Annotated in this window: 37 protein-coding genes; 19 read left to right on the top strand and 18 right to left on the bottom strand. The window is 56.0% G+C overall.

Annotated elements, in window-relative coordinates:
- The 3 genes from aspS to ACTG39_RS11020 form a co-directional block, all read right to left on the bottom strand.
- On the bottom strand, positions 1 to 1,454 hold a 1,454-nt coding region (gene aspS, locus ACTG39_RS11030), incomplete at its 3' end, for an aspartate--tRNA ligase (protein WP_439107614.1).
- A 54-nt stretch (positions 1,455 to 1,508) separates the two neighbouring features.
- Positions 1,509 to 1,799, bottom strand: coding sequence for an FmdB family zinc ribbon protein (locus tag ACTG39_RS11025; RefSeq protein ID WP_439107613.1), 291 nt, complete (start codon positions 1,797 to 1,799; stop codon positions 1,509 to 1,511).
- A gap of 262 nt (positions 1,800 to 2,061) precedes the next feature.
- Complete coding sequence (locus ACTG39_RS11020; protein ID WP_439107612.1) at positions 2,062 to 2,484, bottom strand: HU family DNA-binding protein; 423 nt, start codon at positions 2,482 to 2,484, stop codon at positions 2,062 to 2,064.
- Positions 2,485 to 2,928: 444 nt separating this feature from the next.
- Here ACTG39_RS11020 and ACTG39_RS11015 point away from each other — a divergent pair, with 444 nt between their 5' ends.
- From ACTG39_RS11015 to ACTG39_RS10995, 5 genes are all read left to right on the top strand, one after another.
- On the top strand, positions 2,929 to 4,644 hold the full coding sequence (locus ACTG39_RS11015) for a proline--tRNA ligase (protein ID WP_439107611.1): 1,716 nt from the start codon (positions 2,929 to 2,931) through the stop codon (positions 4,642 to 4,644).
- 49 nt (positions 4,645 to 4,693) lie between these two features.
- Complete coding sequence (locus ACTG39_RS11010) at positions 4,694 to 5,257, top strand: lytic transglycosylase domain-containing protein (protein WP_439107610.1); 564 nt, start codon at positions 4,694 to 4,696, stop codon at positions 5,255 to 5,257.
- Positions 5,258 to 5,364: 107 nt separating this feature from the next.
- Entirely contained in the window at positions 5,365 to 6,210 is an 846-nt protein-coding gene (locus ACTG39_RS11005; protein ID WP_439107609.1) for a helix-turn-helix domain-containing protein, read from the top strand.
- A gap of 96 nt (positions 6,211 to 6,306) precedes the next feature.
- Entirely contained in the window at positions 6,307 to 7,653 is a 1,347-nt protein-coding gene (locus ACTG39_RS11000) for a glutamine synthetase family protein (protein WP_439107608.1), read from the top strand.
- Positions 7,654 to 7,672: 19 nt separating this feature from the next.
- Entirely contained in the window at positions 7,673 to 8,542 is an 870-nt protein-coding gene (locus ACTG39_RS10995; protein ID WP_439107607.1) for an endonuclease/exonuclease/phosphatase family protein, read from the top strand.
- On the opposite strand, the gene ACTG39_RS10990 is transcribed toward ACTG39_RS10995, so the two are convergent.
- Positions 8,475 to 9,827 (bottom strand): MATE family efflux transporter, encoded by a 1,353-nt coding sequence (locus ACTG39_RS10990; RefSeq protein ID WP_439107606.1) that lies wholly within the window; start codon positions 9,825 to 9,827, stop codon positions 8,475 to 8,477. The genes ACTG39_RS10995 and ACTG39_RS10990 overlap by 68 nt on opposite strands.
- Before the next feature lie 75 nt (positions 9,828 to 9,902).
- Here ACTG39_RS10990 and ACTG39_RS10985 point away from each other — a divergent pair, with 75 nt between their 5' ends.
- Both ACTG39_RS10985 and ACTG39_RS10980 read left to right on the top strand, forming a co-directional pair.
- Positions 9,903 to 11,081 (top strand): fatty acid desaturase, encoded by a 1,179-nt coding sequence (locus tag ACTG39_RS10985; RefSeq protein WP_439107605.1) that lies wholly within the window; start codon positions 9,903 to 9,905, stop codon positions 11,079 to 11,081.
- 89 nt (positions 11,082 to 11,170) lie between these two features.
- Entirely contained in the window at positions 11,171 to 11,653 is a 483-nt protein-coding gene (locus ACTG39_RS10980; protein WP_439107604.1) for a glutathione peroxidase, read from the top strand.
- A 37-nt stretch (positions 11,654 to 11,690) separates the two neighbouring features.
- Here ACTG39_RS10980 and ACTG39_RS10975 read toward each other — a convergent pair whose 3' ends face one another.
- The 12 genes from ACTG39_RS10975 to ACTG39_RS10920 form a co-directional block, all read right to left on the bottom strand.
- Complete coding sequence (locus ACTG39_RS10975; RefSeq protein WP_439107603.1) at positions 11,691 to 13,274, bottom strand: peptide chain release factor 3; 1,584 nt, start codon at positions 13,272 to 13,274, stop codon at positions 11,691 to 11,693.
- 151 nt (positions 13,275 to 13,425) lie between these two features.
- Positions 13,426 to 14,058, bottom strand: coding sequence for a lipoyl(octanoyl) transferase LipB (gene lipB, locus ACTG39_RS10970; protein ID WP_439107602.1), 633 nt, complete (start codon positions 14,056 to 14,058; stop codon positions 13,426 to 13,428).
- A complete protein-coding gene (locus tag ACTG39_RS10965; protein ID WP_439107601.1) occupies positions 14,055 to 14,354 on the bottom strand; it encodes a YbeD family protein in 300 nt (99 codons plus the stop codon). The genes lipB and ACTG39_RS10965 overlap by 4 nt, the downstream gene beginning before the upstream one ends.
- Positions 14,347 to 15,534: a D-alanyl-D-alanine carboxypeptidase family protein gene (locus ACTG39_RS10960; RefSeq protein ID WP_439107600.1), complete on the bottom strand. Its 1,188-nt coding sequence runs from the start codon at positions 15,532 to 15,534 to the stop codon at positions 14,347 to 14,349. The genes ACTG39_RS10965 and ACTG39_RS10960 overlap by 8 nt, the downstream gene beginning before the upstream one ends.
- Positions 15,535 to 15,643: 109 nt before the next feature.
- The gene (locus ACTG39_RS10955; RefSeq protein ID WP_439107599.1) at positions 15,644 to 16,438 is read right to left on the bottom strand and encodes a septal ring lytic transglycosylase RlpA family protein; all 795 of its coding nucleotides are present in this window, start codon (positions 16,436 to 16,438) and stop codon (positions 15,644 to 15,646) included.
- Entirely contained in the window at positions 16,435 to 17,544 is a 1,110-nt protein-coding gene (gene mltB / locus ACTG39_RS10950) for a lytic murein transglycosylase B (RefSeq protein ID WP_439107598.1), read from the bottom strand. The genes ACTG39_RS10955 and mltB overlap by 4 nt, the downstream gene beginning before the upstream one ends.
- 45 nt (positions 17,545 to 17,589) lie before the next feature.
- Positions 17,590 to 18,729 carry a rod shape-determining protein RodA gene (gene rodA / locus ACTG39_RS10945; protein ID WP_439107597.1) on the bottom strand — a complete coding sequence of 380 codons (1,140 nt, stop codon included), beginning with the start codon at positions 18,727 to 18,729 and terminating at the stop codon, positions 17,590 to 17,592.
- Positions 18,729 to 20,570: a penicillin-binding protein 2 gene (gene mrdA / locus ACTG39_RS10940; protein WP_439107596.1), complete on the bottom strand. Its 1,842-nt coding sequence runs from the start codon at positions 20,568 to 20,570 to the stop codon at positions 18,729 to 18,731. Before mrdA ends, rodA begins: the two co-directional genes overlap by 1 nt.
- A 27-nt stretch (positions 20,571 to 20,597) precedes the next feature.
- Positions 20,598 to 21,068 (bottom strand): 23S rRNA (pseudouridine(1915)-N(3))-methyltransferase RlmH, encoded by a 471-nt coding sequence (gene rlmH, locus ACTG39_RS10935; RefSeq protein ID WP_439107595.1) that lies wholly within the window; start codon positions 21,066 to 21,068, stop codon positions 20,598 to 20,600.
- The gene (rsfS, locus tag ACTG39_RS10930) at positions 21,068 to 21,430 is read right to left on the bottom strand and encodes a ribosome silencing factor (RefSeq protein WP_439107594.1); all 363 of its coding nucleotides are present in this window, start codon (positions 21,428 to 21,430) and stop codon (positions 21,068 to 21,070) included. The genes rlmH and rsfS overlap by 1 nt, the downstream gene beginning before the upstream one ends.
- Before the next feature lie 64 nt (positions 21,431 to 21,494).
- Entirely contained in the window at positions 21,495 to 22,151 is a 657-nt protein-coding gene (nadD, locus tag ACTG39_RS10925) for a nicotinate-nucleotide adenylyltransferase (protein WP_439107593.1), read from the bottom strand.
- Between the two features lie 20 nt (positions 22,152 to 22,171).
- Positions 22,172 to 23,446: a glutamate-5-semialdehyde dehydrogenase gene (locus tag ACTG39_RS10920; protein WP_439107592.1), complete on the bottom strand. Its 1,275-nt coding sequence runs from the start codon at positions 23,444 to 23,446 to the stop codon at positions 22,172 to 22,174.
- A 147-nt stretch (positions 23,447 to 23,593) separates the two neighbouring features.
- Here ACTG39_RS10920 and ACTG39_RS10915 point away from each other — a divergent pair, with 147 nt between their 5' ends.
- Both ACTG39_RS10915 and bfr read left to right on the top strand, forming a co-directional pair.
- A complete protein-coding gene (locus ACTG39_RS10915) occupies positions 23,594 to 23,806 on the top strand; it encodes a bacterioferritin-associated ferredoxin (RefSeq protein ID WP_439107591.1) in 213 nt (70 codons plus the stop codon).
- A 218-nt stretch (positions 23,807 to 24,024) separates the two neighbouring features.
- Complete coding sequence (gene bfr / locus ACTG39_RS10910; protein ID WP_439107590.1) at positions 24,025 to 24,510, top strand: bacterioferritin; 486 nt, start codon at positions 24,025 to 24,027, stop codon at positions 24,508 to 24,510.
- A 139-nt stretch (positions 24,511 to 24,649) separates the two neighbouring features.
- Here bfr and grxD read toward each other — a convergent pair whose 3' ends face one another.
- Entirely contained in the window at positions 24,650 to 24,970 is a 321-nt protein-coding gene (gene grxD / locus ACTG39_RS10905; RefSeq protein WP_407346559.1) for a Grx4 family monothiol glutaredoxin, read from the bottom strand.
- 242 nt (positions 24,971 to 25,212) lie between these two features.
- Here grxD and ACTG39_RS10900 point away from each other — a divergent pair, with 242 nt between their 5' ends.
- The 10 genes from ACTG39_RS10900 (at position 25,213) to ACTG39_RS10855 (ending at position 39,200) form a co-directional block, all read left to right on the top strand.
- Complete coding sequence (locus ACTG39_RS10900) at positions 25,213 to 26,397, top strand: aspartate aminotransferase family protein (protein ID WP_439107589.1); 1,185 nt, start codon at positions 25,213 to 25,215, stop codon at positions 26,395 to 26,397.
- On the top strand, positions 26,394 to 27,302 hold the full coding sequence (gene argF / locus ACTG39_RS10895; RefSeq protein WP_439107588.1) for an ornithine carbamoyltransferase: 909 nt from the start codon (positions 26,394 to 26,396) through the stop codon (positions 27,300 to 27,302). The genes ACTG39_RS10900 and argF overlap by 4 nt, the downstream gene beginning before the upstream one ends.
- A gap of 895 nt (positions 27,303 to 28,197) precedes the next feature.
- A complete protein-coding gene (locus ACTG39_RS10890) occupies positions 28,198 to 31,110 on the top strand; it encodes a ribonucleoside-diphosphate reductase subunit alpha (protein ID WP_439107615.1) in 2,913 nt (970 codons plus the stop codon).
- Between the two features lie 143 nt (positions 31,111 to 31,253).
- The gene (locus ACTG39_RS10885; protein WP_439107587.1) at positions 31,254 to 32,585 is read left to right on the top strand and encodes a ribonucleotide-diphosphate reductase subunit beta; all 1,332 of its coding nucleotides are present in this window, start codon (positions 31,254 to 31,256) and stop codon (positions 32,583 to 32,585) included.
- A gap of 94 nt (positions 32,586 to 32,679) precedes the next feature.
- Entirely contained in the window at positions 32,680 to 32,895 is a 216-nt protein-coding gene (locus ACTG39_RS10880; protein ID WP_439107586.1) for a hypothetical protein, read from the top strand.
- Between the two features lie 189 nt (positions 32,896 to 33,084).
- The gene (locus ACTG39_RS10875; protein ID WP_439107585.1) at positions 33,085 to 33,708 is read left to right on the top strand and encodes a DUF6498-containing protein; all 624 of its coding nucleotides are present in this window, start codon (positions 33,085 to 33,087) and stop codon (positions 33,706 to 33,708) included.
- Positions 33,709 to 33,806: 98 nt separating this feature from the next.
- Complete coding sequence (gene fadB, locus ACTG39_RS10870; RefSeq protein WP_439107584.1) at positions 33,807 to 35,954, top strand: fatty acid oxidation complex subunit alpha FadB; 2,148 nt, start codon at positions 33,807 to 33,809, stop codon at positions 35,952 to 35,954.
- A gap of 21 nt (positions 35,955 to 35,975) precedes the next feature.
- Positions 35,976 to 37,151 (top strand): acetyl-CoA C-acyltransferase FadA, encoded by a 1,176-nt coding sequence (gene fadA / locus ACTG39_RS10865; protein WP_439107583.1) that lies wholly within the window; start codon positions 35,976 to 35,978, stop codon positions 37,149 to 37,151.
- Positions 37,152 to 37,303: 152 nt separating this feature from the next.
- Positions 37,304 to 38,326 (top strand): amidohydrolase family protein, encoded by a 1,023-nt coding sequence (locus ACTG39_RS10860; protein WP_439107582.1) that lies wholly within the window; start codon positions 37,304 to 37,306, stop codon positions 38,324 to 38,326.
- A 55-nt stretch (positions 38,327 to 38,381) separates the two neighbouring features.
- Positions 38,382 to 39,200 carry a cyclase family protein gene (locus ACTG39_RS10855; RefSeq protein ID WP_439107581.1) on the top strand — a complete coding sequence of 273 codons (819 nt, stop codon included), beginning with the start codon at positions 38,382 to 38,384 and terminating at the stop codon, positions 39,198 to 39,200.
- A 106-nt stretch (positions 39,201 to 39,306) separates the two neighbouring features.
- Here ACTG39_RS10855 and ACTG39_RS10850 read toward each other — a convergent pair.
- Positions 39,307 to 41,085 (bottom strand): TonB-dependent receptor domain-containing protein (locus tag ACTG39_RS10850; RefSeq protein WP_439107580.1); only part of this gene is annotated, 1,779 nt, incomplete at its 5' end.

Genomic DNA, 41,085 nt, shown 5'->3' with positions numbered 1-41,085 from the left:
CCACCCAACTCGGTGCCGTTGAGCACCATGTCATAAGCGCGCGATAGTGCCTCACCGGGGTGCTGACTGAGCGTCGCCAAATCACAGGCCGGGGCGGTAAACGGATGATGCAGTGGTGTCCAGCCGCCGTTTCCGTCGTCCTCAAACATGGGGAAATCAACCACCCAGAGGGGCGCCCAGCCTTCGCTGACCAGACCCTGATCGGTACCTACCTTAATACGCAGGGCACCCAGGGCTTCATTCACGATACCTGCGCGATCGGCACCAAAGAAAATAATGTCGCCATTAGCAGCGTCGAGGCGCTCCATCATGGCGGCGACAACGTCATCCGGCATAAACTTGAGAATTGGCGATTGCAGGCCTTCGACACCAGCGGCAAGGTCATTGACCTTGATCCAGGCCAGTCCTCGGGCACCGTAGTTACTCACATAGCGCGTGTAATCATCGATTTCTTTGCGTGAGATAGATGATCCACCCGGTACTTTGAGCGCGGCCACCCGACCAAGAGGGTCATCTGCCGGGCCGCGAAAGACCTTAAAGTCCACCTGCTGCATCAAATCGTCTACGGATACGAGTTCCAAAGGAATTCGCAGGTCTGGCTTATCGGAGCCAAAACGCTCCATCGCCTCAGCCCAGGTCATGTGCGGAAAGCTCGGCAGGTCGACGCCCAGCACGGACTGAAACAGCTCGCGCACCATGCGCTCGGTGATATCCATGATCCCCGCCTCGTCCATAAACGAGGTTTCGATGTCGATCTGGGTAAACTCGGGCTGACGATCGGCGCGAAGGTCTTCATCACGGAAGCACTTGGCGATCTGGTAGTAACGATCAAAGCCCGACACCATCAAAAGCTGCTTGAAGAGCTGCGGCGACTGAGGCAACGCAAAGAACTGCCCCGGATGGGTTCGGCTGGGCACCAAATAGTCTCGCGCACCCTCAGGGGTTGCGCGCGTCAGAATGGGCGTTTCGATATCCAGAAAGGCCTCTTCATGGAGAAAACGACGCACTGCATCGGTTACCTGTGAGCGCAGCCGCAGACGCTGCTGCATCTCGGGACGACGCAAATCCATATAGCGATAGCGCAGACGGACTTCCTCGCCCACGGCGGTGTGCTCGTCGAGCTGAAAAGGGGGGGTCGCGGCTGTATTCAATACCTCGATTTCCTTACCCAGCACCTCGATCTCGCCCGTCGCCATGCTCGGGTTCACCGTGGCTTCACTTCGCGCCCGCACTCGACCACTGACCTTCAGCACATATTCACTACGCACACGGTCTGCCGTTGCAAAGTGCTCTTCGGTGTCGGGGTCAAAGACCACCTGGACAATGCCGTCACGATCGCGCAGGTCCAGAAAAATCACGCCGCCGTGATCCCGGCGCCGGTCCACCCAGCCACAGAGTGTTACGGTCTCGTCAATATCGGCGCTTCTGAGAAGGCCGCAGTTTTGGCTGCGCATGGTGGTTCCTATATTCGGGGTTGGATTGCACGCGTGCTGCGTTGCAGGCAATCATCAGGCAGCCGAGCTGCCACTACTGGTATCCGCTTTGGCGGGTTTTTCTGCGATCGCTTCTTTCTTGGCGCCCGTATCGGCGCTGTCACCTGCAAGATTCTTCTTGTTTCCGCTCTTGAAGTCAGTCTCATACCAACCGCTACCTGCCAACCTGAAGGCGGCAGCAGAGACCTTTTTACGCAGCGCTGACTTGCCGCAGGCCGGGCAATCGGTCAGAGGCGGATCGCTGATTTTGCGAAGTGCCTCATGGAGCGCTCCGCATTCAGTGCACTGATATTCATATATGGGCATTGTAGTAATCCTTCCATCGCAAAGGCCTATCGCCGGCGGATGGGGCCGTCTTGAGCCACCGGCCCTTTGGCTGGAGGCTTTTTAAAAAGCGGCGCGGATTCTACCTCAGCTCGCGAAGCGAACCAATGGAAAAACGTCGACCCTGAAAATCGGACGACGGGGATACGAAGAAGCCATCCCTCGCCTTTTAAACGCTGGATGGCCTCAAACTACACTCTCGATAAGGAAAAAAGCGCCTCCGGGAGACGCTTACCCGCCTGAATCAGGACTGGGCGAATTCCTTCATCTTCTTGAGAGGACGTACCTTGACGGCCACGCTCGCAGGCTTGGCTTTGAACATAGTCTCTTCACCGGTGAAGGGATTGATGCCCTTGCGCGCCTTGACGGCAGGCTTCTTCACGGTGGTGATCTTCATAAGGCCAGGCAGTGTGAACTCACCTACCGAACGCTTCTTAACGCTGCGCTCGATCAGTGTTTCAAGCTCAGTCATCACGTCACCCACCTGCTTCTTGGACAGGCCTGTGCTCTCGGCAATGCTGGCCAGGACCTGAGTCTTGGTCATTTTTGCTTTGAGTGCGGGTGCTGCTTTTTTGACGGGAGCTGCGGCTTTCTTAGCAGGTGCCTTTTTGGCTACTGCTTTTTTCTTGGCCGGTGCTTTCTTTGCTGCTGCTTTACGTGTCGCCATGTTTATGAACCTTCCTTAATTTTAAGGGTTTTACGTTTCACAATACGACGCACTTTCTGCCGGGGTCCGAAAGCCAGGGCATGAATCGGTGATCTGACAACTATCACTGATACACCCCGAGACAGGAGCTTAGCCAGAAAAAACGTCGCGTTTCTCCATTTAATGACCTGGGCATACAAGCCATGATTTGGCTGACACACAAACTTTGAAACACACCAAAGACACTGTGTGGAAAGCGTCAATCACAACTTGACGACATGTATAAATCACTCGACCCTATAATACAAGCGTTTATCGCGATGCACGGCAAAAAAACCCTATTTTTTTAGGTATTCGCGACAAATCTGTCAGCGCCTTCGCTGTAAAGTCCTGTGATTGGTATCTGTACCACCGCGCGATTGCGACTTACACTCCCCCACCATCAAAGGAACAAGGAAAAACCCAATGCGCAGTAGCGAGTTTCTCATCACTACGCACAAAGAAACCCCCGCAGATGCAGAGATCGTCAGTCACCGACTCATGCTCCGCGCAGGCCTTATTCGAAAGCTGTCTTCCGGCCTGTATACCTGGATGCCCATGGGGCTCAAGGTGCTGCGTAAAGTCGAGCGCGTCGTGCGCGAGGAAATGGACGCAGCGGGCGCCCTGGAGCTCGCCATGTCCATGGTGCAGCCTGGAGAGCTTTGGGAAGAATCTGGCCGCTGGGAGCAGTACGGTCCGGAGCTACTGCGGATTCAGGACCGTCACAAGCGCGACTTTTGCCTCGGTCCTACACACGAAGAGGTGATCACCGATATCGTACGCAGTGAAATCAGCAGCTATAAGCAGCTGCCTCTCAACCTGTATCAGATTCAAAACAAGGTTCGTGACGAGATTCGCCCCCGTTTTGGGGTGATGCGTGCGCGGGAGTTCCTGATGAAGGATGCCTATTCATTCCACGCAGACCAGACATCTCTGGAAGCCACGTACCAGGTCATGCACCGCGCCTACAGCACCATCTTTGAGCGGCTCGGACTCGATTTTCGCCCCGTCATGGCAGACAGCGGCAGCATCGGCGGTAACACCTCACACGAATTTCACGTATTGGCGGACTCGGGCGAAGACGCCATCGCCTTTAGCGACGGCAGCGACTACGCGGCTAACGTCGAACGCGCAGAAACGCTGGATCAGAGTGATTTGCGACCCGCGCCCACTATGGAGCTGAGCAAAGTTGCCACGCCCGGGGTAAAAACGATCGCCGACCTTTGCGCGGCCATGGACATGGCTGCCGAGCGCACGGCGAAGACCCTGCTGGTCGAGGGCGCAGAGGGAGGACTCGTCGCTCTGGTTGTTCGCGGCGATCACGAACTCAACACCATCAAAGCGGAGAAACATCCCCTGGTGGCCTCACCCTTGAGGATGGCAAGCGAAGAGGAGGCCACGGAGGCCTGCGGCGCGGGCTTTGGCTCCATTGGCCCCGTAGGTCTGACCATACCGATCATCGCAGACTTCAGCGCCGCAGCGTGCGCGGATTTCTGCTGCGGCGCCAACAGCCCCGACGAGCACTATGACGGCGCCAACTGGGATCGAGATATCAGCGATTACCAGTGTGCCGACTTGCGCAGCGTGATCTCTGGAGACCCCTCTCCCGATGGCAAGGGCACTTTGCAGATACGTCGCGGTATTGAGGTAGGGCATATTTTCCAGCTGGGCACCAAGTACAGCGACGCCATGAATGCCAAAGTACTCGATGAAACCGGGCGTAATGTGACGGTCAGCATGGGCTGTTACGGCATTGGCGTCAGCCGCATCGTCGCCGCAGCCATCGAGCAGAACCACGACGAGCGCGGCATCATCTGGCCCGCTGCAATGACTCCATTTCAGCTCGCTATAGTGCCTTTGAATATGCACAAATCCGCCGCCGTGGCAGAAGCGGCAGAAGCGCTCTATGCCCAGTGCCAGGAACGCGGCATCGAGGTGTTAATGGATGACCGCAACGAGCGCCCGGGCGTGAAGTTTGCAGACATGGAGCTTTTGGGAATACCTCACCGCGTAGTCATCGGTGACCGCGCGCTGGGCGACGGCGAGATTGAATATCAGGGACGCCGAGACGCTGAGGCGCAGCGTGTGCCACTGGCCGGTGCTATGGATTTCATAGCCAGCCTGCTACGCACGGAGGCCTGAGATCCCCATCCTTCGAGGACTGGTTTTTGCCTGCGGCGCCCTGGCCCTGATGGCCGCGGGGAGCCTCGCTGCCCAGGATGCATTGTCGACCGACGATGCCGAGCGGGAAGCCCTGCGACAGTTCCTGGAATCGAATATTGCCGAGAGCGAAAGCTTTGACGATCGCTTCGATGCCGAAGTCTGGCTGGTAGATATGAGCGCTAGACTCGCTCGCTACGTACCAGATCCTGATAGCCGACTGCAATTACTACGTCAGATTCATGCCGCAGCAACCCGCAGCTCCCTCGCGCCGGAGCTGGTGCTGTCTGTGATTGAGGTAGAGAGCCACTTCGACCGTTTTGCAGTGTCGCGCGTGGGCGCTCAGGGACTCATGCAGGTCATGCCGTTTTGGAAGGACGAGATTGGACGACCGGACGATAACCTGACGGACAATCTCACCAATCTCGACTATGGCTGCCGCATCCTGCAGTTTTATCTTCAGCGGGAGAATGGGAACCTGCCGCGAGCGCTCGCAGCCTACAATGGTAGTAGTGGCCGACGGGTGTACAGCGATAAAGTCGAGCTTGTGTGGCGGCAGCATTGGCGTACTGGCTATCTTGACTGGAGCGACTAGGTGTTTGACATGGCACAGCGGCCGCAACAAACTTTGACAACTCTCCAATCTTGAACTCTCGGCAACACTGTCGCGTTTTGTGAAATACACGGAGTATCTCCGCTAGCATGGACACACTGAGCTTACTGAGTGAGTGGAATCGCGACCTGGCTCGCGCCGTGGGTGCCTTGGGTCGCGATGAATTTTTCCCGGCGCTCATCGCCGCGGTTCGTGAGCGAGTGCCCATCGCCTACCCCCAGGTCTGGCTCTACCACCGAGATCTGCCGCCGAGCGTGCTTTACCACGAGATACCTCCCGCGGCGGTGGCCTCCCAGATTGATGCCTATCTCGAAGGCCCCTATCGTGAGGACCCGTTTTTTCAGGCGTCTATCAACCGACCCAAAAACCGTATTTACCTGCTCTCTCGGCTCACGGCGGGGCGGCTCGAGTCCTCAAGCTATTACAACGATTATTACAGCGATACAGGCACGGTAGACGAAGCCATTTTTTTATCCCAGCTTCAGGGTGGCAGCGTCATCAACATATCGATGATGCGCTTGCCCGAACAGGGTGCGTTCAGCGAAGAGGAGTATCAACTGCTCTATTCTCTGGCTGACCCTGTGTCGGAGCTTTTGCGAATCCACAGTGAGTTTGACGCCTTCGCCGTGGAGAATCTTATTCAGCCGGGCATCGACCATCAGATTGATTTGGCGTTTCGAACCTTTGGCACCTCTCTCCTTTCCCCAAGGGAGAAAGGCGTGCTGGAATTAATGCTCAGGGGTTACGGAACCGACACGACCGCTGACAGATTGTCTATTGCGAGGGAGACCGTGCGTCGCCACCGCAAGAGCATCTATCGAAAGCTGGACGTAAACTCACAGACCGACCTCTTCTCCCTATTCCTCAACACCATGTCCTGCCTGGGAGAGGCTGCGGGCGAAGACCCCCTCACGATTTACATGGGTCCCGCATAGTTTAGGTCTCGGCGTGCCCAAAGTGGGGTATTGCCTGATGCGCTCGACCTAGGAATAGTGCGGTCTGGGGATTCTCTAACACGGGAAAATTATCTTATGGCGCTGGAAGTAGACTGGTTCCTTCGCGCCTATCCCAAGGTTTCGATGATAGAAGCGCTACTGCCCGACAGTAATGGCGTTCTCAGGGGTAAATGGCTGCCGCGGAACAAGCTGGCCAAGGTCTATAAGGGGGAACTGAAGTTTCCCAAGACCGCTCTGGCTCTCGATATCTGGGGTCGCGACGTTGAAGAACTGGTGTTTGCCACCGGTGATGAGGACGGCGTGTGCCTCCCCATAGAGGGTTCGCTGCTGCCAACCCCCTGGTCCCCCAACGGACGCCACGGCCAGCTCATGCTCTCGATGTTTCGTCCTGGCGGCCCCGGCTATCTCGGCGACCCTCGCCAGGTTTTAAAGCGCGTCGTAGCACGCTATCACGCAAGAGGCTGGCGGCCGGTAGTCGCTGCAGAACTGGAATTCAGTCTCGTAAAATGGGATGGCAAGCACCCCAAGCACAGCGGAGAAAAGCCCTATCGTGGAGAGCCCATTGGCGGCAACCTCTACGGGCTTGATGTGTTGCAGCAAAACCACGCCATGCTCGAACAAATCCATCGCGCCTGCTGTTTACAAAGCCTGCCCTTTGATGGCGTGGTCAAAGAATCAGCGCCCTCGCAATACGAAATAAACATGCAGCACGTGGACAACCCTGTGCTCGCGGCGCGCCAGATTCTCATGATGAAGCGCGCCATCAAGGAAATCGCCCAGCAGCACGGCCTTGTCGCCAGCTTTATGCCCAAACCTTTTGCGGACGAAGCGGGCAATGGTCTGCACGTGCACTGCAGCGTTATCGATCGCGAAGGGAAAAACGTTTTTGACGATGGAACAGAGTTCGGCACTCCCAAACTTCGCCACGCCATCGGTGGGTGTTTACAGCATATGGCCGACTCCTTTGCCATCTTCGCCCCGAGTTTTAATGCCTATCGCCGCTTCCAGAAAGGCAGCCATGCGCCCACCACCCCAAACTGGGGTTATGAGAACCGAACCGTTGCCGTGCGGGTCCCCGCTGGCAGTAGCAAAGCACGTCGACTGGAACATCGGGTCGCAGGGGCTGATGCAAACCCCTATTTGGTGTTCGCGGTTATTCTCGCCGCCGCGCTGGATGGCATAGAACGAAACCTCACTCCCAAAGCACCCATCAGTGGCGACGGCTACAGCCAGCTGGATGCCGAGGAGCTACCTATTTATATGCAAGATGCGCTGCGCCTGTTTGGCGAATCCAGCTTTGTGAGCACCGCCTTGGGCCCGGAAATGCAGCGCAACTTTGGCCTTACAAAGGCGCAGGAACTGGCTGAGTTCCAACGCCATATCACCAGCCTTGAGTATCACGCCTACGTAGAAAAGCTCTAGCCAGGGCTATACTGGGAGTATGGCTCTCAGGCTCCGGATCTTCTCTCTGCACAGTATTTTTATCGCTGCCATGCTGCTTAGCATTCCCGGCTACAGCGCCCCCGTCCACAAAAACATCGACAGCTGTGCGAATGCCCTGCGGCTCTCTCCGCCGGCGTCTCAAATCAAGATTCCCGTTCCCCTGCGCGTGCGTAGTTGGAACATTATGAAGTTTGATCTGCCGGGCGCAGACGATGAGCTGCGGCGCCTGTCTCGCAATGCCCACCTCATCCTCCTCCAGGAGTCTCTGCGAGGTGTCGCTGAAAAAACGAATTCGTCGCCCTACCGTTACTTTAGTCCCGGTTATGCACGGGGAAGCGAAGCGACCGGCGTGGAAATTCGCAGTGAGTTTCCTGCGAACGTGATTTGCGAGCTGCAATTTGTGGAGCCCTGGCTGGGGACGCCAAAGGCAGTGAGCGTTGTACGCCTGGCATTTCACGAGGCCGCGTTGCTGCTGATCAATCTGCACGCCATTAACTTCACCATGACAGCTGACGATTACGGTAAGCAGCTCACCACATTGAGCCCAATGTTAAACGCTCACTCCGGCCCCGTGATCATTGCCGGAGATTTCAATCACTGGAATCCCTGGCGTGCGGCCACGCTTAAGCGCTGGGCGCAGAGGATGGCGCTCGTTGAGGTGGAGTTTGAATTGGACTGGCGAAGCCGACATGTTGGCTCCGCCGTGGATACCATATTCCTGCGGGGTTTACGGGCCGTAGCGAGGGGGGCATTCCCCACCACGCGCTCAGATCACCATCCTATCGCCGCAAGTCTGGTACTCACGACAGCTGCTGATCAAGGGGCGGATAGTCACGCTGCAGGCGTTTCACCAGCGCAAGTGCGCTGAACATACCCAAAACGCCGAAGAGAGACGCGCCGAGTACCTCGCCAATCATGAGCCCTCGTGCACCGTACAAGCTGGCTCCGAGATAAGCGGCGGGCACTACCCCCAGAAAAACCTTGGCATAGTTGAACAGGGTAGCCAGATAGGCCCGGTGGAGGTTATTGAAACTGGCATTGGCCACAAACAACAAGCCATTGAAGGCGAAGGCACCGACCAAAAAGTGAATGTAAAAGCTCAACAAGTCCGCAGCGAGCTCGCTGACTGTAAAAGTGGCAATAATAAAATCCGAAGCGAGCCATAGAATCACCCAGGCCACGGCAACATAAGCCACCACAAACTTGGAGGCATCCAGCAGGGTTTGCCGCACGCGATCGTAGCGACAGGCTCCAGCGTTTTGCCCGACAATCGGGCCGACGGCGCCAGACACCGCAAAAACTACGGCAAAAGCCAGGGGCGCCAGGCGCCCCATAACCGCCGTCGCTGCAACAGCGCTATCACCAAACTGAGACATCATGCGCAGCACGAGACTATTGCCGAGCGGGGTTGCGAGATTGGTAAGCACGGCCGGTACTGCAATGAGCATGATTGCTGGCGCATCGGCCGCCACCATTGAGGGCGATACTCGGCTTGGCAAACGGTGCTTCGCAAACAGCATGTAGGCGGCATAAGTCACCACCACTACGCGGGCAGCCACCGAGGCCCAGGCTGCCCCTTCTATGCCCAGGCCAAAATAAAAGATCAGGATAGGGTCCAAAACAGCATTGGTGCCGGCGCCGGCAAGGGTGGCAAACATACTGTGTCTTGCATCACCCACCGCCCGCAATCCCGATGCCAGGCTCATGCCCAATACCAGTAAGGGCACGGCGGGGAGCTGGATACGACTGTATGCCAAAGCGTAATTCAGCGTATCACCCGAGGCGCCCAACAACTGCAATAGCTCCGGCAACCAAACCCAGGCCAAGGCAGCCACAAGACCCACCGTCAGCGCATTGAACCAAAGCACAGAGCTGCAATAGCGGCCCGCCAAGGCCCTATCCTGATTGCCCTCGGCCCGCGCCACCAGGGCACCCAGCGCGATCTGCAGCCCGATGCCCAAAGAAAGCATGAAGTACAGTAAGGTGCCGGCAAAGCCCACCGCCGCGACGAGGCGCTGCTCGCCCAGCAGCGTGATGAAGAACATGTCCACAACGTCCACGGTGAACATGGCAATGAGGCCAATGGACGACGCGCCGGTCATCACCAGCACATGGCGCATGGTCGAGCCGCGAAGGAATACCGGAACGCTCAAAACATATCCTTTTTATGGGTCAAGACTTCGGGCGCCGATACCGTTAAAATCGCCGCTCGTAAATTAGGCACCCGCATGATGAAAGAACAATCTCCTAAACCGCCACTGATCCGCATCAACGCCGTAATCTTTGTTGGCTTCCCCATTTTGGCCGCTATTCTAGTGCCTCTTTGGGGCATGTACGCCGGATTCACTGCCACCCAGTGGGTTTGGGCAGTGGTATTTTTATATCTTAACGGCCTGTCTATCACGGGCGGTTTTCACCGTCTCTGGGCCCATAAGGCTTACAAGGCCCATTGGACCGTTCGCCTCTGGTTTGCCCTTTGGGGCGCCGGCGCACTGCAAAACAGCATCCTTGTTTGGGCCTCCGACCATCGTCGCCACCATCGTCATGTAGATGATAATGAGGAAGACCCCTACTCCGCGGGCAGAGGGCTCTGGTTCAGCCACATGGGTTGGATGCTTCGAGAGTATGCCACCAATGGCGAAGATTTCAGCAATGCGCAGGATTTAATGCGCGATCCCATCGTCATGTGGCAGCACAAACATTACATAGCTATCACCACATTCATGAATCTTGGTGTGCCTATCCTTCTGGGTTTGGCACTGGGTGATGTTATCGGCACGGTGTTGCTGGTAGGACTGCTGCGCCTTGTGGTGAATCACCACGTCACTTTCTTCATTAATTCCCTCGCGCACTTCTGGGGAACACGTCCTTATACCGAAGAAAATAGCGCAAGAGACAATGGCTTCCTGGCGTTCCTCACCTACGGCGAGGGCTATCACAACTACCACCATATTTTTCAAAAGGACTACCGCAATGGAATCCGCTGGTATCAGTGGGATCCCACCAAGTGGATGATTGCAGGACTTGAAAAGCTGGGTCTTGCGGAGGATTTGCAACGCGTGCCGGATTTTCGCATCCAGCGTGCGCTCTTGGACATGCAGTTTAAGCGCGCCCAGGACTTCGCAGCCCGCCAGGAAGAAAGCGCTCTGAGCGCTATCCTCGAGCGCGAATATCAGCTCTTCACAGACTCCGTTAATCAATGGAAACAACTGCAGGCGTCCCGCTATGAGCGACATCGTGAGCAGCTCGAAGGCGCCATGGCAGAACGCTACCAGCAGCTTCAGGAGCGCTGGGAGCAAGCGGCACTGGTGAGCCAGTTTCGTGAGCTGGAGTTTTCTTTGAGGGTGCAACGAAAGCGAGTACGGACTCTACTCAATCAATGGCAGCTGCAACCCCTTGCGGGTTGATCGAAGCCATTGCCTGCCGCGTATAGTGTCGGCTAGATAATCAAATCCACGCTGACTCCCATGAGGAGTCGCAGCTGAGAGGTAATGGTATGAGCGATGGCATTTACGGCTTTGCGCCCCAGGACAAGCAGGGCAATGCGAAGTCTCTCGAAGACTACCGTGGTCAGGTTCTGTTGATTGTTAACACCGCGTCGAAGTGTGGCTTTACGCCGCAGTTTGCGGGACTGGAGTCAGTTTACGAAGAGTACAAGGATCAGGGCTTCACTATCTTAGGGTTCCCCTGCAATCAGTTTGGTAGCCAGGACCCTGGCAGCAACGACGAGATTCAGGAATTCTGCCAGCTGAATTATGGGGTGAGCTTCCCCATGTTCGGGAAAATCGACGTCAATGGCGGCGACGCTGATCCGCTGTTTGCGCACCTCAAACAGGCGGCTCCCGGCGCTCTGGGCAGTCAGCGCATCAAATGGAACTTCACCAAGTTTCTTGTGAACCGCGCCGGTGACGTCGTCAAGCGTTACTCCCCCACGACAAAGCCCGAGGCCATTGCCTCAGATATTCAGGCGCTTTTATAAGATCCAGCAGCTGTAAGAACCAGCCCTGCCACGAGAGTTAGTGCTCTCGCGTCGCACGGAACTGAATATCCGGCCAGCGCTCTTCCATTAAGGCGAGATTGACCCGGGTGGGGGCTAGATAGCTCAAGAATCCACCGCCATCTATAGACAGCTGGTCGGCAGCTTTCTTTCGAAACTCTTCGAGCTTCCGCTCGTCATCGCAGTACACCCACCGTGCGGTGTACACGTTGATGGGCTCGTACATGGCCTCGACTTTGTACTCATCCTGCAGTCGATAGGCGACCACATCGAACTGCAGCTGTCCCACAGCGCCGACGATAAGATCGGTTGAGCTGATGGGTGCGAAGACCTGGGTTGAGCCCTCCTCAGACAATTGCTGCAGACCCTTTTGTAACTGTTTCGACTTCATGGGGTCGCGCAGGCGAATACGTCGAAACAATTCCGGTGCAAAGTGCGGAATCCCTGTAAAGCCGAGACTCTCTCCATCGGTAAATGTGTCGCCGATCTGAATCGTGCCGTGATTGTGCAAACCAATGATGTCGCCGGCGATAGCTTCTTCTACCAGCACGCGCTCGCCGGCTTTAAAGGTGACGGCATCGGCTATCTTAATGTCCTTGGCCATGCGCACGTGGCGCATCTTCATACCCTTCTCGTATCGACCGGAGCAGACGCGCATGAACGCTATGCGATCACGGTGTCGGGGGTCCATGTTGGCCTGTATCTTAAAAACAAAGCCGCTGAAGGTGCTCTCCCCCGCCTCGACCTCACGCTCATTACTGCCGCGACCCTGCGGCGGCGGCGCCCACTCCACAAAGTTGTCGAGCATTTCCCGCACACCAAAGTTGCCCAGAGCAGTGCCAAAGAACACCGGTGACAGCTTACCCGCAAGGAACTTATCCAGCTCGAACTCATGACTTGCACCCTTGACGAGCTCAATCTCTTCCACGAAATCGTCGTATTCGTCACCGAGTAACTCCCGAGCCTCGTCTGACTCCAGACCCTGAATGCGAGTGTCCGGGGGCAGCACAGCGTTGTGGCCCCGCTCAAAGCAGTGGAGGGTGTCGGTGTAAAGGTTGTACACACCGAGGAAGTGCTCACCCATACCCATGGGCCAGTTCACGGGCGCCGCGGCAATTCCCAGCACCTCTTCTATCTCATCAAGCAGCTCAATGGGGTCTCGGGTCGGGCGATCGAGCTTGTTTACAAAGCTGATGATCGGCGTGTCGCGCAAACGACACACATTCATGAGCTTGATGGTGCGATCCTCCACGCCTTTCGCTCCGTCAATAACCATGAGCGCCGAGTCCACGGCGGTGAGGGTTCGGTAGGTATCCTCGGAGAAATCTTCGTGGCCGGGAGTGTCCAGAAGATTCACAATGCGGTCATGGTAGGGGAACTGCATCACCGATGAGGTCACGGAAATGCCTCGTTCCTGCTCCATGCTCATCCAGTCGGACGTGGCATGGGGGCCTTTTTTACCTTTGACACTGCCGGCTACGGAGATCGCACTACCCAACAGCAAAAGCTTCTCGGTGATCGTAGTTTTGCCCGCATCCGGGTGGGAGATGATGGCGAAGGTTCTGCGCTGCGCAACTTGTTGAAGAAAATCGCCATCCTGCATTTCGAGCGTCCTGATTTGTACTCAGTTAAGTAACTATGGGTGAAATGACTCTGACCGCCCCTCAATGGAGCGCGCCACTTTGCGGCGCATTCTAACGGATAGCCTATGCAGCCCCTAATTCACCCGCAGAATCCGCTAATGACCCGGGACCTTAGTGCTGTAGTGAATTTTCGAGAGTCTCCAGTAACACCTCTCCTATGCGTTCCATGGAGGGGCAATCGTCTCCCAGCAGTGCTCTCAGCGACGTGACCTCCAGCCCCTCGTAACCGCAGGGATTGATCCGCGTAAAGGGTTCAAGGTCCATATTGCTGTTAAGTGAAAGGCCGTGATAGCTACAGCCGCGGCGCACTCGCAAACCCAGAGAGGCGATTTTTCGGCTATCCACGTAAACCCCGGGGGCCTGGGGGTCAGGAGCCGCCGCAATGCCAAAGCTATCCAGAGTCGCGACAAGCGATTGCTCGATCAGATCCACCAGCGCTCGCACACCCATGTGCCTGCGTCGCAAATCGATGAGCAAATAGACCACCCATTGCCCCGGGCCGTGGTAAGTCACTTGCCCGCCACGGTCCACCTGAATCACGGGAATATCGCCGGGGGCCAGCAAATGCTCCTCGCGCCCCGCAAGCCCTTGGGTAAATACCGCAGGATGCTGAAGTAACCAAAGTTCGTCGGGAGTTTCGGAGCTGCGCGCATCGGTAAAGCTGCGCATATCGTCCAGTGTTTGCTGATAATCGCATTCTCCGAGACGGCGAATGCGCAGCGTGCTCAAGGGTTCAGGGCTCACAGCACCATTTGCACGATACCCGTCGCGCGAAGATCCTGGTGAATAGACTCCAGCTGCTCCGGTCCGGTAGCGGTGATGATGATGGTCATGGACAGAAAGTTGCCCTTGCGACTATCCCGTACGGTGATGGTTGATTGATCAAAACCCGGCGCATGACGCTCAAAAATCTCCAGCACCAGCGGTCGAAACTCCGTGACGTTTCTCCCCAGTACTTTCACCGGATAATCACAGGGAAACTCTATCTTCGGCGGCTCCTCGCCCTCCGACCCCTGCTTGCCTGTGATTAACTCAGCCACCAAATAGCTTCGCTAACCACATAAGAATCATGTCCCAAATCCGCGCAAAAAACCCGGCGGGCTCCACGGGCTCCAGAGCGACCAGAGGAATTTGCTGCAGCACTTCGCCATCAAGGGTAAGGGTCAATTCACCCACTGCATCGCCCAAGGCAAGGGGCGCCGTAATGGGATCCATTAATACGAGATCTCTTTGAATGTCGCTGCGCTTGCCTCTGGGCAAGGTGAGGACCACATCATCCGCTATGCCCACCGCTACGTAATCAAGCTCGCCCTTCCAGACTCGCGGCTTTTCCAGTTCCTCGGCACCGGCGACCATCACATCAGTTTCGTAGAACCGGAATCCGTAATTCAGCAGGCTGCGGGTCTCCCTGGCGCGAGCACGAGCGCTGTCCGTACCCATGACCACCGAGATCAGCCGCATACCATTACGCTCGGCCGATGCGACCAGTCCATAACCGGCTTCGCGGGTGTAGCCGGTTTTTAAACCATCCACCGACGGGTCCTCGCCAAGGAGTTTGTTGCGGTTGTATTGTTTGATGTCGTTGTAGGTGTATTCGCGCTGGCTGTAGACCTTATAGTGCTCGGGAAAGCGCGTGATTATGGCCTTGGCGAGCGTCGCAAGGTCCCTGGCCGTAGTCAGGTGCTGAGGGTGCGGTAAGCCATGGGAATTGGCAAAGTACGTTCCGTAAAGGCCCAACTCTGCAGCGTGCTTGTTCATCAAATCAGCGAAGGCCGCCTCGCTGCCCGCAATATGCTCGGCTATCGCTACCGTCGCATCATTCCCTGAAGAGATAACAACCCCTTGCTCCAACTGTCCGATAGTTACGGGCATGCGCGGCTCAATCCACATGAGCGACGACCCATTGAACACGGGGTTCTGGGACCAAGCATTACGGCTGACCGTGACCTGGTCGTCTCGGGTGACCCGACCCGCATCAATCTCCGACGCCAGTACATAGGCCGTCATGAGTTTTGTGAGACTCGCTGGAGGCAGCTGCTCATCGGCATTGGACTCTACCAGGACCGCACCACTATTGGCGTCCACCAGAAGGTAAGCGCGAGCAGCCACCTCGGGCGCAGCAGGCACAATGTTCTGCGCGGACAGCGATCCGCTGACCAGCGTAAGCGCCAGGGCCAAACTACCCGCAAACAAGAAAGAAAAACGAAGAGAATATGGCATAAGTGTCAGGTCAGGATCTCGAAAGGCGACGCATGGTACCGCAAGCTTAGGTGGCTGAAAAATCACAATGAAAAAAATGCACGGGGATAGCGATCCCCAGGGCGGTCGATCATGGTAAAGCCAGACCCGGGGAGTATCCCCGACTCATGAGCAAATCACGGAGACGACGGAGCTGAGCGCCATCGGCCACAGGACCAACGCGCACCCGATTGAGACGCTGTCCGCCCACATCCACCGGTGTAACGCTTACGGGAGCGCTTACCTGTTCAGCCACCGCTTCACGAAGATTGTTGGCTGTAGCAGGGTTCGCAAAAGCACCTAACTGGAGATAGCGATACTCGCCCGTTTCGCTGTCACGCAAATCATCAATACCGGCCAGGGTGATGGTCTCCACCAGAACGTCGGTCGTTCCCTTATCGGCAAAACCCAGCTTTACTGCTGCGGCGTAGCTCAAATCAATCAATCGATCCGGGTGAAAGGGACCCCGGTCATTAATCCGCACCACGATCTGTCGACCATTCCAGGTGTTAGTGACTGTGGCATAGCTGGGTATAGGCAGACTTCGGTGGGCAGCGGTGGCCAGATACAGGTCATAGACCTCGCCGTTGGCCGTTTTATTGCCGTGGAACTTGGTCCCATACCAGCTGGCAATACCCTTTTCACTGTAACCTTCGGCACTATCCAGAACATGATACTCCACGCCGTCAATGCTGTAGGGAGATGTATTCCCCGCGCGAAGTATCGGATCGGGTCTGGGCACAGCATCGGCAACGGCCTCCGGGTCCAGATCCGCGATGGGCGCGCCGTCACCCTCCCAGGCGACCTTGGGATCAGAACTGGAGCAGCCGTATAGAGCCGTGATCGCGCTTAGGGCAAGCAAAAGTGCTAAACCACGTCGGGTCACCCCTGTACGCCTGCGGCAATCTGCTGACTGAGCAAAAACACGCTCATTGCGTACATTGCGGAATGGTTATAGCGAGTAATCACATAGAGATTCTGCAAGCCCATCCAGTACTCATAGCCATCGGCGAGCTCAAATCGCATGAACGTAGCCATGGCCTCCGGATCAAGCTGTTGCTCGGGAGATACACCCATCTCCATAAAGGCTCCTACGGACCGTGTCGGCTTAAGGCCTCCGCCGTAGGCATCTTCTGGAGTGGTTTCAGCCGCTATGGCCGCACTGACAACGGGCTCTCCCGCACGCCAGCCGTGCTTGGCGAGATAGTTCGCGACGCTGCCAATAGCATCCGTGGGGTTGCTCCAGATATCAGCAAGCTCGTCACCATCGAAATCGATGGCGTAAGCGCGATAGCTGCTGGGCATAAACTGCCCGTAGCCCATGGCACCCGCGTAGGAGCCCTTAAGGCTCATGGGATCCATACCCTGTTCCCGGGACAGCAGCAAAAAGTTCTTGAGCTCGCTGGTGAAAAACTTGGAGCGTTTGGGGTAATCAAAAGCCAGGGTCGACAGCGCATCTATCACGTCGTAGCTTCCGGCAATGCGACCGTAGTAGGTCTCGACGCCGATAATGGCAACGATGACTTCCGCAGGGACGCCGGTTTCTGCCTGTGCTCGAGACAGAGCCTCACGATGCTCGCGAAAAAACTCGACCCCTTCACGTTCGCGACGCTCCGTTAAAAAAATCTCACGATATTCATACCAGGGCTTGGTCTTTTCTGCCGGGCGCGAGATCGCATCCAGAATACTCTGCTGGCGCTCTGCGCCCACAAAAATTGACTGCAGCTCTTCTTTAGAGAATCCGTGCTCAGCGACCATCTCGTCTATCAGCGCCTGAGCACCGGGATGCTCGGAGTAATCCGCTTGCGCGGGTGCCGCTACGATCAGGGCTGCGAGTAAGCCCCTGCGCAGACTTAACCATGAACGCTTGGCCCGCGCTTTTGTGAGCGCTTCTCCCGCAGCTGATTGCTGCGCAGTTGAGGTAATAGCTAACTGGGTCCCCAAGTCCTGAGAAAACCGTTTGCTCCGGGTAAAAAAACCTTCAAATATCATGCGTTATGCTCTGCCAATGATGCTGCATGTTCTGCGGGCCAAAGCTTATTGCCCAACCACGCGCTTTTCGGTGCTGACTGCCATCAACAGGCCAAACCCAGCCATGAGAGTGACGACTGATGTGCCCCCCGCGCTGACCAGCGGCAGCGGTACACCTACTACGGGAAGCAATCCTGCGACCATTCCCATGTTAACAAAGATGTAGACAAAGAAAGTCAGCGTAATACTCCCGCAAAGGATGCGACCGTAGCTACTTTGTGCCTTTACTCCGATCCAGAATGCCCTGAATAAGATTAACAGGTACAGGCTCAACAACAGTAAAACACCCTGCAGTCCGAACTCTTCGGCGAGCACCGCAATAATGAAATCGGTGTGGCTTTCGGGGAGAAAATCCAGCTGTGACTGGGTGCCCTGCGTCCAGCCTTTTCCGGACCAACCGCCGGAACCGATAGCCGTTTTGGACTGAATAATATTCCACCCCGCCCCAAGCTTATCGCTCTCTGGATTGAGCAAGGTGAGGATCCTCTGCTTCTGATAATCCTCCAGCATGAAAATCCAGGCCGGCCAGGCAGACAGAATACCCACGAGACCTGTGCCGAAAATAAACCGCCAGCTAATGCCGGCCATAAAAATCCCAAACAAACCCGAAGCACCAATCAACAATGAAGTGCCAAGGTCGGGCTGCCGAATAATCAATCCGCAGGGGATCGCGATGAGCAACAGGCATACGACGACATGGCGCGGCGCTGGCGGCAAAACGCGGGCACCGAGGTACCAGGCAATAGTCATCGGCACCGCGAGCTTCATGATCTCCGAGGGCTGAAAACGAAAGTCTCCCAGGTCCAGCCATCGCTGCGCTCCTTTAGCACCCACACCCGCGAACGCCACCGCGGTCAGTAGTGCGACCCCCAGTAAATAACCCCAGGGCGACCAGCGCGACCAACGCACCGGACTAAACTGCGCCATGGCAAACATCACCACATAGGCCAGCACGAAATAGCGGCCCTGACGTACTACCGCATCCATGCTTTGTCCTGATGCGCTGTAGAGCACAAACAGTCCATAGACTGTGAGAATCAGCAACAACACCAGTAGTGATGTATCAACGTGCATCTTCCTCGCCAGTCCCGGGGGTCGGGTCAAGGGGCCCACATTTTCGGGCATCTGACGGACGTATTCGGACACTAGCTGGGCTCCCGCTGGAGCCAGGCGTCGACTACCGCCCGGGCAATGGGATAAGCGGCGCTGCTGCCTCCACCGTTCTCAACAATTACAGCGACGGCTATCGTGGGCGCCTCCAGGGGCGCAAAGGCGATAAACAGACCGTGGTTACGATGCCGCTCATCGATCTCGTCTTCGTTGTAAACCGCATCCTGTGCGATGCCGATCACCTGCGCTGTACCCGTTTTGCCCGCCATCTCGTAATCCATGCCTTTGGCGATGGCTTTGGCAGTGCCTCGGCGCCCATGGACGACTTCGCGCATCCCTTCAACGACCGCATCCCAGTTTGCGCCGTCGGCAATGAGGGGATCCACCATGGGAGCTTCCAGAGCTTCGTCACCCAGCCATTGCACCAACCGCGGCTCGCGATGTTCGCCGCGGGTGGCAAGCACCGAGGTCGCTACCGCCAGCTGCAGCGGTGTTGCCAACATATACCCCTGCCCAATACCCACACTCAGGGTTTCTCCCGGATACCAGGCCTGGCTTAAGTTTGCCCGCTTCCAGGCGGTGGAGGGCAGCACCCCCGGGCGCTCTGCGGTGGTATCGATACCCGTGCGATGCCCCAGACCATAGTGATCAAGGTAGTCGTGGATCCCATCCACCGTGAGACGGCGCGCGAGGTCATAAAAGTAGACATCGCAGGACTCCGCCAGCGCCATTTTTAAATCTACTTCAGGAGCATGACCCGTGCCGCGAATGCGCAAAATCCAATCCCGATAGCGACGTCGGTCACCCGGTAAGCGATACCAGCCGGGGTCCGGCACCGTAAACTGCGGATCGATTAAACCCGCCTCAAGACCCGCCATGGCGATCATCGGCTTGACTGTGGAACCTGGCGGATACTGCCCCTGGACCGTGCGATTAAACAGCGGTACGTCCGGCGAGTCCCGAAGCGCATTGTAATTGCGGCTGCTGATGCCGTTGACGAACAGGTTGCTATCAAAGGATGGTGTGCTGACCATGGCCAGAACACCTCCGGTCAGCGGATCGATGGCCACCACCGCACCCCGGCGTCCAGCAAGCTGCTCGTGAGCGACGCGCTGCAACTCATAATCAAGATGCAGAATCAGATCCTCACCGGGACTGGGATCAAAGCGCTCCAGCACCCGCAACACGCGACCATGGGCATTAGTTTCTACCGTTTGGTAACCCACGGTGCCGTGCAACTGATCTTCGTAGCGTCGCTCAATGCCTATTTTGCCGATATGGAGGGTTCCGCGATAATCCGCCTGATCGATACTCTCCATATCCTGAACATTGATACGCCCTACGTACCCCAGAGCGTGGGCGAAGAGTTCTCCATGGGGGTAATAGCGTTGCAACTGTGCCTGCACGGTGACGCCCGGCAAGCGGTGACGATTCACTGCAAGGTAGGCTTGCTCGACATCATTGAGACGAAAGCGCAGGGGCACCGGATCGTAGGGTCTGCGCTGACGGGCGCGGCTATGAAACTTCTCAAGGTCGCTTTCTTCGATGACCACCAGCTCCCGGAGACTGGCCAGGGTGGCATCGAGGTCATCAACGCGCTCCAGAATTAGTGACAGGGTGTAGCTGGGGCGATTGTCCGCCAACAGTACACCGTTACGATCGTAAATCAGACCGCGCTTGGGTGGCAGTGGCTGAAGCTGCACGCGGTTGCGCTCCGAGGCCGTGCTGTAGGCTTCGAACTCGCTTATCTGCAGGCTGTAGTAACGTGCCAGCAGCACACCGAGCAGCGCCATGACAAATCCCAGAGCCACCAGACTGCGGGCGCCAAAAATGCGCTGTTCGCGTTGGGTATCTTTAAGAACTACGCGGGAAGCCATGGGTCCTTGTCAAAGACGACGCAGGGATCAGGGTCGATGATAGGGGTGACCGATGGTGATTGTCCAAGCACGATACAGCTGCTCGGCTAAAACCACTCTCACCAGCGGATGGGGTAGGGTCAGCGGCCCCAGGGACCAGCGCTGTTTAGACGCCGCAAGACAGGCGTCCGACAGACCATCCGGGCCGCCGATGAGCAGGCTAAGATCCTGTCCCTGCATCATCCACTGCTCCATTTGTTTTGCCAGTTCTTCCGTGGTCCAGGGCTTACCCCGACCATCCAGCGCCACACAATGATCCGAGGAGCTCACGCCTTTAAGCATCGCTGCGCCCTCACGCTCTTTTAACTGCTCGGCGTTGGAATTAGTGCTCCGCGCAGCGAGGGGTACTTCTCGCCAGTGTAGTTTGAGTTCTCGAGGGAGGCGTTTTTCGTATTCAGCGACGGCTGTGTCGACCCAGCGCGGCATTTTGCCGGCTACCGAGTGCACATTGACGCGCATCAGTCCGGGTCGCTATCCGAGTTGTCGCTACCCCATACACTGCCACCCTCGGCCGGCGACTCTGCCACCCAAAGGCGCTCAAGATCGTAAAAATCGCGGGTCGCGGGCTGCATGACATGCACGACTACATCGCCCAGATCTACCAGCACCCACTCTCCAGCGTCCTCGCCCTCCACACCCATAGGCATGTGTCCGGCAGCCTTGGCCATGCGCGAAACATTGTCTGCCAGGGACTTCACGTGCCGGCTGGACGTGCCACTGCAGATGACCAGGTAGTCCATCACATTGCTGAGTTCACGCACATCCAGGCTTACCTGGTTAACGCCTTTGAGGTCGTCCAGCGCTTCGCTAACCAGATTCATGAGCTCCTGCGCTGACAGCGCCGGGGAATTACTTGTTGCTTTGTCTTTAGGGGTGATAGGCCCGTTACTCCTGCTTTGCGTAGAGACTACGCTCGGCGATGTATGCGAGCACGCTTTCTGGCAGAAGGTAGCGTGCGGAAAACCCCGATTGTAACAGGGCGCGAATATTTGTGGCCGAGATATCCTGAGGGCGCAGGGTCTGGGTAACTACCCTCCCTGCCGGCTCCCCTTCAAGATCTTCGCCCCTTCCTGCGTGATCACGAAGTAATTCACCCAGCGTGCCATCCACGGGCAAAACCCAGCCGGGGCGCGCCATGATCACCAAGTGCGCAAGATTCAGAAGCTCCTCCCAGCGATGCCACTTGGGTAAACCCAATAGGGCATCACAGCCCATGACCAAACAGACGCCTCGTTGCTCACCGAGCTCCGATCTAATCTCCTGAAGGCTATCCACACTATAGGAAGGACCCACACGATTGAGCTCACGTCTGTCGCAGACAAATCGCGACTCCCCGGCAATGGCGAGCTCAACCATAGCCGCACGATCCTCGGCAGCGACATCCGGCGACTCTCGATGGGGAGGCTCACTGGCAGGCATGAACCGCAGCTGAGCCAGAGGAAGTGCCTCCAGCAGTTCTACTGCCGAGCGCAAGTGGCCAAAATGAATCGGGTTGAAAGTGCCGCCAAAAACCGCGACGGCGCCGGACGGCAATTCAGACAAGGGTTTACTCGAAGACTCGATCAACTGCGAATCTGTCCGTCACCCAGCACGACATACTTTTGCGAGGTTAGCCCCTCTAGCCCCACGGGACCTCGAGCATGGAGCTTATCCGTAGATATACCAATCTCTGCACCTAAACCGTATTCGAAGCCATCAGCAAATCGGGTGGAGGCATTGACCATGACCGACGCCGAGTCCACCTCCCGAAGAAAGCGCTGTGAGCGATGATAATCCGCAGTCACAATAGCCTCGGTGTGGCCCGAGCCGTAGCGCGCAATATGGGCCATTGCTGCATCCATATCATCAACCACACGGACAGACAGTATGGGGCCCAGATACTCCGTATCCCAATCCGCTTCGGTGGCAGGGGTGGCACCTTGCACATAACCCAGGGTAATTTCGCAACCTCGCAGCTCTACGCCGGCGTTCTGATAAGCGCTGGCCAGTTGAGGTAAAAGCGATGGGGCCTCCTGCTGGTGAACGAGCAGGGTTTCCATGGTGTTACAGGTGCCGTAGCGTTGAGTCTTGGCGTTTACCGCAATAGCCTGCGCCATGTCTGCGTCTGCGCCAGCGTCTATGTACACATGGCACACACCATCAAGGTGCTTGATAACCGGCACCCGGGCTTCCTTACTTACTCGCTCTACCAGGCTCTTACCGCCGCGAGGGATTACCACATCAATCAAACCCTCGAGGCCCAGTAAGGCGCCGACGGCCGCACGGTCCCGGGTCTGAACAAGCTGCACCGCCGCCGCATCCAGGCCCGCCGCAGCGAGACCATCAGCCATCGCCTCGGCAATGACGGCATTTGAATTGAGTGCTTCGGAGCCTCCCCGAAGAATCACCGCATTGCCAGACTTGAGACACAAACTCGCCGCGTCTGCGGTGACATTGGGTCTGGATTCATAAATAATGCCGATGACGCCCAGGGGGACCCGCATTTTGCCGACCCTGATTCCGCTGGGCCGGGTGCGCATCTCGCTGATCTCCCCCACCGGGTCCGGCAACGCGGCGACCTGCCTCAGTCCATCCAGCATGTCATCGATGCGGCCGTCTGTAAGCTCGAGCCGGTCGAGGAGAGCTGTGTCCAGCGTATTCTCCCGCGCGCGCTGCATATCCAGCGCATTGGCTTTGCGCAGTGCATCTCGGCGCTCCTGCAAAATATCAGCCGCGGCAAGTAGCGCTGTGTTGCGGGCATCGGTGGCCGACGCCAGCAACTGCCGCGCCGCAGCACGGCCAGCGAGGGCCATATCGCGTATTTCCACGCTGATATCCTCGGGGGTTACTGCGTTCATGAAACTGATCTCATCATTCAAAGGGAAAATTATACCTGAGCCGAAGCGATCAATACCGTTCAAGAACGCGTGCTGCAAATAGTATTGACAACTATTCTCATTTAAATTACGTTAATATCTTCAGTCATTTTATAGAGCAGGAACAGCATGTACGTGTGCATCTGCAACGGCATCACTGAGAAGCAGATTCGCTCCGCCGTGGCCGGGGGAGCCAACTCTCTGCAATTGCTTCGAGACGAGCTCGGCGTGGCAAGCCAATGTGGAAGCTGTACAGACCATGCACTCAGTCTTCTTGAAGACGCCCCGGCGCAAGCACCCATGCCCAGCTCCTTGTTCTATTCTGCGGCCTCTCCGGCCTAGCACGTAATCCAAATCCAAGAGCTAATTCGGAATACGTTTCATTTGTGTTATCAGCAATTTAGCTGGTAGGGACACATAGCAAGCCGCTACACTTTCGCCGTCTGAATCGGTGCGTCGACACAGCGCCACAATTTTATTTAGCTTCGTTGCCCGGTGATCCATCTAAATGGATTCGCGCGGACAACATCTGCATTTTGAAAAGTAAAGGAGTCCGTCCAGTGAAAGGTGATCCAACAGTCATCGAACATCTCAATCGCATTCTTGGTAACGAACTTGTCGCGATCAATCAGTACTTTCTTCACGCGCGCATGTACAAAGACTGGGGGCTCGTAGAGCTCGCGGATCACGAGTACCACGAGTCTATCGATGAAATGAAGCACGCAGACCAACTGGTCGAGCGGATATTGTTTCTGGAGGGGCTGCCCAACCTGCAGGATCTCGGCCGACTGATGATTGGCGAAAACACGCAGGAAATGATGGAGTGTGATCTCAAGCTCGAACACATCGCCCACAAAGACTTAAAAGATGCCGCGGCTTATTGTGAGAGTGTCGGTGACTACGTGTCACGAGATCTGGTGGTAAGTATTCTTAACGCCGAGGAAGAACACGTTGACTGGCTGGAAACTCAGCTAAGCCTCATCGACAAGTTGGGCACACAGAACTATCTGCAAACCGCAATGAATACGGTGAAGCCCGTCGCCTGATGTATCTGATTCCCTGGGAAAGAACCCGGATGCAAACCCAGATGTAACAACCGGTGTAAAAAAACAAAGCAGGGCCCTTGGGCCCTGCAGAGATCGCTGACATGCAGTGCGGCAGCCGTTACAAGAGCTGCCGATAACGTTACGCGGCCTCCGAGGCCTCACGTACCAGAGGCTCAAGCTCGCCCTTTTCGTGCATCTCGGTGACGATATCGCAGCCGCCAATTAGTTCGCCCTTGACCCACAGCTGAGGAAACGTCGGCCAGTTGGCATAGGTCGGTAGATTCGATCGAATCTCGGGATTACTGAGAATGTCGACATAGGCAAAACGCTGTCCGCAGGCCATCAGTGCCTGGACAACGCGTGCAGAAAAACCACACTGCGGCTGATTCGGTGAGCCCTTCATGTAAAGAAGCACCTGATTTTGCTCTACCTGCTCCTTGATTTGCTCCATTACGTCCATGCTGTAGATTCCATCGTGACAATTTGAAAGTCCCAGCATTTTACTCGGTTTAGTGTGAGCAGTGCCACGTCGAATTGAGTTCAGGGAAATTGTAAGACGCTAAATGAACAGCTATAGTTTTGGCTGGGCAGCGCAAGCGCTGCTTTTTTGCTTTTTGGGATTTACGATTTCTCGCTGGCGTCGTAGCGAGGCCTCACCTGACTATAAATGATCGCCACCTGGACAATGCCATGTCGGCCTTGATGAACACCTATTCCCCGCTTCCTGTGAGTTTTACCCACGGCCGCGGTGCTGAGCTGTTCAATGGTGAGGGTCGAAGTTTCCTCGATGGATTGTCAGGGATCGCGGTCACCAATCTCGGGCATAGCCATCCGCGGGTCACCGCTGCCATTACCGAGCAAGCCTCCGCCCTTCTTCATTGTTCTAACATTTACCGTATCGATCTTCAGGAACGCGTCGGCGAGGCGCTAACCCGGCGCGCCGCTATGGATCGGGTGTTTTTTAGCAATTCCGGTGCCGAGGCCAATGAAGCCGCCATTAAGCTGGCGCGCCTCCACGCTCATCAACGGGGCCTCGAAAAACCACAAATAGTAGTTTTGGAGGGCGCCTTTCACGGCCGCACGCTGGCGACGCTGTCAGCCACGGGCAACAGTAAAATCCAGCAAGGCTTTGGGCCCCTGCTGGACGGATTCTTGCGCGCTCCCCGCAATGACCTGGGAGCATTGCAGCAACTTGCGGAAGATAACCCGGACATCGCCGCAGTCATGCTGGAACCCGTGCAGGGCGAGAGTGGAATTCATCCTCTGGATGTTGCGTACCTAAGCGCAGCGGCAGAACTGTGCAAAGCGCGAGGCTGGCTCCTGATCTTTGACGAAGTACAGTCCGGCAACGGCCGCACAGGCAGCTACTTTTACTACCAGCAGATTGGCGTTAGCCCCGATATCGTCACCACAGCGAAGGCGCTCGGTAATGGCGTTCCCATTGGCGCCTGCCTGGCGCGCGGCGAAGCTGCCCAGACCTTTGCTCCGGGGCATCATGGCTCTACCTACGGCGGCAATCCTCTGGCCTGTGCTGCAGCCGGCGCGGTACTTGAGTCGCTGGCTGGCGAGGGGCTACAAGAGCGCACGCTGCCCCTGGGGCAACTCATTGAATCAAGTTTTAGAGATGCTCTGGTTCATCAAGAGGCGGTAGCAGAGTATCGCCGGGCGGGACTGATGATGGGCATTGAGCTTAAGCACGACTGCGCAGCGTTAGTAGGCGAGGCGATGAACGCCGGTTTGCTGATCAACGTCACAGCAGGGCGCACCGTAAGGCTCCTCCCTCCGCTAGTCATGACTGACGAGCAAGGGCAGCACCTAGGGCAGACGCTGGCCAGTGTTGTCGATCAGTGGCTGAGCAACAGTGCGAACAGAGGACCTACTGCGTGAGCAATCAGCACTTTTTAACCCTTCAAGATATCGCACCGCAAGATCTGGATGCGCTTATCGATCGCGCGATTACGCTTAAAGCCGCGCACCGCGCAGGCGAAGCATCGCCACAGTTTCCCGGAAGCGTTATGGCGATGATTTTTGCCAAATCGTCGACGCGGACACGGGTTTCCTTTGAAGCGGGGATGGCGCAAATGGGCGGGCACGCCATGTTTTTATCCCCGGGAGATACTCAGCTAGGCCGCGGAGAACCTATAGAAGATAGTGCCCGGGTGATTTCTTCCATGGTAGACATCGTCATGATTCGCACCTTTGGTCACGACATTGTCGAACGCTTTGCCGCTAACTCCAGTGTCCCCGTCATCAACGCACTCACGGATGACTTTCACCCCTGCCAGCTGCTGGCGGACATGCAGACCTATCGGGAACATCGAGGGTCGATTCGAGGGAAAACCGTTTGCTGGCTGGGCGATGGCAACAATATGTGCCACTCCTATATAAATGCAGCCCGACAATTCGACTTTAAACTTCATATCGCCTGTCCCGAAGGTTTTGAGCCCCGGGCGGACCTTCTGGAGAACAACAGCGATCGCGTGCGGGTGTTTCATGAGGCGCAAAGTGCCGTCGAAGGCTGCTCCTTGCTGGTTACAGACGTATGGGCATCCATGGGCCAGGAAGAAGAGCAGGCGCGTCGCGCGGCGGCAATGGCGCCTTTCCAGCTCAATGCCACGCTCCTGGCTGCGGCCGAGCCCGACGCGCTCTATATGCATTGCCTGCCAGCGCATCGGGGCGAAGAAATCAGCGCCGAGCTCATGGACTCCCCAGCAACGATAATCTGGGATGAGGCAGAAAACCGGCTGCATGCCCAAAAAGCGCTGATCGAGTATCTTCTTAAAACCGCCTAGCGCTCGCCCCGGGGCAGCCAAATAACCAAGCAGCATAGTCAACAAAACATTTAGAAGAAATCGATCCAAAACATATCGATTCGAAAATATCGACAACAAAATCAATCGCTTTGCGTTTTATAGGGCCTGCGGGGTTAGTGAGCGCAGACATCACACGCAACACACAAGTTATCCACAAGAAAAACTCAGACTATTGCGCTTGCTTTCGCCCACCGACCGCTTTATCTTGTAGCTCGTCGGTGACGTAAACCCTATATCTAGCGTTTCAGGTCAAGCTGTGTATTGCATTTCATACAGGATGTCGTCCAAGTTTGGCCAGGCCACGCGTTGCGATGTAACGGGGCTTTTTCGAACAACGCTAAAGGCTTATCGAACAACGCCAAAGGCTGATCGAACAACGCCAAAGGCTTATCGAACAACGCCAAAGGCTTATCGAACAACGCCAAAGGCTTATCGAACAACCGTACGAACATTTATAAAAGCTATAAATACCCTCGAAAATTAGGGTAAAGAACGGGAAATTGTGACCAAAAACCGTAAAAGTGAAAATTCGTGAAGAAGCTGTCCTACTTAGCAGCACATCATGTGGCACACGAAGCCGCACACGAGGAGAAGGCAAACTCCGGTTCTCGGACAGCCCTCATAAGAAACACACAGAAAACACCAGCGAGTAGTTAAACGAGACGTGAAGAGCGCCTAAATAGCGCCTATTACTCATGAACTTACACAAATACTCATGAATTTACGCAAAAAGACGTAAAAGAACACGAAAATCGAATTGGGCACAAAGTACGACAAGGCGCGGCAAAGCGCGGCAAAGCGCAGATAACAGAACACAACAAAAACAACAAACCAAAAGCGTTAATCAAGTTTAAAGGAGTGAACGCGAGTGACCATGCAATCCAGTCAGGGCAGGGAAGCAACTCTCACAGATAGTGCAGTCGATAGTGCAGTCGAAAAAGCGGCCACCAGTGCAGCGGGTAGCACCGGCGCGAACACCGCAGAAGTAACCGCAACCGCGCCCGGACAACTGCGTGTCATCAAGCGTAATGGCACGGTAGTACCTTTCGAGGCGAGTAAAATCTCCGTGGCTATCACCAAGGCTTTTCTGGCCGTTGAGGGTGGCACCGCAGCGGCGTCCAGCCGGATCCACGAGACCGTAGCCAAACTCACCGAAATGGTCACAGCGACCTTCAAGCGAAGAATGCCTTCTGGCGGCACGATCCACATCGAGGATGTACAAGACCAGGTAGAACTTTCTTTGATGCGCGCGGGGGAGCACAAAATAGCCCGCGACTACGTCATCTATCGCGAGCAGCAGGCCACAAAGCGAGCCGCTCGACAGGCTTTGTCTGCCGAGACGCAAGAAGCAGCCGACCGCATTAATGTGGTTCAGCTCGATGGCAGCAAAGCCCCTCTTGATCTAGAGCGCCTGCACATCATTGTCAGTGAGGCCTGCGCCGGTCTTGAAGATGTCGCCGAAACGCGAATTCTGGATGAAGCATTGCGCAACCTTTATGACGGCGTGAGCATGCAGGAACTCTCGACGTCGCTGGTCATCACCGCGCGCACGCTCATCGAGCAAGAGCCAAATTACACTTATGCATCAGCGCGGCTCCTGTGCGACAACCTGCGTACCGAGGCCCTCTCCTTCCTGGGCGTGGCCGATAGCGCTACCCAAAGCGACATGGATCATCTGTATGCAAAGGCGTTACCCGCCTATATCGCCCGCGGTGTAGAGCTCGAGCTGCTCGACCCCACGCTGGCAGATTATGATCTCGAGCGCATGGGCGCAGCCATACTTCCGGAGCGCGACCTTCAGTTCACCTATCTGGGATTACAGACCCTCTACGACCGCTACTTTATCCATAGCAATGAGGTCCGTTTCGAACTGCCACAGATTTTCTTCATGCGCGTAGCCATGGGCCTCGCAGTAGAAGAAGCGGATCGAGAGGCGCGCGCTATCGAGTTCTACCGATTGCTGTCTTCTTTCGACTACATGAGCTCTACACCCACGCTGTTCAACGCGGGCACCCTGCGCCCACAGCTGTCTTCTTGCTATCTGACGACAGTGCCCGACGATCTGTACGGTATCTACGGCGCGATTCAGGACAACGCCATGCTCTCTAAGTTTGCCGGAGGTCTGGGTAATGACTGGACCCCCGTGCGCGCTTTGGGCTCTTACATCAAAGGCACCAATGGCAAGTCTCAGGGTGTTGTTCCCTTCCTGAAGGTTGTGAACGACACAGCGGTCGCGGTTAATCAGGGCGGCAAGCGCAAGGGCGCCGTATGCTCGTACCTCGAAACCTGGCACATGGACATCGAAGAGTTTGTCGAGCTGCGTAAGAACACAGGCGACGACCGACGACGTACCCATGACATGAACACCGCCAACTGGATACCCGATCTGTTTATGAAGCGGGTGTTCGATGATGGCGACTGGACATTGTTCTCACCCAACGATGTGCCAGATCTCCACGATCTCTATGGAAAGGCCTTTGAAGAGCGCTACTGCGCCTATGAAGCGATGGCCGCCAGTGGCGATCTCAAGTACTACAAGACGGTCAAAGCACAGAATCTTTGGCGCAAAATGCTCGGCATGTTGTTCGAGACAGGGCATCCCTGGATGACCTTCAAGGATCCCTGCAACCTGCGCAGCCCCCAGCAGCATGCGGGCGTGGTGCACTCCTCCAACCTGTGCACAGAGATCACCCTGAACACCAATGCCGACGAGATTGCCGTGTGTAATCTGGGATCCATCAACCTACCGCAACACGTTGACGAGAATGGCCTGAATCTCGAGAAGCTGGCCGAAACCGTACGTACCGCTGTGCGTATGCTCGACAACGTCATCGATATCAACTACTACTCTGTAGACACTGCGCGGAATTCAAACTTCCGTCATCGTCCGGTGGGCCTGGGTCTTATGGGCTTCCAGGATGCGCTCTATAAGCAGCATATTGCCTACGGCTCCGATGATGCCGTCACCTTTGCCGATCGCTCTATGGAAGCCATCAGCTACTACGCTATCGATGCCTCCAGCAAACTGGCAGAAGAACGCGGTGCCTACGAAAGCTATGAAGGCTCGCTGTGGAGCCAGGGCATTCTCCCCATCGACTCCCTGGGCAAGCTCGTCGAGGAGCGTGGCAGCGACTACATCAAGGTTGATAGCTCCATGACGCTGGATTGGGCGACGCTGCGAGACTCGGTAAAAGCACGAGGCATGCGCAACTCCAATGTTATGGCGATTGCGCCAACGGCAACTATCGCCAACATTACCGGCGTATCCCAGTCCATTGAGCCGACGTACCAAAACCTCTACGTGAAATCGAACCTCTCGGGAGAATTCACTGTCGTTAACCCCTACCTCGTCAACGATCTGAAAGCGCGGGGCTTGTGGGACAGCGTGATGGTTAACGATCTCAAGTACTACGACGGTAGCGTGCAGTCCATTGAGCGTATTCCAGCAGATTTGCGGGCAATCTACTCGAACGCCTTCGAAGTCGAACCCAAGTGGATCGTCGAGTGTGCAAGCCGCCGTCAAAAGTGGATCGATCAGGCGCAATCACTGAACCTGTATATCAACAATGCGAGCGGTAAAAAGCTGGATATCACCTACCGCATGGCGTGGTACAGCGGCCTGAAGACGACCTACTACTTGCGCTCTTTGGCCGCCACGGGCACCGAGAAATCCACCATTGATACCGGGCAACTCAACGCAGTGTCCTCGGAAGCGGCGGCTCCGGCCCCTGCTCCGGTTCCCTTGGCCTGCTCGCTGGATGATCCGGACTGCGAAGCCTGTCAGTAGAAAGCACTAACGAATACGCCGTCAGCGGCACGAAACAACGGGTAAGCGCTAAGTAGCGCCACCCGGAACAAAGAAAAACCGTGGCCGCTTTGGGGGCGGCCAACAAACGGTTTCATACCTGTAAAAGGATAGGGAGTGACAAAATGTTGAATTGGGACGATTACCACGCGGAAGAGGGTGGCACTACCAGTACGGCCGAGCCTGCAATCGCTGAGGCCGCAGCTGCCAATCTTGCAGACATAGAAGCCAAAGAAGTGGCTGAAGCAACAGAAGCAGCGGCCGCTAACAGTGCAGCCGTTGCAGCGGCTGCTCCGGAAGCAGCGGCAAGCAGTGCACCCGCGGCAGAAGCCAGCGAAGCTGAACTAACGCCAGAAGCCCAGGCGAACATTGATGCAGCAGCAGAAAGCCTTCGCAGCCTAGATGTAGCACCGGGGCTCGAAGAACTCGAAATGGGCGCGGCCCGCGTGTCCATCGACGAGAAGGCCATGATCAACTGCCGCGCCGATCTCAACCAGTTGGTGCCTTTCAAGTATGACTGGGCATGGCAGAAGTACATCGATGGCTGCGCGAATCACTGGATGCCCCAAGAGGTCAACATGACCGCGGATGTAGCCACGTGGAAGAATCCCGAGGGCCTTACCGATGACGAGCGACGAATCGTCGAGCGCAGCCTGGGCTACTTCTCCACCGCTGACTCTCTGGTAGCGAACAACCTGGTCCTCGCCGTTTATCGGCTTATCACCAACCCCGAGTGCCGCCAGTACTTGCTTCGCCAGGCCTTTGAAGAGGCGATTCACACTCACGCCTACCAGTACTGCATCGAGTCTCTGGGCATGGACGAAGGCGAAGTCTTCAATATGTATCGCGAAGTACCATCGGTCGCCAAGAAAGCCGCGTGGAGCATCAGTCATACTCATGAGATTTCAGATCCTACTTTCCGTACTGGAACAGAAGAGTCTGACCAAACCCTGCTACGTAACCTCATTGGCTTCTACGCGGTAACGGAAGGCATATTCTTCTACTGCGGTTTTACGCAGATTCTCTCCATGGGTCGGCGTAACAAGATGACCGGTGTAGCGGAGCAGTTCCAGTACATCCTCCGTGATGAGTCTATGCACCTGAACTTCGGCATCGATGTCATCAACCAGATCAAGCTGGAGAATCCGCACCTGTGGACCGAAGAGTTCAAGCAGGAAGCGATTCAGATGATTCTGGAAGGCACGCAGCTCGAGATCGAATACGCCAGAGACACCATGCCCCGGGGCGTACTGGGTATGAATGCGGCGATGATGGAAGAGTATCTCCAGTTCATCGCTAATCGCCGTCTGTCACAGATCGGCTTACCCGAGCAGTTTCCGGGCGTTCAGAACCCGTTCCCGTGGATGAGCGAGATCATGGATCTGCGTAAGGAGAAAAACTTCTTCGAGACACGTGTTATCGAATATCAAACCGGTGGCGCACTTTCCTGGGATTAGGACCTGACTTGGGATTGAGTACCAACATAGCTGTCGGCAGTAGCGCGCCGGCAGCATCTTTGAAGCATTCCAGCAGCTCTCTGCGAGGCATGGTATGAACGACAAAGAGTTCGATCAGAAGCAAGAACCAGAGCAAGAACCAGAGCAAAACGACAACGAGACTATTCTCATGGCTCTTGATCAGATCAGTCAGACGATTGATGTGATGACCAGCGTGGTCGGCAGGCTTCGACACTTTGTACAAGAACAAGAGAGTACCGAGGACATGGAAGTTCGCGACGCCATGCGCCCCGGCAGAACACTGCACTAAATAGTTTTTGTCGTGAGCAAGCGATAGCTGAGGGGGTGAGCCCCCTCACTGACAAGTCGCTGCCCCCTAAACAATAGTGGCAATAAGCCCAGGCGGGTTGTCCCATGCCAAGTACCACAGCCCCGGGCGCCCCGACCTCAAACCACAAGCTCCCTCCTCCCTATAGCGGCCGACGACGGCAGCTAAGCCTTGCCTTACTCATTGCGGCGAACCTTGCTCCCGGTGTTGGGAGTTTTATTTTTTGACTGGGATGTGGGTGCGCTCATCGTCCTGTATTGGTCCGAGAATCTGGTTCTTGGCGCCTACAACATACTTAAGATGGCTACCGTGGGCGGGCTTAGCGCCGTATTCCCCTCCGTTTTCTTCCTGATTCACTACGGTGGATTCTGCGCCGTACACGGCTTTTTTATTTTTAGCTTTCTCTTTGACGCCCCGTCAGCTTTCGGGGACGACCCTCCCTGGCCACTGTTTCTTGTGTTTCTACAACTCCTCCTCGATGTCATCGAGCAGGTATTCGCCCTGGCGCCTCGGGAATGGATCATAGCCTTCATCGGCCTGCTCATTAGCCACGGATACTCTTTTGTCAGTAACTTTCTTGTCACCAATGAGCGAGACAATGCCACGGTCAAGAGCTTGATGTCAGCGCCCTACAAGCGCATCGTCGTGCTGCATGTGAGCGTCATTGCGGGAGGCTTCGCCGTTGCGTCCATGGGTGAGCCTCTGCTCTTACTGATTATTCTGGTGGTACTGAAAACCGCTATGGACATTGCACTGCATATTCGGGAGCATCAGCGCGCCAGCAGAGGTGACTAGCGAGAGCTGCGCCGCTCATCACACTGCTGTCGAGCTATATTGACAGTGAACACATGCAAGAGGATCATGCGCAGCCTACAATTTGGGGGATAGCAGCCATGATCTATCAGAGCGACGCAATTACGCTCCAACGTCACGACAATGACATTCTTGAAATGCGGTTCGACCTTCAGGGCGAATCGGTCAACAAATTCAACCAACTCACCGTGCAGAGTCTTACCGAGGCACTCGATGCCATCGATAAAGAGTCTGATGTCCGAGGCATGCTGGTCACCAGCGGCAAAGGCGTGTTCATTGTGGGTGCGGATATTACTGAATTCACAGCGATGTTTGACGCAACCGTGGAAGAGATTCAGGCCTTCTCCAGTGGCCAGAACGGCAACTTTAATCGACTACAGAACCTGCCCTTCCCTACGGTTGCTGTGATCAACGGCTTCGCCATGGGCGGTGGACTGGAAATCTGCCTCGCTTGTGACCTTCGCGTCATGAGCACTACCGCCAAGGTGGGACTGCCCGAAACCAAGCTGGGTATTCTTCCCGGCTGGGGCGGCACGGTTCGTCTACCCCGTATCATTGGCGTCGATGAGGCCGTCACATGGATGGCCACAGGCAAGGAACAGAGCGCCAAGGCTGCCATCAAGTCCGGTGCGGTAGACGCTATTGCTGAGCCTGAGCAATTGCAGGACGTGGCAATGACTACGCTTGAGTCTGCCATCGCCGGCAAGCTCAATATCGAGGGCCGACGCAGCGCAAAGAGCTCTCCTCTACCTCTTAACGATACCGAAGCGATGATGGCCTTCTTTACCATCAAGTCGATGATCGCCCAGCAAGCCGGCAAGAATTACCCTGCTCCTATTAAGGTGGTCGAAGTGATCGAAGCCGCTCGCGGCATGGGCCTCGAGGATGCCCTCAAGGTAGAAGGCGCTGGCTTTGCAGAACTCGCCAAGACCGACGTCGCTGCGGCAATGGTCGGTTTGTTCCTCAACGATCAGATGCTGGCGAAAGTTGCCAAGGGCTGGGAGAAAAAGGCCGACAAGAAAATCGCTAAGGCCGCCGTTCTGGGTGCCGGCATTATGGGCGGCGGTATTGCCTACCAGAGCTCTCTCAAGGGTGTGCCCATCAAGATGAAGGACATCGCCCAGGAAGGTTTGGATCTCGGGCTCTCAGAAGCCAACAAGCTGCTAGCAAAGCGCGTCTCCCGAGGCCGCATGACCGCTGACAAGATGGGCGAAGTACTCAACAATATCGACCCGACGTTGACCTACGAAGGTTTTGACAGCGTGGACATCGTTGTAGAAGCGGTCGTGGAAAACCCCAAGGTCAAGCACGCCGTGCTTGCAGAGACCGAAAAGCACATCAGCCCGGATGCGGTACTCGCGTCTAACACCTCTACGATCTCTATCGACTTTCTTGCTGAAGCGCTGGAACGTCCCGAGAACTTTTGCGGCATGCACTTCTTTAATCCAGTGCACGCAATGCCTTTGGTAGAGGTCATTCGCGGCGCGAAGACTTCTGATACGGCTATCGCTCGCACCGTGGCCTACGCCAACCGCATGGGTAAGAAGGCCGTTGTTGTAAATGACTGTGCGGGGTTCCTAGTGAATCGCGTGCTCTTCCCCTACTTCGATGGCTTTTCAAAGCTGGTCCGGGACGGCGCGGATTTTCAGGCGGTCGATAAGGTCATGGAGCGCTGGGGCTGGCCTATGGGCCCTGCCTACCTTTCCGACGTGGTTGGCATCGATACCGGTGTTCACGCCGCTGGCGTCATGGCCGAGGGATTCCCCGACCGTATGAAGATGGACTTCAAGACCGCCACCGAGACCATGTTTGAGAACGATCGTCTGGGACAAAAGAACGGCAAGGGCTTTTACGAGTACGTCACAGACAAGCGCGGCAAGCCTAAAAAGGTCGTCTCTCAAGAGACCTATGAGCTCATTGCGCCAATCACCGCTGAGCGTACAGAGTTTGAACGCGAAGAGATCATCGCTCGCATGATGCTGCCGATGTGCACCGAGCTCGCTCGCTGTGTCGAAGAGGGCATCGTGGGCTCTGCCGCAGAGGCAGACCTTGCTCTGCTGTACGGTATTGGCTTCCCGCCCTTCCGCGGCGGCGTGTTCCGATGGATGGATTCCGTCGGCCTTGCTCACATCGCCGAGCAATCCGAAAAATTTGCCCACCTCGGCAAAGCCTATGAACTGACCGACGGTATGCGCGCCAAACTCGCCGCCGGCGAGACTTATTACTAAGCGCAACAGGGAGATATTGAGATGAGTGTTAATCCAAGAGACGCGGTCATCGTCGACTACGCCCGCAGCGCCATGGGTCGGTCAAAGAATGGCTGTTTTCGTAACGTCCGCGCGGATGATCTGTCCGTTGCGGTAATCAAGGGTCTGCTGGCCCGTAATGAAAAGCTTGATCCCGCAGAGATCGATGACCTGATCTGGGGCTGCGTACTGCAGCGTGGCGAGCAGGGAATGAACCTGGCGCGCTTACTGGTACTCGGCGCCCAACTGCCGTTCACAATCCCAGCGCAAACGGTCAATCGGCTGTGCGGATCGTCAATGTCAGCGCTGCACACGGCGGCAGCCAGCATCATGGCTGGCCTGGGCGATGTCTATCTTGTAGGCGGAGTGGAGCACCTTGGCCACCTGCCGATGATGGATGATGTCGACGTGAACCCCCGCATGGGCCTTAACGTCGCCAAAGCCGCCGGCATGATGGGCATGACTGCCGAGTATCTTGCTCTGCTTCACGGTGTAAGCCGGGAAGATCAGGACAAGATGGGCGTTCGCTCGCATCAACTGGCTCACGCCGCCACGGTTGCCGGTAAGTTCGACAAAGAGATCATTCCGGTAGAGGGGCATGATGAGCATGGCGCTCTCATCGCCGTGGAGCAGGACGAGACTATTCGTCCGGAGACCTCCATGGAGAGTCTGGCGCAGCTACCCCCGGCGTTTAATCCACAGGGTGGTACGGTGACTGCGGGCCAGTCGTCGCAAATCTCTGATGGCGCATCAGCCATGCTGGTGATGTCCTACGAGAAAGCTCAGGCCCTGGGCCTTACCCCGATCGCAAAGATTAACGCCATGACCACCGCCGGCGTCGACCCCTCGATTATGGGTTACGGCCCGGTTCCTTCAACGCAAAAAGCGCTGAAGAATCTCGGCTTGACCATGCAGGACATCGAGATGGTTGAGCTTAATGAGGCTTTTGCCGCACAGGCGCTCCCGGTTCTGAAAGACCTTGAGCTGCTTGATGATATGGAAGACAAAGTGAACGTTCACGGCGGTGCTATCGCTCTTGGACACCCCTTTGGCTGCTCAGGCACGCGTATCACCGGCTCTTTGCTGACGGTGATGCAGGACCGTGATCAAACTCTAGGCGTCTCAACGATGTGTATCGGTTTGGGTCAGGGCATCACGACGGTCATCGAGCGCATCTAAAGCTCTCCCTCAAGATTTGCTCCACGTACCATCCCCAGCGGCCTCTTTTAGAGGCCGTTTTTCATTGTGTCTTTGCAATCACGGTGGCAAGTGGTTAGCGTATCCCGACGTATAAATCCGTAGTCCAAAACAAAAAACATAAGGAGACTGACATGGATCTTTTCCATGACGACCATCCCGCCTGGTTGGCTCAGGTACAAGAAAACATCATCGACCCCGATCAGCCGATAATCGACCCGCACCACCACCTATGGCCCGACATGATGGGTGATATCTACAACGTCGATGAGTTGGCGATAGACACGGGCGCCGGGCACAAGGTTGTCGGCACGATGTTCATGGAATGCGGCACCTGCTATCGGGAAGACGGTCCGGAGCATGAAAAGTCTCTCGGTGAGACCGAGTATGTACTTGCTCAGGCTGCGAGAATTCGCGAGTTGAATCTAGGCGCTCCAATACTCGGCATGGTCGGTCATGTTGATCTGCGCGAATCCGCCACACTTGACGAGTCACTGGACAAACATATCGACTTGGCTGGGGATTTTTTTAAGGGCATCCGTCATGCAGGTGCCAGCGCGCCAGCAGCGGATGTCGAGAGTATGCTCATACCAGGGCCCGCGCCCGCGGATCTTTACCGGCTCCCCGAGTTTCAGGCTGGCGTGCGTCGCCTGGGTGAGCGTGGCCTCTCCTACGACACCTGGCAGTATCATTTCCAGCTCCCGGACTATATCGCCCTCGCTCAAGCCTGCCCCGATACCACCATGATTCTCGACCACTTGAGCACTCCTCTGGGTGTGGGGAGCTTTGAAGGCAAGCATGACGAGATCTTCCCCCTTTGGCAGGAACACATGCGAGAGCTGAGCACCTGCCCCAATGTTTTCCTAAAGCTTGGCGGTCTCGCCATGCCCGACAACGGTTTCGGCTGGCACCTTGCGGACCGTCCCCCCAGCTCCGATGAACTCCTGGAGGCCCATGGCCGTTGGTACCGTCATGCCCTGGACTGCTTTGGTGCGAATCGCTGCATGTTCGAGAGTAACTTCCCCGTAGATCGGCTTTCACTGTCTTACACGGTTTACTACAACGCCATGAAGAAGCTCGTTGCCGATCTCTCTGAGGGAGAAAAGAACGCGCTTTTCGCCGAGACCGCGCGTCGCGTTTATCGACTCTCAGAGTAACTCGCAGCGACTGAAATACAGCCCTGTGTTGAAAGACTGCCCATAGAGGATAGCTATGAAAACCGACGCGTCGATACAGACGGCCGAGCTACTCAAAAACCCAAAGCGGCGAATCATTGATTTGTCGATCCCCATTGAGAATGATGTAGCTTCGGACCCCGAGCCCTTCCGGCCTCAAGTAATCTACCATCGGCACGACGGCACCCACCACCAGCTCATGCCCTTTTTCCCCGGCCTTGAAAAAAGTGACCTCCCTGATGGTGAGGCCTGGGCCGTAGAGGAAGTGCAGCTGAACACCCATAACGGCACACACATGGATGCGCCCTGGCACTACCACTCAACGATGGATGGCGGAGATGAAGCCTGGACCATCGACCAGGCGCCCCTGGACTGGTGCTATCAAAGCGGTGTAAAGCTGGACTTTCGTCACTTTGAAGATGGTTACATCGTGACGGCAGCGGATGTAGAAGCCGAACTTGCACGGATTGAATATGACCTTCAGCCTCTGGATATTGTTGTGGTAAATACCAGTGCCGGGGCAGCCTATGGTGATGCCGACTACATACACAAGGGCTGCGGCATGGGCCGCGAAGCCACGCTTTATCTGACGGAGCGAGGCGTTCGCGTTGTGGGCACGGATGCCTGGTCATGGGATGCGCCTTTCTTACATACTGCGCGGAAGTTTGCCGAATCGAAAGATCCCTCCATCATCTGGGAAGGCCATAAGGCGGGACGGGATATCGGCTATTTTCAGATGGAGAAGCTGCATCAACTGGAGGCCTTACCCGGTCACGGTTTCGAGATCTCCTGCTTCCCCGTAAAGATCAAAGGCGCTTCGGCGGGATGGACACGCGCCGTAGCCATCCTGCCCTGACAGCCTTATTTCGCGGGTAGCAGAAGCGTCCCATAAACACCAAGGCGAAAAAAAAACCGCCGGCTCTTGCAAACCGGCGGTTTTTAACTTCTGTTAAACCAAAGCTTTAGAAGTTGAACTTCACTCGCGCGTAGAACAGCTGACCGCGGGGGTCGTGATGCTTGGGATCAAAGCTGAAGTTCACTCCGTCCCAGGCACGGGGCGCTTCTTCGTCGAATACATTCTTGGAACCCAGAGTCAGCGCTGCGTCTGTATTTCCAAGATTGAAGTTGTACACGTACTGTAGATCAACCGTCAGCCAGGAATCGATGTCCTGCGTGAAACCAGCTGCTGTTCCCGCTGCAGAAACAGCACGGGTCGTCTCATACTCCGACGTGTAGAAGCCCAAAACGGCAAGCTTGTGATTCCCCATGGTCCAGTCCAGAACACCATTGATCTTGGTTTCGGGAATGGAACGCGCGAAATTGTCGTAGTTAAAGTAGCCCGCCACGTCCTGAACGCCCGTGTCATCGACACAACCCCGATCATTCGCTCCGGTGCAAGGGATCTCATAGCTCAGGAAGTGCGAAACGTTGACGTTGAGGCCAAACATCCCTGCATTATCCGTCGGTATCACCCAGTCAAAGGAGACATCGATACCGTCGGTTTCCACGGAAGCGGCGTTAACGTAGTTGGTGATCACACCCTGCAGCTGACTGCCGGGGCCCGCCAGACGCAGGATATCTTCACCATTAGGATCGTCGTTCAACTTACCCTGCGCGGACTCCGACACAATCACGTCTTGATAATCAAAACGCCAGTAGTCAACACGGAAGGTAATATCATCCGTGGGCGTAAAGATCGCTCCGATATTGAAGTTCGTCGACTCTTCAGGATCCAGATCCAGGGTACCCACGGAGTCAACACGAACGAATACGGCGCCACCGGGGTTGAGAGGATCACCCAGACCTTCCAGGCTTGTTTCCTGGGAGTAAAACTGCTGGAGCGATGGCTCTCTAAACGCCGAGGAAGCCGATGCGCGAAGCACTATAGAGTCGGCAGCCTGCCACCGTACGGCAATCTTCGGATCTACACTGCTACCACTTTCAAGATCCTCATACCGCGCTGCAAGATCAACCTCGATGGTATCGGTGATAGGAAGCTTGGCTTCAGCAAACGCCGCGTAAGAAGAACGAGACTCATCAACGGGCAAACCGCCGCCCAGGAAGATGAGGTCTACGGGAATGGCCAAACCCGTATCCGGATCTATCTGCTGGGTGTAGATATCGTTTCGCTCTACTTCGTAGCCTTCTTCACGCCACTGGGCACCAAAAGCGAATCCCACGGGGCCTGCTGCCATTTCGAATAATTCACCGCTGATGACCACATCACCCACGAGCATCTCCGTTGTTCGCTCGGTGAACGTGTCCGTACTTATGTAATCGATCAACTCGGGAGAATTAGCATTGGGATCGAAGGGGCTAAAGGTCTCCGTACCGCTCGCTCCACCCTCGCCACGCAATCCTGCTTCTAGACGCGACTTGATGGTATCCGGCTGAATGGACTCACGCACGTTTGATGAATAGGTCAGAGCCGTATACCAGTCCCAACCGGAGTTAAAGCTGCCCTCAAAATCAATCGACGCACGAATGGTTTCACTGTCGCGCGGCGCGTTAGGCGACGGAGCCTCGGAACCAAGTGGGCGACCGTACCAAAGTACGGGAACATTAAAAGGGCTGCCTGCCTGTCCGGGCAAAATCAGGGGGAAAGCCAGGTTAGGGTACGAGGGCGACTGAGGATTATCCAGAACCTCGTGATGGGTCCAGCCAAGCTCAACCGTCATCGCCACATCATTGGCAAAGTCATGGGTCAGATTGCCGTAAAGCTGGGTTTGCTCTTCTTCGTT

Source organism: Congregibacter sp. (assembly GCF_965662665.1).
In the GTDB taxonomy this organism is placed as follows: Bacteria; Pseudomonadota; Gammaproteobacteria; order Pseudomonadales; family Halieaceae; genus Congregibacter.
This window is presented reverse-complemented; position numbering and strand designations above follow the sequence as displayed.

What these genes read in the sequence shown, in the direction of transcription:
- rlmH (WP_439107595.1), bottom strand. Translation starts at nt 21,068, where the DNA reads ATGCGCGTCAATGTGCACTCGGTAGCCGGCAAAATGCCGCGCTGGGTC.
- ACTG39_RS11000 (WP_439107608.1), top strand. Translation starts at nt 6,307, where the DNA reads ATGGCGCTGGAAGTAGACTGGTTCCTTCGCGCCTATCCCAAGGTTTCG.
- ACTG39_RS10900 (WP_439107589.1), top strand. Translation starts at nt 25,213, where the DNA reads ATGAACACCTATTCCCCGCTTCCTGTGAGTTTTACCCACGGCCGCGGT.
- ACTG39_RS10915 (WP_439107591.1), top strand. Translation starts at nt 23,594, where the DNA reads ATGTACGTGTGCATCTGCAACGGCATCACTGAGAAGCAGATTCGCTCC.
- ACTG39_RS11025 (WP_439107613.1), bottom strand. Translation starts at nt 1,799, where the DNA reads ATGCCCATATATGAATATCAGTGCACTGAATGCGGAGCGCTCCATGAG.
- mltB (WP_439107598.1), bottom strand. Translation starts at nt 17,544, where the DNA reads ATGATATTTGAAGGTTTTTTTACCCGGAGCAAACGGTTTTCTCAGGAC.
- fadA (WP_439107583.1), top strand. Translation starts at nt 35,976, where the DNA reads ATGAGTGTTAATCCAAGAGACGCGGTCATCGTCGACTACGCCCGCAGC.
- rsfS (WP_439107594.1), bottom strand. Translation starts at nt 21,430, where the DNA reads ATGAATCTGGTTAGCGAAGCGCTGGACGACCTCAAAGGCGTTAACCAG.
- ACTG39_RS11005 (WP_439107609.1), top strand. Translation starts at nt 5,365, where the DNA reads ATGGACACACTGAGCTTACTGAGTGAGTGGAATCGCGACCTGGCTCGC.
- ACTG39_RS11010 (WP_439107610.1), top strand. Translation starts at nt 4,694, where the DNA reads ATGGCCGCGGGGAGCCTCGCTGCCCAGGATGCATTGTCGACCGACGAT.
- grxD (WP_407346559.1), bottom strand. Translation starts at nt 24,970, where the DNA reads ATGGACGTAATGGAGCAAATCAAGGAGCAGGTAGAGCAAAATCAGGTG.
- ACTG39_RS10985 (WP_439107605.1), top strand. Translation starts at nt 9,903, where the DNA reads ATGATGAAAGAACAATCTCCTAAACCGCCACTGATCCGCATCAACGCC.
- ACTG39_RS10980 (WP_439107604.1), top strand. Translation starts at nt 11,171, where the DNA reads ATGAGCGATGGCATTTACGGCTTTGCGCCCCAGGACAAGCAGGGCAAT.
- ACTG39_RS10920 (WP_439107592.1), bottom strand. Translation starts at nt 23,446, where the DNA reads ATGAACGCAGTAACCCCCGAGGATATCAGCGTGGAAATACGCGATATG.
- ACTG39_RS11020 (WP_439107612.1), bottom strand. Translation starts at nt 2,484, where the DNA reads ATGGCGACACGTAAAGCAGCAGCAAAGAAAGCACCGGCCAAGAAAAAA.
- ACTG39_RS10995 (WP_439107607.1), top strand. Translation starts at nt 7,673, where the DNA reads ATGGCTCTCAGGCTCCGGATCTTCTCTCTGCACAGTATTTTTATCGCT.
- ACTG39_RS10880 (WP_439107586.1), top strand. Translation starts at nt 32,680, where the DNA reads ATGAACGACAAAGAGTTCGATCAGAAGCAAGAACCAGAGCAAGAACCA.
- ACTG39_RS10975 (WP_439107603.1), bottom strand. Translation starts at nt 13,274, where the DNA reads ATGCAGGATGGCGATTTTCTTCAACAAGTTGCGCAGCGCAGAACCTTC.
- ACTG39_RS11015 (WP_439107611.1), top strand. Translation starts at nt 2,929, where the DNA reads ATGCGCAGTAGCGAGTTTCTCATCACTACGCACAAAGAAACCCCCGCA.
- ACTG39_RS10860 (WP_439107582.1), top strand. Translation starts at nt 37,304, where the DNA reads ATGGATCTTTTCCATGACGACCATCCCGCCTGGTTGGCTCAGGTACAA.
- mrdA (WP_439107596.1), bottom strand. Translation starts at nt 20,570, where the DNA reads ATGGCTTCCCGCGTAGTTCTTAAAGATACCCAACGCGAACAGCGCATT.
- ACTG39_RS10885 (WP_439107587.1), top strand. Translation starts at nt 31,254, where the DNA reads ATGTTGAATTGGGACGATTACCACGCGGAAGAGGGTGGCACTACCAGT.
- ACTG39_RS10855 (WP_439107581.1), top strand. Translation starts at nt 38,382, where the DNA reads ATGAAAACCGACGCGTCGATACAGACGGCCGAGCTACTCAAAAACCCA.
- fadB (WP_439107584.1), top strand. Translation starts at nt 33,807, where the DNA reads ATGATCTATCAGAGCGACGCAATTACGCTCCAACGTCACGACAATGAC.
- ACTG39_RS10890 (WP_439107615.1), top strand. Translation starts at nt 28,198, where the DNA reads ATGCAATCCAGTCAGGGCAGGGAAGCAACTCTCACAGATAGTGCAGTC.
- ACTG39_RS10960 (WP_439107600.1), bottom strand. Translation starts at nt 15,534, where the DNA reads ATGCCATATTCTCTTCGTTTTTCTTTCTTGTTTGCGGGTAGTTTGGCC.